A 50211-nucleotide genomic window follows, 5' to 3' on the forward strand; every position below is an offset into this window, starting at 1 on the left:
TTATTCTTTAAAATTTTTGATCCCCTTGTAATCTTACACAGGCTTATACCATATTTTTCTGCAATTTTCCGCTGGGTCAGTCCATGGTGAAGATCCTTTAAAAGCTTCCACCGCAATGAAATATCATCCAGTTCGGCAGGCGTGAAAATATCCTCAAAAAAACGGTTTAACTCCTCAAGGTTATCGATTGATAATATTACTTTCAACAATTCTTGATCAACTGCCATCCCTCACCTCGTCTGTGTGTTGTTTTTTATAAAAACCACCGTGTTATATTTTGTTCAAAAAAAAACATACCAGTGTTACTCTTCAAATAATTGAACCTGATAAGTATAGACACTCAGGTCACCGCACTTCCATGCATTTGATGACAATCCGGCTTTCATACACAGCTGCGTTAAAAATGATTCAGGCTCTTGAAGCTGCTGCCATACCTGGGGCAGAAAGGTTGCACTGTGATCCTGCTTTTTGATTATCACACCATCAATATCAGGCCTGAGCCTTGCAACCAGCTCATCGGCATCCGTGTAGTCAAGTTTTTCAGGGCGGGTCAGGATACTGACTTCAATGGTTGTATGCTTTAACTCTTCATAGGACAGCGGGCTGAATCTTGAATCATTAAAGGCTGCATGTTTTGCATTTTCCTTGACCCCTTTCCAAACTGTTTTAACCGGTTCAATATTACCGATACATCCTCTTAAATTACCTTTTTTATGTAAAGTGACAAAAGTTCCACGGCTTTCTTCCAGGACTAAATTTGAAACCTTCATCTTTAACTCGTCATAATCTTCATTTTCTTTTCCAAACTCTCGTAGAATATTTTCTCTTGCAAGCTTTAAAAGCAATATCCCATCTTGTTTTGATAGTTTCTCCGTCATTTATTTTTCTCCATTTAACGAATCACAACATGCTTTCAAGAGCAGTATAATTCATGCTGAACGCATCCGCAACCGGTTTGCAGACAAGCTTGTCACTCACATAGTTCACCCCTTTTGCAAATCCGTGGTCTTTACAAACAGCCTTCCATCCATTATTAGCTATTTTCAATGCATACGGCAAAGTTGCATTGGTTAATGCAATGGTGGAGGTTAGCGGGACAGCGCCCGGCATATTGGCAACGCTATAGTGGATAACCCCGTCGACTTCATAAACCGGATCACCATGGGTTGTCGGCCTGGAGGTTTCAAAACATCCGCCCTGATCAATGGCCACATCAACTATGACCGATCCTTTTTTCATGGTGGACAGCATCTGTTTTGTAATCAGCTTAGGAGCTTTGGCACCGGCAATAAGGACAGCCCCCACAACCAGATCTGATGTCTTTACAAGATCTTTGATAAGTGCAGGAGAAGACATTAAGGCCTGACAATTGGCCGGCATGATTTCCGACAGATAGCGCAGGCGGTCCAGGTTCATATCAAGAACGGTCACATTGGCACCCATACCGCAGGCGACCCGGGCCGCATGAATCCCAACCACCCCGCCGCCAATAATAAGAACGTTTGCCGGTGGAGTTCCGGTCACCCCTCCCAGAAGCAATCCTTGCCCCCCAAAAGTTCTTTCAAGATATTTTGCACCCTGCTGGGTTGCAAGTCTTCCTGCCACTTCACTCATTGGTGCAAGCAGGGGCAATCTGCCATTACGGTCTTCAATGGTTTCATAGGCGATCCCGATTGACCCTGTTTTCAACAGAGCATGGGTCAGGTCTTTATCCGCAGCAAGATGCAGGTATGTAAAAACAATCTGCCCTTTTTTAATGAGACTGAATTCAGATTCCTGGGGTTCTTTAACATGCATGACCATATCAGAAATACCGTAAATTTCTTCAGGAGTATCAAGAATGGCAGCTCCGGCTTTGATATAAAGGTGATCCTCAAAGCCGGAACCAAGACCGGCATTTTTTTCAACATAAACCGTATGTCCATTGGTTTTCATCATATCAACCCCGGAAGGCGTCATACTCACACGATTTTCCTGGGGCTTGATCTCCTTGAGAATTCCTATAATCATAGGCTGCTACTCCTTGCTTAAATAAGTTTGAAAATAGGTGTCAACCAAATTTTGTGCAAGCCCGATATAGGTCTCAGGGGTCAATTGCTTCATTCGTTTTTTAAAATCCAGCGGCACCTTTTCAAGGTCGTCAACAAACTTCTCCAGATCTTTTTTCTCAATTTTCTTCCCTCGGGTAAGTTCTTTCAACCTCTCATAGGGATTTTCTTCTCCAAACACCCTCATGGCGGTCTGGAAAGGCTCTGCAAGAAGCTCCTGGTTATTATCAAGATCTTTTTGGATCACTCCATCATTCAATTCTATCTTGGACAACCCTTTTAATGAATTTTTCACTCCAATGGCAAAATAGCCGAAGGCAGACCCAAGACTTCTTAAGACAGTGCTGTCACTCAGGTCTCTTTGAAATCTGGATTTTTGCAGTTTTACACACAAATGTTCCATCATTGATATGGCAATCCCCATGTTGCCTTCACTGTTTTCAAAATCAATGGGATTTACCTTATGGGGCATGGTGGAGGAACCGGTTTCACCTTTTTTTACGCGTTGTTTAAAATAACCCTGACTGATGTAACCCCACATATCCCGATCCATATCAATAACGATTGCCGCAACCCTGATCATGGCATGCAAAACAAATGCAATAGAATGATTCGGATTTACCTGGGTGGTAAAAAGGATAGGTGCAAGTTTCAAATGGTTTGAAATAAACCGTTGTGATGCCTCAATCCAGTTAATTTCAGGATATACAAAATGATGCGCATTATAATTTCCGGTTGCCCCGTTTATCTTTGCCTGAACCCGGCTTTGATCCATAACATCCGCTTCCTGTAACATCCGCCAGGCAAAATTGATAAATTCTTTGCCGACTGTTGTGGGGGTTGCCGGCTGACCATGGGTTCTTGCCATCATTGGAACTGACTTATATTGCAAAGCTTTTTGCTCAATATCGGCAATAAGCTGTCTTAACAGGTTTGTTGCAGCCTTTTTGCCTTTTTTCAGCATCAAGGCATAGGAGGTATTATTGATATCATCTGATGTACATGCAAAATGAACCCACTCTTTGATATCTGAAAGACCCAAGAGATCCAGCTTATCCTTTATGAAATATTCAACTGCTTTTACATCATGGTTTGTCTTTTTTTCAATTTCTTTAACATTGCGAGCATCTTCCAGATCAAAATTCTGGGCAATCTTATCCAGTTTTTCAGTACTCAGGTCGTTAAATGGTGCGAGCTTCAAATCGGTTAAAATGAATTTAAGCCATTCAATTTCAACAAAGACCCGGTGCTTGATCAAACCATACTCAGAAAAAATATCTGCAATCTCTTTTGTCAATCCTGCATATCGACCATCTAAAGCCGTCAGTGCATTTATCATGAATTTTCCCACTCCATTACTAAAAATTAACCAATTAAAATCATTTGATTTTTATTACCAATTTTTTACACAAAACTCCGCCCAACATACTGTAATAATAAGAGTTTGATTTTTTATTTTGACAAACAAATCTGCCATGTATGTTTTTACATGTAAAGTCTTCAAAAATCCAAACAGTGACTTTCATGCTTTGTTGTGGGCAAACCAAACAAAAAAAACCAGGTCTTGCCCATGGCAGTTATCCAAAATTTTCATCCTAATTTACATACCCCATAAAATAACAGACAATCTATCATTTAACAATCCATAAAGAAGACACAGCTCCTTGCAAACCAAATCTCACACCCTCGGCTATAGAGCTTGATCACAAATTGATAAAATCAGCCGATATTGAATAAATTTTACAATAAAAATCAAATCAACAAATACAACCGGTTTAAATTTTACAAACATGGTTTAAATTTAATTAAATATCCCAGGGTTACCTACTTGACAAGTACACAGGGAATAAAGTATTTTAGCAAACGATTTTGAATTGATACTTAAAATAAAAAGCTTAATTTTGTTGCAGGAGTAGAATTTATGGCATTAACCAAAACAATTATTGCTGAGAGAATACAAGAAGCGCTGGATTTCCCCAGAACAACCACCTATGAAATCATGGAAGAGTTCCTTGAAATCATAAAAGAAACAATTGAAAACGGTGAAGATATTATGATCAGCGGTTTTGGGAAATTCTGTGTAAATGAAAAAAAAGCCAGAAAAGGCAGAAATCCGGCAACCGATGAAGAAATGACCCTCCCGGCCAGAAGAGTTGTCACCTTTAAATGTTCCGGCAAATTAAGAGATCTGATCAATCCTTAAGGCAACTTTCCTTTAGAAATGCTTTTTTCAGAATACGCTATCACCCTCATAATTCTTACGACACTGACAGGCAGTTATCTTATTAATAACATTGCAGATTTTCTAAATCTTGGAAATCTGAACCAACCCCTGCCAGAAGAGTTTAAAGACCATTATAACAACCAAAAATATATTGAGTCTCAAACCTATCTAAAGGCAAATACAAAATTTGGTTTTATCACCTCAAGCATTGATCTGGCAGTAGTACTGCTGTTCTGGTTTTCAGGCGGATTTCAAGCCATTGACTCCTTTGTCAGATCATTTCATTTTAACTCAATTATTACAGGACTTTTTTTTACCGGCATTCTTTTAACTTTAAAGCTGATACTATCTCTTCCTTTCACTATTTATGCCACTTTTGTGATTGAAGAGAAATTTGGATTCAATAAAACCACACCCATCCTTTTTGTTACCGACCTTATGAAATCCATTGTTCTCTCAGCTGTCTTGGGAGGACTGCTGTTATCAGTCATTTTAGGCTTTTTGGAATTTGGCGGCAGACTTGCCTGGATCATGTGCTGGACAGCAAGTGCTATATTTCTTCTTGCTGTTCAATATATTGTCCCCACATGGATCATGCCGTTGTTCAATAAATTCAGCCCATTGGAAGACGGCCCCCTGAAAGAGGCTATTATAAACTATGCAGAATCAATTGATTTTTCACTTTCCAATATTTTTGTCATGGATGGGTCCAAACGAAGCAGCAAATCCAATGCATTTTTTACAGGTTTTGGAAAAAACAAACGAATCGTTTTATTTGATACCCTGATCAAAGAGCAAACAATTGAAGAATTGGTTTCAATTCTTGCCCATGAAATGGGCCATTTTAAAAGAAAGCACATTGTCAAACGAATGCTGTTGGGCATTTTTCAAATGGGATTTATTTTTTATCTTATCTCCCTGTTTATCTCTCATGAAGGGTTGTTTCATGCTTTTTTCATGACAGATGTTTCCATTTATGCCGGTTTAATCTTTTTTGGAATGCTATACTCGCCCATAAATTTGTTCATATCAATATTTTTTCAAATTTCATCCAGAAAGGATGAATACGAAGCTGACCGCTTTGCCGCTGAAACGATTCAAGACACAAAGCCATTGATAAATGCTTTAAAAAAACTGGCTGCCCACAACCTTTCAAATTTAACCCCACATCCTTTTTATGTATTCTTAAATTATTCCCACCCCCCTGTGCTTGCAAGAATCGCCATTTTAAAAGCCTTATGATCTTTTATCAATCCGACATTCATATTATTTTTTAAAAATTTTGTTGATTTGGATTGAATATTATGAAAGCTTATTATCCCTAACAAGGAAAAAATAGATCCTATGAAAAATCTTATTGTTACAGCGGATATTCATGGCAGCTACAGTTCATGGTTAACCATGAAAAATCTTTTAAAACCCACTGACGGACTTGCCGTTGCCGGTGATCTTTTTGATACAAAATACGGGAATTACACAAATATTGATTTCCAGCCAGGCTCAATAAAAAATGAGTTAACATCTTTTAAACACCATTTTTATTATGTCTATGGAAATTGTGATACCCCCTCTTTTTTCCCGGGAGTTGACACGAAAATGGAGTTTACCGTTTTCAATAAAAAAATTCTTCTTTATCATGGTCATCGTCCTCACACCTGTTCTGAAGATATCGACATTATCATACAGGGGCATACCCACATTTTTTCTCTGGAAAAAAAGAATGGCCAAATATTCATGAACCCAGGCTCCATAACGCAGCCACGAAACGGCAGGTACACATATGGATTGATTGATAACACGTCAGCAAATCTGATTGAACTTAAAACAGGAAAAAAATTAATCACCATAAAATTTTAAATTGATCATCAAAAAAACAGGTTATTTTTTACCAACAAAATTAACCGGCTTAACCGGATCTATTTTATCTACCCTTCCGATACTCATCGGTTGGTGTCTTTTATATTGTCCTGATGACATCTTTGCCTTCAATGTCATATAGTTTTGATACCCTTTGTATGGATTTATCTTTTGAGCATATTTTTTCTTTTTATGTATACCTGTCTTTTTTTCTCCATCAGAGCCGACCTGATAAATGCTTTTAAAGACATCATCGAACCTGACCTTTTTACCACTGGTTTTCTTTACAGGTTTTTGTTTTTCAAATTTATTTTTAACGATTTTGCCATGATTTTTGTTGTTGAAAAAAATTATCAATCGTCCAATCAATTTTGATAAAAAAGAAAAGGTCACCTCTTTTTCATGTCTCTCGGATTGATCTTTAATTGTTTCATTATCATAATTTTTTTCAGTTGTTTTTTTAACATCTTCAGTATTTCTCAGCAGAGGAGCAATATACCGAAATGCAAGGTTGATCTCTTTCATTTTTGACTCTGCTGTTCGTTGTTGCCGGATTTTTTTTTCAGCCCTGTCAGGATGATACTTTTTTGCTAAATTCCGATAGGATTTTTTTGCATCTTCAAAAGAAACACCAGGTTTTAAATTTAAAATATGAAAAGCTGTTTTCTTGTCCATAATTTATTCTATTATGCTTCTCAAAACAACGTGTCAAGGTCATTTACATTGCTATTCAATTGCAAAACAACATTTGGAATGATACCATTGCCCGCATTATTTCTAAAAAAGGAGACTATATGGAAGACAAAATAAACATACCTGTTCGTATGGGTAAAAGCCCTGATTTTGATGCCTGGTTTACCTCTTTTTTCCTTAAAAACCATATAGACCCGTTTGCTTATCCGACAAAGGTTGGTTCAAGGGAACAAGTTGAATTTATGGTCTACCCTGAAAATGGAGAACGGTATTATCCTTGTTCCGACAAAATGTTTAATGCTATCATGTCAAGAAAATACCCTCCGCATCTAAAAAATCATTACGAGCAGGTGTTTGATAAAATAATTGCCCTGATTGATGAATTGATAGATTCTGAATATAACAAACAGTTTTTAAAAACCCTGGTCAAGATAAAATATGATGATGAAATCCGAACCGGTCTTCTGATTCCGTCCCGGCTTGAAAAAAGATTGTACACAATATTTTTAAGCCGTACTCACATCGAAAATCCGTATTCAGCTGAAAAAAGAGCAACCAATAAAAAAATAAAAAAATTTTTAAACTCAGAAACCTTTAAAAAGGCATTGAATCAGATTGGTGATTCCGTACAAACCATTGAAGACCTTACACTGGTTGAACTCAGGGAAAAAATAAAAGCAATTGAATTTCAAAGACTATTAACCCTTGTTGCACAAGATAATCTATGGACCCATGAAAATCCAAAAATTCCGCCCCTGGCCCAAATAAAAGAGATATTTAAGACTCCAATCAGAGGGAATGGCTTTTCTAAGTTGCTTCAAATATTGCAAGCAAAAAAACAAAAAATTTTATGGCTGGCTGATGAATCAGGTGAAATTATTGTAGATCTTACCATTATAAAATTTATGGCCGAACTTGGTCATGCGGTTATTTTTGCAGTAAAGGAAGCACCGTTTTTCAAAAAAGTCTGCCTGGCTGACACTAGGACAGATCCGATTCTTGTAAAAGAATTTGAAACCGCACATTTTATTCATGAAAAAACCATCAGCAAAAATAACCTGGTCAAACTTTTAAAACATGACAAAAACATCTATGTGGTATCTGATGGGACCAGTGAAGACTTAAACCTTTTGCTTGTCTCTACTACCTTTTCCAGGATATTTAAAGAGGTTGATTGTGTCGTATCACGGGGCGAAACCCAGAAAAAAAGGTTGATTGACTCTCACTTCCAATTCACCCAGGATATCATCAATATCAGTCTTGAAAAAAAGGCTTTAACAGTGACCTATAAACCCAGACACCCTGATTTTATACAATTTTCACACGAACAGCTGGAAGAAGTGGCAAATAAAATTATTGATGAAATGAAAACAGCCAGAAAAAAAGGGATGACAGTAATGTTTTACAGCGGCATAATAGGATCCATCCCCGGAAAAATTGATGTGGCAAAAAAAATAATGAGTACTTTTATTGACCATCTGTATCAACAGTCTGCCGATCTTTTTATCATCAACCCGTCAAAGTATTATGAGCCTGGAATGGATGCAGACGACCTGATGTATATGTGGGAAATCGTTCAAAGAAGCACATATATCGATATTTGGAGGTTCCAGACATCAGATGATATTTCCGAAAGCTTTTCATTGTTAAATAAAAAGGTTCCCCCGGAATGGATCGGTAAAGATTCAACCTATAGCACAGGCTGCACCAAAGAGATGAGAATTGCCAGGGATGTTCAAAAGAAAAATCCAGAGATGCAACTTATTGGACCGTCTTGGGATAAATTTATGCGCAGGAATGAATACGGGGTGGGATCCATGTATGACCAGAGACTTGCCGATTCATGAATTATAACAAGCCAATGCCTGTTTTTTATCTTTTTTCATAATCATCAATGGCAAGATGGAATGCAGCCAGTGCATGTACTGCACAATGCGATTCTTCTTTGGGCAGTGTCTTTAAATAGGCGGTTATATCATTGGCTGCAATTTTTCTGGCCTTTTCAATAGTTTGACCGTTTGCAAATTTTATAACCGTGTTGGCACAGGCATGTGAAAACAAACATCCTTTAATATTATAAGATACCGATTGTATTACAGCGTTTTTGATCATCAGATAAAATTCAATTGTATCACCACATTCCCTGGTCTTTTTTCCATAACCGTTACAGGATGTAAGGGTTTCCTGATAGTCTCTTTTCATGGCCATTTCCAAAAATTCAAGGGAATGGTCATTCCAAAAATCAAATATTTTGTCACTTTTAGCATTCATTTTATGTAATATCCCATAATTTTTATGGGATATTACATATTTTACACCAATGATGCAAGACCAATCACACGATTGCTCAATGTAACAATCGTTTTTCCTATCAGATCGCCACATAAATACTCTGTGTCCACAGAAAACATATTTGATAAAGGCTATAAAAAATTTATAGTTTCAAAAAAGATTAATTTAATTGGTTTCAAGGTGATCAAATTTGGAAAAGCGCGAGGCAAAAAAAAGGATTCTGGTAAGTGCCCAAAAACCCTTGTCATAATGGCGCGCCCGGCAGGATTCGAACCTGCGACCCCCTGATTCGTAGTCAGATACTCTATCCAGCTGAGCTACGGGCGCACAACATGGAGACAGTATATATCAGGCTTTTTGAAAGATTTCAAGTTTTTTGTTTTTCAAATTTTTCTTAGATTTTGGTCAAAAAAACCCGGCCATTTGATTCTCTTAAAAATCATCTTTTGACCGGTCTACAGTATACCTGATAAAATTATGGACGGCCTCGGATCTGTCCGATTGAACGTATTTTCACATGATATTCGTCCGGACGAACGGATATGACCCGACATCCACTTTGGTTTTGTTATATTAATTTTTGGACAAAACAATTTAATTGATTTGACCTTAGGAAAAAAGATTTATATAAGTATTGGTTGAATTATGAATGATGAATATTATATGAATCTTGCCATCAAGGAGGCAATAAAAGCATCACAAATAGATGAAGTCCCTGTTGGTGCAGTCATTGTGGATAAAAACAAAGATGTTATCGGATATGGTTACAATTGTCCCATATCATCAAATGACCCCACAAGCCATGCTGAAATAAATGCCATACGAATGGCATCCCGGGTGATAAAAAATTACAGGCTGATTGACACAACTTTATACGTTACTATTGAACCTTGCATTATGTGTATGGGTGTCATTATTCATGCCAGGATCAAACGCGTTGTATTTGGAGCAAAAGATCCGAAATGGGGTGCGGCAAGATCATTATATACCATGGCAGATGATAAACGATTGAACCATCACCCTGAAATTGTATCAGGGATATATGAAGATAAAACTAAACAGCTCATTAAAAGTTTTTTTTTGAATAAAAGGAGTAAGTAGTGGGAAATACAGTAATTGTCGGCACGCAATGGGGAGATGAAGGAAAAGGCAAAATTGTTGATTTGTTAAGTGAACATGCAGATTATGTTGTCCGGTTTCAGGGTGGAAACAACGCCGGCCATACAATGGTCGTCAAGGGCAAGGAAATTATCAGTCACCTCATCCCTTCAGGTATTATCCAGAAAAAAAAATGTTTCATCGGCAATGGTGTTGTTGTGGATCCTTTTGTTTTACTGGAGGAAATTGATTATTTGCTATCAAACAATATTGATGTGTCACCGGATATGCTTAAAATAAGTAACCGGGCTCATATCATAATGCCCTATCACCGCTTGATCGACAGTGCCAGAGAAGCCCAAAAAGGAGATCAAAAAATAGGAACAACCGGCAGGGGAATCGGCCCATGTTATGAGGATAAGGCTACCCGAAGAGGAATCAGATTTTGCGACCTTCTTGACTTTGATCTTTTCAAAGAAAAAGTTAAGACAATTCTTGAAGAAAAAAACTTTTATCTTGAACACTATTTTAAAACGGAAACCATAGATCCTGAAACTGTAATTGATCAATTTCAAAAAATTAAAGAGAGATTGCTTCCATATGTTGCAGATGTTTCCGTTATATTGTTTGAGGGAATAAATAATAATAAAATAATATTATTTGAGGGCGCTCAGGGAACCCACCTTGATATTGAACACGGGACCTATCCGTTTGTGACATCTTCCTCGGTTGTGGCCGGCAATGCCGCCAACGGATCAGGTGTGGGGCCTGCAAATATCAATGAAATCATCGGGATTGTAAAAGCATATACAACACGCGTTGGTGCTGGTCCATTCCCAACCGAATTGTTTGATGACATTGGAGATAAAATCCAGAAAACCGGTTCGGAATTTGGTGCAACTACCGGCAGAAAGAGGCGCTGCGGCTGGCTGGATATGGTTGTGCTTCGGAATGCTGCCAGGTTAAACAGCCTGACAGGTCTTGCCATCACCAAGCTTGACGTTCTTGATGATCTTGATGAAATTAAAATTTGTACCGGGTATGAATATAACGGAACAATCATCAAAGATTTTCCGCCTGAAATCAAAATTTTACAGGAATGTACACAGGTATATGAAACTCATCCTGGCTGGAAACAGGACATTTCAGGCATTACAGCATTTAATGATTTGCCCCAAAATGCAAAGAATTACCTTGCAAGAATTGAAGAACTCTCTAATGTTAAAATTAAAATTGTCTCGGTAGGACCGGGAAGGGAAGCAACAATTATAAAAGAAAATATTTTCAATTAGACTTTTTATTTTTTTTTGTGTATAGTCTTTTGCGGCAGTCGGGATGTGGCTCAGTCTGGTAGAGCACAGCGTTCGGGACGCTGGGGCCGGAGGTTCGAATCCTCTCATCCCGACCAGCACCAATCAAGGGTCTTCACAATTCCTATCCAATCAAGATCTAAAAAAACATGTCACCTTGGTGACACCCTGGAAAAACAATCAGAATACAAATGCTCATCAGAATATAAATCGACATGAGCATCATAATAAAACACTCGACCAAAATCCTGGACAGCTCGATAATATTTTTTTACCCTGGCCAGGCGTAAAGACATTAAAAGTTTATTATAAGTTTCAGCCCGGACGATTCTCTGCATGTTGTCTAAAAAGATTTGATTTGACAGCTTAAAACCAGCCTCTGAATTAAAAACGGTAAAACACCAATCATGAATCATGCAGGCAGCTTTAATACTGACAAAATAAACAGTATCCGGAACCATAAAATCACCCAGGCCACCAGGACCACACCCATTGACCACCTCTGATCGAATTTCCTTTGATGTTTCCCAGAAAGACCTGGGAGCTGCTAAAGTGTAGCCGGCTAATTCCCCCATGACAATTGGATCAGAATCAATTGCATGTGGCAGGCTATCAGCAAAACTTTTTAAGTTCATTTTCAACAACCTTCCTTTTTACGGATAAAATATTTGTAATAATTTTTCATGGCCTCATCCACTTTCTTTTTGATTTTTTTCCAAATTTATAGGTCATCTCTTGCCCCACCACTTTTTTTGAAAGTCCCAGGCTTTTGGCATTGTGATAAATACAAAAGTCACTGTAACAGTCAGAAAAGCTATCAAATCAGTCCAACCGTCGCATGTATTGGGTAATTTCCCATATACCCATGAAAAAAAGCCAACGACATATCCAATTACTTCCTTCCAATCAATTTCCATCAATCATCATCCTTGCCCCGGCCCTATCACCAAAACAGTTCCGGATGCCGGGAAAATATTTTTCATCTTCCTTATCACGAACATACTGTTCAAATTACCATTTCTGGCTGCCAGAGCCACTTGATCCCCTATCTTATATTCTTGAAAAGAATCATTGATTGAAACCTTCAGGCCGGATGTAGTTTGAACAGTTATTTTTGCACCTGAAACAGATGTTACTTTTCCGAACGAATAATCCTTGCCGGGATTTTTTAGATTAAATTGTTTTAGAGTGTCAACCATACCTATTCCTCAGCTAATCCTTTGTTAAATCAACGTATTCAACCGTTTCAACAGTATTCACTATACTGTCCGGCGTACCAGATATGGTCAGGTTCGTAATGGCTGTCAGTACGTTGATACCCCTGCGTGTTGACTGTATCTGTAACACATCCCCGATTTTTAGAGACGGGATGGGGTTTGCAATACTGATATCTCTAATTTTTGACGTATGGGTATGGGCGTTGATTTCATATGTTGCCCGGCGTTGAATCAGAGATTCGGATTGATATATACTGTTGCTGATTTCCGGCAGATCGGCAGATGGTGATACTTGAAAAATTTTAGTTTCATCGCCGGACTCCCCAGATACCTTGAGATGGTGATCCAAGGAGGCATTAAAAAATGTGAAACTGGAAGACCCACTTAAAATGACTGTGCTGCCGGTTCCATATGCTGCGCTGCCGGAAGCAATCCCCCCCGTTCCTGACTGCGCTGCAGATTCCGAATCATGCACAGTGACGCTGATATCTGACCCGCTGTCTGCCAACCCAATATACAGGGTATCATCCGCCTGGATATTCCAATCAACTATTGCAAAGGACATAAGCCACTCTCCGCTTTTTCACCTATCAATCCCATGCGCCATCCTCTTGTGGCGGTTCCATGGTATTCCCGCCCTTCAAGAGCCATCCGTTTTAAAACCTGTCGGTTTTTATAATTAATTTCCCAACTCACCACATGCCCCCGCCAAGCCCCGCAAAAGAAAAAAGATTCGATCCTGGCCTTGGCTTTTTTCCCGAATGCCTGACTGGCCTCCACAAAAAAATTGTACTTTTCAAACCCCTTCAGGATCAGGATTTTTTTATTGGGCAGTTTGATGCTCATTTCTCTGATGCCGGTCAATTTTTCCCCGTTTTCGGATGCCCACCCTGGGTCTGTCTCTCGGATATCCGGGGAGCTGTAGACTATACCGTCATCAAATGTGATCGTGTAGTTCATTTATATCTCCATTCCTTTTTCCCAATCGGGAATCTTAACAGTTTGTCCAGCAAGCAGATGGGTGCAATGGCTCGAAAATTGAATTTTGCCGTTTTTTATGAAAAATTCACAAGTAGTGAGTATTTTCCCTCCTCTTGACCTTGTAATAATACTGCCTGGATATACCGTTGGCTTCTCAAGATCGCCATTGAAGTTGAATTCCCGATTTGCCGGAATCCAATGGGTTTCATTGCAACCGGGACACCAAAAACAATAAACGCATTGATCCTCCCACATTTCCCTTTTAAATTTTGGCGCTTGAACCCGATTAAAAATCTTTTTGAAATACTTTGAATAATCGCGCAAAATTTTCATACTTTCTCCATTTTTACGAATACAGATACCGCAGGGTAAGCACCAAAGCCGTTGAACTGCCGGGCGTATGCGTGCCATTTGTCACCAGCTGCTTGATGTTGAAATACAGGTTTTTAGCAACTGTTAACGCTGCCGTATCCAGTTCAATGCGTGAATCCGTACCGGCCAGGGGTGTCCCCGCCCAGGTATCCGACCCGGGGACCGCATTGGTGGTGGTAATGGCCCGGATGGATGAGTTTGCAGGTGTGCCGCCGCCCAGGAAGTTATTATCAGCGGTTGCATGTGCTGAACTGTCCCAGGCTTCCAGGTAAGGAATACCTGCCGTGGCACCGTCAAAATAGATGGCGAACACATATCTTTTGTTGCCGCCTGATTGTCCACCTGCGGTTGTCCCGGCCAAGGGCACCTGGTCAAAAATTGATTCAGAATTATCTTTAATGAAAGTTTTTTCCGCTTCATTACTCCCTGAATCCGGAATAACAACCGGGTATCTTGTACCTGTCAGTGTATCCCCGTCCGTCTGCTGTTCAGAACACCATGCCAATGCGTCATTTGTCAAATCAATGACAACCCAATTTGATGAATTCCCGCCAGCACCACCGGTTGCATTACCAGTATTTGTTCCGTCATTTTCCGTGTTATTAAATAACCAGCAAGTGTTTGGTTGCCCCATATTTATATCTCCTTAATTACGCTGTCCAAGTGCATTGCATAAACCGCCTTAAAACCAGGCATTGTTCCAACCGTCATGATGTCCATTCCCATATCTGTTATATTATTGCCGTCCCCTATGGCGATATCCATGGAGGCATCATGAGTGATAATTCCATCCGCAAGGGAAATATCGAGCAGGGCATTTTTAATCTGCTCTGTTGCGGCATGGATGTTTAAAGGCAGAGGTTCAAGCTCTTGAAGGGCAACAAATAAATCCAATTTTTTATTTTTAATTTTTTCGCCAAGCGTATCAATACTAAGCAGTGTATCAGTCATTGATTGAAAATAGGCGGCAATATCAAGCTTGGAGTCTTTATTGCCCCATGCCACCGCGTAAATATCAAGAGGTACGTCATTAAGCTTGGATTGCCACAATTCAATATCCATGGCCATATCCTCAAGGCCGGTCACAATATCTATCGTTCCTGAATTGATAATGAAATTATCAAACAAGGTTTCCGTCGTATAGTTCGCCGGTGTCCATATTGCCAATCTAACCAGACCGTTTGCTGTTGAGAACCCGGCCCTTGATTGCAATAAAGTCCATGATCCGGTATTTCCATCATCATAATGAATTGTAAGCGTGCCACTGCTCCTTGCAATTTTCATCCGGCCATATGAATTTGTCCTTGAGGCATCATTATTTTGAAAAACCCCGGCTATATTGCTGTACCCCCGCCACTTACTGCCCGAATCATAGAGAATTTTTGCATAGCAGAAATCGTCTGCATCAATCGAAAAAAACATTTCCCCGCCGCCGCCATTGCCGGTCCCGACAAAACCGGACATATCCACTTGGAACTCAAAATCCCCTGACACATAGAACTTTGAATCAACTTTTGTATATTGACTCGTTGACGGGTTTGTAATCTTGACCGCTAATTTATTTGATGCAAGTTCACAACTGCCGTTTGTAGACTCGTATGGATCTTGCCAATAATTGGTGTCTGGAGGGTCCCCATCAGTTCCGGTAAAAGTTTCCTCAAAAACTGACATTACAACAAAACCTCATGATCCGGGTTTTCCTCGCAGATCAACCGGATTTTATACCCTTTTTTACCGGCAGCACACCCTCCGCAAACCGCCTGTTTATAGGTTTCTGCACCACAATACGGACATTTTACACTTACTTTTTTCAATGCCATGCTGGTCCTTTTTTTCTTGGCGGCGGCTGCTTGTTGTTGCAGTTCCTTTATTTTTGTGGCTGTTTCTTCGTTTCTTTTCTCAGGAGTCTGCACCCAATAAACGCCGTCAATGAAATAAAATTCCTGATTTTCCGGTTTGTCTCTTTGGGGGAACCATCCCCCGGTGTTCAACTCCTGCCGCAAGGAGTCTTCGTCATTATACAACTCAATAGCTTTTAACACGACATCCCTGTCAAACGCCTTCAACATTGCAACTATCTGTTTATCCTGTGTTTTCATTTGATCCCCTCTAACAAACCCATTGATAGCAATTAAACCCTGTGTTAAGTATTTCGTAGCCCTCGCCCTGATCACACCCCTCACCATTAGCACAATCAATGGGACCGGCAGCACCCTGGCAAGGATCTTCTGTGGTCGGATACGTCCATACACAGGCGACATGGCCATAGCAATAAGATCCGGCCTTGTTCGGCTCACTGTCGAAATAATCACACAAATAAGAAATGCTCTGGCAATTCCCACTCCATGTGTCTGAAGAAATCCACTCGTAATGCCCGTCTGTTGACCGGACCTCAAATGTACAGCACCCGAGCGTAAACTCCTGAGTTCCACAAGCCCCTTCCGGCATTGTGATCATTCCCACTGTTCCATCACTGCACACATATTCGGCAGATTCACCGGGTGCAAGAACTTCCGGGCCTGAGATTACACAGTCGCTGCATTCTTCTTCCCGTACTTGTTCGCACTTAGCCTCACACTCAGCCATATGTTCTTCCTGTAGCCGGTTGAATTCTTCATAATACCCGGCTGAATAAGCATCGTATGCATCGCTTGCCTGCTCATGTAGCGTTTTTGAATAATCGTAAGTGTTCCCTTTTTCATGAATCTCTGAATCACATATCTCAGAGCAGGTACAGGCTTGGTCAGGGCAATCTGAAGCGCTTGATACTCCGAACCGCATTTTTTCACGGTCATCTCCCATTAAATTATCATAAGAGGCCATTTTACTTAAAATCATGGCATCACAAGGAGTTATTGGGCCGGGTGTGAGATCTATAGGGGGGTCTTTATATTTTGTACCAACACCGAGGTCCCCTGCACCAGCATCACCACCGCTGCCGTCACTGCCATCATCACCGCTGTCATCTCCGGTACCAAGTCCAGGTGAGACGCTCCCGTCACCCTCGCCGGGAAAAAGACTTCCGCCACCTTCGCCATCACCAGGGGCTGGTATTTCTTCATCACCTGGGCTAGGCAACCCAGGATCAGGAATAATCGGATACCATGGGTCAGGGTTGGGATCAGGTTCAGGCAAAGGCGTGGGGGGTTCATCAGGAATAGGGCCGTCTTCATCATCTATAATGTCACAATTTATTGCAGTCCCACTGACTGTTGTAGACAATCCCGCTTCAGTACCGTCAGCCATCGTAATCGTAATCGTTGCTGAACATCCGGATAGATACTCTTCATCAGACACGTTGGACTCATAAGGACACCAGGGGGCTGTAGTTGCTCCCGCGGCAGTGTAATACACCAACATTTCCGTACCAGTATCATAATCTTTATTCAGATTTATGATATTACCGTCATGACTTTCGTACCTGTCATCATTTGTGCTTGAGTGCCTGTACACACGGGGGACAGTATCTTCTGCAATAGGCATTGAGGTAGTCACCTGAGGTACTCCAGGCATATTATGAGAAACTCCCGCCAACTCCGCATAAACATCGACATACCCAAGTACCTTGGATTTAGTCTGCATACTGCCACAGCCGTCCTTGTCGAAATTTACAGTATATCCCAGAGCAGGTCTATTGTTGATAGTCGCCCATGCTAAAACTTGGGCGCAATTCCCAAAACAAACGCCATTCCCGGACATTTTGGCGTTCAAAGAAGATCCGCAAGCACAAGTATTTCCAAGCTTGATATCCATGGTGGCTGAGGCCCCAGCGCATTCAGCTGTAACACTTACATCAAAAGCCGTGTTACCTGCTGTAACAGTGTTTACAGCACAACCCTCAGTAATATATGAAATAACCAAGGTTTGATCACAATATGTAAATGGATCATGAACTGCAATTTCGTTACCTTCAAATACACATCCGGTTTTAGACTCATCCCAATAATTATTTTCATGAGCTGCGTCTGTATAAGCCCAGATTCCAACAACGCTTTTTATCAGAAATTCGACCGTCACTTTATGATAATTATCAGCATTATAAATTCCACCAGACATCAGATATTCACCTGTGGGGGTATCTGTACTGCCCAAAGTGATCCCGTCTTCACACGTCCAATGCACCATGGTGTTATCAGCTATGGCCCCGTCCTGGTCGGACACAAAAGCAAAAATAGTCCCGGTTGATATGCCATCAGCGGGCAGACAATCCGAATCATCCAGAACAGTTAATTCGACGGAAGTTGATGATTCGCTGCCCGCCGAACTAATAAGGATTCTATTCCCCCACTCCGGGTATTCAATACTTTCACTAATATCCGCAATATCAATATCAGTGACTGTGTGATCCGCAGCTGCAGGGTGAAAAACATTGTTTCTGATCACAAGTTCCCCGTCCGTATTGCACCCGACATATCCACCGGCAAAAGTTGCCAGTTCAGATATCACATCAATGGGATATGCGCTTTCGACCGCATACGATCCCGCATAAACTGTATAATCGTCCATCTCAAAGTTGATCGACAGCCCGCACAGGCCCGCCATTTCAGTCATTATGGCGTGGCAAGTTGTATCCAGTCCCCATTCTTTTGATACTTTGACTGCAAAAGGAGGCCCAGCTTTTGCTGTTTCAGACCTGCCCCACACTCCCTGGCTCAGTGTTGAATCTGGTGTGGCAGAAACAGGGGGTTGCTCTATGTAAAACATGCCTTGAGAAACCCAATCATCCCCATTTTTAGTTTTCACTTCTACACGCAATTGGGGGAAAATTAAAAAATCAAATTGATCATAAAATGAAGGATCTGCAGCTGATAATATCAATTCTCTGGCATAAGCTCCTTTGCTTTCCGTGATCTGAAAGCTTTCAATCTGTTCTTTGATCGACACTCCGTCCAGCAATACATCCCAATCCAATGCCATCTATATCTCCTTGCTGATCACAATCAGATTAATTTCGTATGAAAAAATGGTGTAGTTATTATATGCGTACAGGATATTCCGCCAGGCCCTAAACCCTTTGGGATTCCTGCTGAACTGCACTTTCCAGCATTCGTACCCATCCGTGAAATACCACTGTCCGTCAATCGTTTCATATGCGGACTGCAGGGCGGTCACGGTTGCCTGGTTCAATGCCGCGGTATCTGAAAAGCTGATCAATCCATCCTGTACCGACACGCCGAAATCCTGAATCACCACACCCCCCAGGGTGCGGATCACAGATCCCCTGTCCTGTGCAGACCCGGCAGGATTATACTCTGAAAAAACAGGGTCTTGATCAAAGATAATCAATGTTGTCGGTACGGGACTTGCGCTGTCCGGGTTCAGGGTAGCTGAAATATCGGTTGAATATATCCTGAATTTACCGGGCATAGGTAAGCCTCATTCTTGACATTTCTTTTGCCATTTTTTTAATCGCCATACGGGAATCAGGATCAGTGATCTTGACCGGGGCTTCCATGTCCCCTGCCTGGAATCGGACAACAAGAGTTTCAGAAGGGGATTGTCCACCGGTGGCCATGGCCATACCACCGGTGGCAAACCTTTGAACCGGTATTTCAGGAAGTGATAAATTTGAAATTAACCCGCCGATTCTGGCTTTAACTACTCTCTGCATGTCAGGCAGGTTAAGGCGCATGGAGTTTAATTTGCTAAAAAATCCGGCACCGTACTTTGCAACGGCTTCCTTGCGGATAACGAACTCCCCGGCTTCCAGCAGTGCCTTTATCTTATCTCCGCCTCCATAACCAGGAAGACGTCCACCGCTGGCAAAACCGACAGGCCCGCCGGTCTGTTTAGCTTCGACTGCTTTTTTAATAGTTTTTTCAACCGTGGTTACTTCCTTGGTCACTTTAATTTTGATGTTCTTGATTTCATCCTTGACCAAGGTGTTTATTTTATTTTGTGCAGCTTCAAGGTCTTTTAATTTGATCTGTACGTTTGCCTCACGATCCCTGGCAATGTCATCCAATTGCTTTTGAATTGCCTTTGCGGTTTCTTCCCATTGCCCTTGTGAACTTTTGGCGTTATCTTTTTGTTCCGAATACAAATCAATCATGAAATCACCAACCGCCTGAACTCCATCTTTCGCGACCTCTTTCGTCGTGTCAAGACTTTTGACAATGATATCCTCACCATCTTTTGTTGAGCTTTTGATTTCTTCAGCAAGCCCGGCATAAAGGCCTTCAGCATCTTTTGCCAGAGTCTCTGCTAATTTATAATCACCATTTCTCAGGGCTTCTTTTGCTGCATAAAATTTTTCATCCGCCTGCAACCGTTCATCGTTCCACTGTTCTTCATCAGTCATGCCCTTCCGGTTCAGCTCCCGGAGCTTGTCTGCGGTGGACATGCGGGCGGTCTTGATTTTATCTTCCCACTCAATCACCTTTTTGGCATATTTTTCAGCCTCGGCTTTGGCGGTTTTATATGCTGCCTTGGCCTGCTTTTCAAAATCGTCCAGCTGCTCTTTAGTGGCCTTGACCGCTTCAGCCGTTTTTTTCATGCCTTCAGCTGCCTGCTCACCTGATGTTTTTATCTGTTTTAAATCGCTATTGATTTCTTTTATGCGCTGATTCACGACCTTCAGCTCAGCTTTTGCGGCAATGGCTTCCTTTGTGGCAGTTCCCAAAAAGGTAGTTTTTTCAGATTTGGTCTGTAGCTGAAGCTGCAGGGCCACCCAATAAGCCTTTGCCTTTGCAAGTTTCCTGCTCAACTCTTCCAGTTCTTCCGGGGCCGTGCCTGTGATATCTTCAGGAAGCTTCACATCCTTGAACTCTTTAAACTTTTCCATATATTTATTGGTAGAATCATACAGTCGATCCTGGGCATCCTTGGCTTCTTTCTGGGAATCACGCATCTTGAAAAACGCATCAACCGCCTTGACAATATTGATCACCCCCTGGGCAGCCGCAAAAATCACAAATCCTTTAAAAGCAAGACCCAATGCTGTTGTTGATGCGGCTGTTGCCGCAATTGAAGCCCGTAATCCTGTAAACCATGCCGATACTCCCATACCGGTTAAAACGGTAAATGCAGCATTCAATGCTATTGTGATTTTAACCAGCTTAGACACAATGGAAACCGTCACAACAGTCCCGGCAATCACCAGCAGCAATTCCTTATATTTGGCTGCAAACTCAACCACCTTTGCAGCCGCTGAAATAAGCTGAGAAAGAAACACGCCTATTTCCCCGGCATTGTCCCGCAACACCTGAGCCAGATTGCTCATAGCATCGACCAGATCTTCATTATTTGCAACGGCGTTGTCGATCTCTTTTCGCACCAATTGTATTGCACCGGAAAAAGTTTTTGCGCTTCCCGCCGCCCGACCCTGCAAAGCGTCACTTTGTTCGAGTAACACCTGATATCGAACCTGGGCCTTTTCAACATCAGTTAAATCCTTCCAGGCTTTTTCCGTAACATTATTGGCCTCATGCCATGATTTGATATAAGTTTCATTGAGCGTCAGGCCCAAAAATTCAGACGCCTCCGCTTCCCCCCTCAAGGCCGCTGTCACACGTTCAACCGAATTGCTTAAATCTGTTTTTCCAGCCCCCAGGTCGGCAGACCGTTTAATAACCTCCTCCATCTGCTCTTTTGAAAGCCCAAGGCGCTTAGTCATATCAACTGTGGCTGAAATAGCATTCCGCAGGGCTGTATCAGAATAGATCACTAATTCGTCTGAAAGCTTGCGGACTGTTCCTTCCCACTCTTCGACACTGCCGATATTTGAAAATTCCCGGTTGGCTGCATTAACTGAGGATTGCAAATTATAAATTGCCGTTTCAGAATCTTTGACGATCTGAACAGCGTTTGAAACAGCGGAAAAACCGGCATATGCTCCGATAAGCCCCTTGATTTGATCTGTCAGGCCGGACGCAACTTTATTTCCGTTTCCAGCTGCCTTGTTGAAAATACCGATGGCCTTTACACCATTATTAAGCCCGGAAACAAGGGAGCCTGTTGTTTCCTTAATTCCTTTTCCGATTGCTGATATAACTATTTTTAATTCTTGCGCCATATCTTTTTCCAATGGTATCGTTGAGGCATGAAAACATTTAAAGCTACTGTATATTCAATACTCGGCATCATATTGGTTATTGCATCCACCGGCATGAGCGGGTGGGCTGTTGTCATTGTCGGCGGAGTAGGCCTTTGCATGATTTTGTCTGCCCTGACCACAATCATTGAGGCATTTACAAAAATCATGGAGTCTCTAAAAAAGCCTTCCACTCCTCCTGATCAGCGTAATGACCAATCCTGATTGCCGTTGCTATTTGTTTTAAATATTCACTTTCTATGCTGGCTGATTCTGCACAGGCGGTTTCAAAGAAGCTGAATCCGTACTCAAAACATCCGGCATGTCCCCGTTCGACAAGTCGGCAAATGCTTCGGTCAAGCTGCTCAAGACCGAGTTTTTCAGTGCCTCCGCCATCCCGCTTTTTGTCAGCAGGTTCAAAAAAAAAGCATTGACCTCCCGGACAGCCTCCCAGATCTGATTGATCTCGGAGGGTGCCATGTCATCCAGCTTTTCGGCAGTCAGATCCGTCACCAAGGGCAGCAGTTCAAGCGCCTGATCCATACCGCTGAAATCCGACATGTTGTCCATGATTTGCCGGATATCCTTGACCCTAAGCTCTTTGACGGTGATCTCAAGATCATCAATTTTAATTGACTTGGTTTTTCTCATCTTTCTTCACCTTTATCCAATAATCTCAGTTTTAAAATACTCCTGCCCGGACGGCTGAGTGGTGTCCGCCAGGACGGTGGCATTGACGCCCAGGATTGCCGCACCGGACCCGATAAGCGGAAAATCTCCGTTCAGATTGATCTGAGCTTTATGAAATGTCCACCGCATTCGTGGGCCCTGGTCATTCTTGTCGGATGCGAAAATCAGTTTTTTCTGAACACTACTAGCCGACATGGCCCAGGTGTATTTTGTGTTTACTGCCTCATGATCATATGACGCCACGTCCTCATCTGCTATGGAGCCAGTGGACAGCTTGCGGATATACCCGTAATCCGGGTCAAGGGAATAATCCGTACCTTGTACCCGCCGGATTGCACCGGTTGAATCAGTTACAACCACATCCTCTAATGTTTCAATGCCGGAAGGCGTGATGTAATTGGTATCCTGGGTTTCATACACCTGCTCGCCGGTCTGAAATGTACCGGATACGTTGACTAACTCGACATATCCGGACCCCACAAAGGCAATCTTACCGGTTGCCGCCGATGTGCCGCCGGTCACGGTATCGCCAACGGCCAGGCTACCGGTAATGACTCCGGTCAGCTTGGTGGAAAACACGTTCATATGACCCAGCTCGATGAACAGATCAGCCGCTAATGTCGGGTTCGCTTGATATACATAACTTGCAGATTGATTCAAAGCATTGAAGCTGCCTGACAACAGCGCCATTTTTAAGTTTTCATTGGTCATTTCCCGCAAACCGAAACTAAGAGATGCTTCCCGCTCTGATTCGACTTCCAGGATCGTTGCCCTGGATGCGTACAAATTGGTTTTCATTTTGTCCGTTGATACGGACAGGTTAAAATTCAAGTTCTCAAGATCACCAAGCAAGTCAAAAGATGACCCGCCCACTGCACCGGCATAAGTCCTGCCGGTGCCGTTATACCTAACGTTGTTTGCACTGGGTGCTAATGGCATATTAATTTCCTTTTTTTATGTAGTTATCCCGGCAATCCGCGCCGGTTTGATTTTAATGTTTTAATGGGTATAACTGATCCGCTGATGAACAACGGGTAAAGACTGATAGACCCTGATTCACTATTGCTGTCAAGGCTGGCAATTCTGGCCCGGTAAAGGGCATCCTCGGCCAGTTCCCGCAGGGTTTCCGCCTTGATAAATCCGGCCATGGTTCTGCAATTGCCGTTGGTGATAATCTCTTCATCAATCACCCCCACGCCTATCTCCAATTCCCAGGAAATCTCCCGGGCAGAATCCCCCCTGACCTGCCGGATGGATGTTACTGCAACAACCGGATAATCCGTTTCCGGCTCCGGCGGGTTTTTTTCATCAATATCGATGCAGACCGTCTGAGTTTTCCCAAAGGTCTGTTGACACCATTCTGTCAGCACGGAATCCTTAGACAATGCTATTCTAATCTGCTCGATCAATTCTGCTGTGTTCATTACAAATCCAAATAGCGATTAATCGCTGCTATAAATTTACGTTCAATATTGCCCATGATATTGTCTTTTTCCTGCTCGAATACCGGTTCAATGACCGGTCTTGCAGGTGTTTTCAGGACAGTGGTTGTTTTTTTAATAGGAAACCCCAGAGCAAACAGCATCTTTCGCATATCTGGTGTTACGGGGGTTTTAGATCCCCTTGCGTGCATCCGGGCCAGGCGCAATATAGATCCTGAAATATTGCCTGACCGAATAAAACCGATATTGACCATCTGCATGTCTGGATCATATTTATACCGCACAGCCCCGGCCAACCGGAGAAGCGGTTGAGTCCTTGTTGAAAGCTTAACCTGCGTGTATTGTTTGACGCGCCGTTTGCTGCCTTTTTCGCCTTTCCAGACCATCTTATAATTTTTTAATCTATAGGAAGGTTTCTTTTTTATTGCCGCCTTTACTTGTGACAACACGCCGGTATGAGGGTTGAGCGTATCCCATTCACCATCAACACCACCGCGCCGGATAGCCGCCTGGATCAACTCTTTAAGCCGATACCCTTCGGAATTCAAAGCCGAAGCCGTGGCCCGTTCCGCATACTGAGGAAACGCTTTCAGCAATGCGGAAATATTTTCAATAGCCAGTTCTCCGCGCTCATCAAGATGTATTTCAAGCATCGTATACCTCCGTCACAGTCCAGACCGCCCCGTCAATTTCAATGGTATCCAGGTAATGGGGATCAGGCACATCCGATGCCTTGAACTCAACCGTGACCACGTCCCTTGTCCTGCCATGATCAAACGCAGACCGCAAATTTCTCTGGCAAACCACGGTCCAGGTATAGCCGTCCCCTTTTTTGCCGTGACCGTTATTGTCCTGGACCCCGTAATCAACCAGGGCGGCAATGGACGTTCCCACGCCCGTGGCTTTTGGTGTGTAAACCACGGTTTGGGCAAACTCATCGGTATTGAAAAACACGGAATCCAGGTCCGCCTGCAGCTGATCCGTGAATGCACTCATATCAGTCTCTCCCCCCTGGTCTTTAAATTAACCCTTCAGCCTGACCGGGATCTCAGTGGTCGCGTCCGACGCCACAGCCCCCAGGGCAATACCAAACTCCTTGCCATTGGTTGCATCCACATTAAGTTCAGCACCATCTGCATAGACCTTATCACCAATGGCCACGGCTGCACCGGCAGCGGCATCCGCCCCTTTAACACTCAACTTGAAAACACCTTCAGTCGAACACTCCGCCTCATCACTCGCATCCGCATCCGTCAGCAAAACAACGGGCAAATCTCTAACCATATCCCATGCACCGGATTTCTTACCCGCCGTAACGGGAAGGGTCAGCCGGTTGCCGGGCTGCACATAATTTAAAGCCATGATAGCCTCCGTAATAATTCATTAATCAGTTCATCAATTATAAATGAGTCAATCCGGTCATTATTCGCCCGGATTCTTAAACAAGCCTTTGTCATCCATGACGCCCACGCCCACATCATGGCGGATTTTGTATCCCACGGCATCCCGCTCAAACAGGGCCTGTTCCTCGGTGTAAGGCTGCTCGTTGCCGTCCAGGTAGGCCACCTCAATGGTATCCACCTGGCTGGGATCACCGATCAGGTACCAAGCCTTGGCAGATACATCATCCAGCCGGGGTTCGGAAATCGGGGTAAGCTTGCCGGCCCATGGATTATGGACACCGCTGGACATGTCCGCCGTGGGCAGGGCTGCAGATCTCAGAATAATATCCGCCTTGGTTTCCTGGGCCACGGGTACGGCCAGGAAAGCCGGACGGATATCCAGTTTCGACCCGTTGGGGGCTGTCTGCAACCGCATGGACTTGCGGCCCGCATCCAGTTTGTCCGAATCCACAACCCCTTTGTTACCTGCTACAGTTTCAAGGTTCCCATGGTCGGCATGGAACAATGCAACCCCGTCGTGCATGACCGGGTTGCCGGTAATCTTCCCCCACACCAGGTCGGATTCCTTTCTCCTGGCAGCGGAACCATACATCTGGGGAATCCGTGTAAAGGCCCGCAGATCATCATTAACGATCATGACCCGTGTCAGGTAAACCATCTTGCCATAGGACTTAATGGAATAGCTTTCCTGGTCATCGCTCAGTTTGCCTTCCTTGTATTCCCCGTGTTCATTGATCAGTTCCAGCTCCGGGGCATCGCTCAGGCTGACCCCGTAAATGGTCTTAAAATCAGAAGCACTGACAACATTGACAATGGGACGCCATGTGGCAGGGGCTTCCTGGTAGGCCCTCAACAGGCTCTTGTTTGCCACGTCCATAAAAATACTGGTAAAATCATCCGTGCTGAATCCGCCGCCCTGCCCCGACCGTTTCAGGATTTCACGGGCCACCTGGTCACGGGAGGCAAGCCCCTGGGTGTTGACGCCCATTCTCTCCAGGCATTGCCGGGCGATAAATTCAATGGATGCCGCCCGAAAAGTTTCATGACCCGGCGCCGGGTCCTTGGCCCTGGCATTGGTTCTAAACGACAACCCGTCCGCAACGGCCACCTTGAATTTTTCGTGATCGGTTTCACCCACGGTAAACCGGCCCGAACCCATGGGCGGATTGGTGGTTTTCATTTTGTCCATGATGGCCTGGCGGGCCTGGTCTGCATTCATATCTTTGTCAATCAGCTCCCGGGCAAAGGTATCATCCAGCCCCGCCACCCGGACATCATCCCGGATGGTGGCCGCACGATTGCGCTCATCCTGGGCCGCTTTTTTTGCTGCAGCTTCCATATCCGCCCGGGTGAATCCGGGTTTGTCCGGTTCCGTTTTGGCGATCAGGGCCTGGATAAGGCGGTCCTTGTCTTCCTGATCCTCGATCTTGTCCAGATCAAGTTCAGCAAGAAAATTCCACGCCTGATCCTCTGTTGATTCTTTTGCCAGGCCCAGCCGTTCCAAAAGCGCTCTCAGTTTCTTGTTCATTTCATCCTCCGTACCTTGTTTTTTTGTAGAAAATTTGGCCTGGGCCTGCCGTGATCCTGCAGCTCCCTGCCTGATTAAATCGGGTGTATTATTAAAAATGGAAAAGTCAAAAGCGGCTGAGATATCCGAACCCTCGACCTCTCCCGTAATTTCATGTGCCAGGCCGGACTCAACAGCCTCGGCAGGTGTGAACCAGGTTTCCGCCTGCATCATGGCAAGCACATCCTGTTTTGATTTGCCTGATTTTGAGCAGTAGGCTTCCGCGAACACGTCGCTGATCTTGTCCAGGAGATCCGCCTCCTTGCGAAGCTCTTGGGCATCCCCGGACAACATGGCCCATGGATTGTGGATCATCATAAACGACGCCTTGGACATATTAATCCTGTCCCCGGCCATGGCGATCAAAGAAGCACTGGAAGCTGCCACACCGTCAACGGAAACAATCACCTCGGCTTTATGACCGGTGAGCAGGTTATAAATGGCCATCCCCTCGAAAACATCCCCGCCGGGGCTGTTGATATGCACATGGATGGTTTTGACCCCCTTGGGAATCTGGTATAAAAGATCACCGGCCTCAATAAACGGCCACCCGATCACGTCATACAAATACACGTCAACTCCGTTATCCGTGGCCGCAACCCTGAAATCGGTATCACCGCCAGTCCGCCCTGCCCTGAGTTTTGCCAGCTGCTTGTTATTGGATTTTGCTTTCCTGGATTTAATATTGGGTTTAATCAGTCCCGGCATTATCATTTCCCCCTGTTTGAGTGTTCAAAGAGAACACGTCCGCCCGCTCCCTTTGCAAATCGTTGTTAATTTCATCGTAATCAATCCCGCGCTCCATGCAGAGCTTATGCCTTGATGTCAGGCCGTTTTTCAGATCCTGCTCCGCCGCCTTGCTGTCCTTGAACGGATCAACCCACGGCCATCCGGGCATCTGCCACACCACCGGGATCTCTTCCGGCAAATCTTCGGTTCGGGACAGGCGGTTCATGAGCCACAGCCTTTCCCAGGCGTCCTGATGAAACTTATTGGCCAGCAGAAACTGCTGAACCTGGTATCCCCTTCTTTCCTCCAGGGTGGCGGACCTGGCGGAGGAATAGGACGCATCGGTATAATCATTGGAATAGGCTTCATAGCTCATGTTGAACCCGGTGGATGCGCCGCGCAGGGAGGTTTTTGTGTACGGTTCATATGTGGCGCCGGGACGGTCGGAGGACGGGGATTCAACCGTCATGCCCGGCGGCAAAATCTGGATTCTGCCGGATTCCATATAATCCGGGATGCTGTCAACGGTTAACGGCTTTCCGTCCCCGCCAAACGGGTTGAAACTGCCAAGATTTTCAGGATACGGTGTGGTGACAAACAGGCCGAAGGCTGCCACCAGGCGCTTGGCGATCCGTTCGGCATTCTGATATTCTGAAAAATCCCGCATTTCCATGATAATGGATGCCAGCCAGGACACCCCGCGGTTCTGGGAAATCCGCTCCCTGATGAACAGATGATTGATCATTTGGGCTGAATAAAATTGCGACCGGTTCATGGTAAGCCAGGTGTTGTCCCCGGGATGCTCCCGGAAAAGCCAGTACCCGTCCGTTTTGCCGTTGGCAGTGTATTGAATCCCCTGTTTGATGCGCTCTCCGTCTGTCAGGCTGCTTTTGCCGGCATCCAGGTGATCACATTCCAGCAGCTCCAGGCCCAGCGGGATAATGCCCTTTCGCAACAGATCCTCATCAAAATAATAATGGGCAAACAGCTCCCCGTCATGCCACCAGTGCCGCAGCACCAGGTTTTCCTTTTCATGGAAATCCACGGCTTTTGCCCACTTTTTCCACTGGGATTCCGCCCTTGAATTCAGCCGGTCTTTTGCATCCCCGTTCAGGGTCCTGAGGTTTGCCTGGGGATGAATCCCTTTGAACACGACATTGTTGCAGATCTTGCGGATAGCGCCGGACACATGGCTGGAATCACGGGTCAGCGACCGAGCCCTGGCCCTCATCAATTTATGGTCGGTTTTGATCAGTTCGTCCGCGGATTTATTGGAGGGAAGCCAGGCCTTATTGGGACCGGCGTTTGAAGCGGCTGCATAGGAATGGAGGGCCTGCCTTCTGCGCATGTAATTGATGGCCGCTCCAGGGGCGAACACACCAATGGCCGACGCCACCATCCGGGTCCAGGTTCCGTACAGCTTACCCACGGTTGCCCCCGAACACGGGATGAAACCCCGGCAGCCGGCCGTTGTTTTTTGCCATTTCGATGCGCCGTTCCAGATCCCGGATCTCTTTTTGGAGTGTTCCGTAATCCACCCGGTTCAGCGACCGGTTGCCCTGGCCGTATCCCTGGCCACCGTCCCGGACGGATTTGGCCGTTGCTTTTAACTGTGCTAATTCTTCCTGGAGTTCCGTTAAGGTTGCCACGTTGTTTTCCTTGCAAAAAAATTCAAAAAATATCTGTCAAGGAAAATAACGGGAATCTTTCAGGAAAAAAAGACGGTTGGTACTACGGGTAGTACTTTACTATTTGTAGTACCAAATTTTGGGTGGGTGGCATGGGTTTTGCTGTTTAAAATATTTTTCTGATGATAACGTATTCATAAGCAGCTAAAACACTATTTTGATAAAAAATGTTGACATTTTGTCAATTTGAAGGCAGATTATCATTAACTGTGCCCAAACCTCTATTATCGGCTTGCCCGGTATTAAGTTTGGGCCTTCTTGTTTTTAGGGGAAATGATCTGAAAAAATGCCTTCTCTCACGCCTCCAAAGCCTCATAAAAGTCATAAAGAATTAGTTGAAATTCTTGAAAACAGGGGAATGATCATTCCAGATAAAAATCGTGCAGAAAGAAAACTTTCTCAAATTGGTTATTACCGGTTGAGTGGTTTCTGGTATCCTTGTCGGGAATTTAAAAATGCATCAAATGGAGATATAAGAAAAGATTCGTTTCAAAAAGATATCAATTTCAATGATATCATTAGATTATACTTATTTGACAAGAATCTTCGGTTATTAATGATAGACGCGATTGAGCGGATTGAAATTTATATTCGTTCAATTATAGCTCATGAATTAGGCCAATATGATCCCCTGGCATATAAATCTATCAATTTTATTAATCCTCAAAAACTTCATTTTCGGGATAAGAATAAAAATATAAGAAACTTGTGGGAAGAATGGTCCCAAAATCATTCAGAGAAGATCAAATATAGTCGAGAAGACTGTATCGTCCATCATAAGTCTAATTCTAAGGCAATGCCGTTTTGGGTAGTCATTGAAGCTTGGGATTTTGGAACAATGTCGAAATATTTCGAAAATTTAAAAATTAATTATCAATATAAAATTTGCAAAAAATTGGATATCCCCAAACCATATATATTAAGACAATGGCTACATGAGATTAATATACTTCGGAATAGGTGTGCGCATCATTCAAGAATTTGGAATCAATCTTTTCGCAATCCTCTTCCGACAATAGACAATCCGTACTTCAATGCATTAGATCTTGATAAACGAGCCTTAAAAAGAATGTATGGAATGATCTGTATTTTATGGTTTTTAGTCAAAAAAATCGGCCCCAAATCAGATTGGTTGAATTCAACAAAAGAATTGATAAATGCAAAACCTTCTATAAACAGTTGCCCAAATACGGCAATGGGTTTTCCAGATAACAGCGGATTCCCCAAATTTTAACTTTTACCTACAAATCCCGGGCAACCGCTCCGGCAACCCGGGATCAAAATCAATCACTCATCAGGCATCAAGAACCCGAATCCCCAAAACCTGACAAACCCTGCCACCGTCATTTCTTATCTTGGAAGTTCGGATGCCACCAACCAGCGCATATAATTCCTTGAAAAACACCGCCCTGAAAAAGCCGGGTTCACTGATTTCATTGATTTCATTATATATGTTGGATTGCGGTCCTAAATACATTATGTCGTGCTAAAATTAAAAAAGGAAATTAAATTGGGCCAATTTGCTTTAACAAAGTAGACAATACCACTAGCAGTTAACGATGCTGCAACTCCAGAAAAAAAACCCCAAAAAAAGGACTTCTTTTTTTCTGTCATGAGGGTAATACTATTTATATTTTTAATTGTGCTACCACCGGTTGCGACAGTAGAATTTTTGATTTCTGTCATTTTTTAATCCCTTCAATTATGCTACCACCGGTTGCAACAGTAGAATTTTTGATAATCGTAGTTTTACGATCAATTTTAAATTCCCCGACAGCATCATCTTTCTCTAAAATACGAATAGTTTCACCACTATACTCAATTTTATTATTTTCCATAATATTATATCCATTGAAATCTTGTATTGTGTGAACAATCATTTGTTTGCTACCGGCAACAGACTTACAGACATATAAAAATATTTCTTTTTCTTCGGATAAAGAGTCCCCTATCGTTGTTATCTCTTCGAAAGCCGATGGCTCATAACTCATAATACATAGCCAGGATGCTATTTCAGGTCTATCTTCAGCGATTTTTCCATATAAATCGATAATGAATTTATCCTTATCAATACCGACCCTTAGACTATTTTGCTCTGGGAATTTTAATAAAACTTCGGTCAAATAAATTTTTGAATTCAAATTCTCTAAAAAACATGAACTTATGACATAAACCGACATTTTAATATCCTTGATGTTTTATAAATTCAATCGTGTCTTGTAACAATTCGCCAGAATAAAAATTTTTGGGCCATTCAAAAGCACCTTCTTTACTAATCTCTCTTTCTTCAATACAACAACCATTATCATCCTGACTTTTGGGATCAAAAAAATAAATCGCAACATCAGAAGTTTTGACTCTTTTTTTCTCAGCCATTCTGCGTCGAAGGCGTTTTAATAAATATTCACTATGCGTTTCAATTATTAAGAATTTGGAAGGGTTTTGTTTATTATCTGTATAAATTATATCTATAAACAAGTCGGCTAAATCTGCCTGCATTTTGGGATGCAAATGAATTTCTGGTTGTTCTATTATCGTTAGAGACTTTTGATAGGATAAAAACCCTTGTACTATTACCGGCAAAACCTGTGAAATGCCAAAACCAACATCCGTTATATCTAAAGATAGATCATTCTGTTTGATTTTTAATTTGTGAATAACATCTTCTAACGTGGAAACATTAACAGATAGATTAAATCTTTCTAACCAATTATTGACCTTTGATTTAACTAAGTCGTTTTCCTTTAAAATCTCTGTTAATGAATTACCATCTAAAGTATCTAAAAAGGTGTTTATTTTAGCTTTATCTAAAAAATAATATCGTTTCGGATGTGCTCTTAACGGACTAACATAATTAATCATTTCTTTTTTGAAATTTCTTCTCAAAGTAAAAAGAGCAGACGAAAATATTGAATTTATAATAGAAGAAATAGAAGGAATAAATGATTCATTTACAACGAATTCAGGGAAGTCTACCTCGTTATCTGATGGTAGAAACAGATAAAATAGAGTTGAATCATATTGAATTTTCTTTAAGAAATCTTTTTTTTTACTAGTGAAAAAAAATTTGTCATTATCAAGAAAATCACTTTTTATAATAACGTTTGTATATTGAGCTTTGGCTTTATTTATTTCAAATTTCAAATCAAAGATACATTTATTATCATTACTTATCTTCACAGAAGATATTTTTAAAACATTGTTCTTTTTTGAATAAATATTTTTTATTCGAAACGATATATTGAATTCCTTGTTTTTTATTTTCTGTAATCTTTGAAATAGCTCATACGAATCTCCTAAATTCGATTTATATAAATCATCAATATTTTCTGCTTCAGGCAATAAAAATCGTCGGAAGTGAGGACTCAAAATAAAGTTGTCTTCATCATCATCATCATCATCGTTAATTATGATTTCATTCTGCTCCACATATTTTGCTAATTTAGAAAGTTTCTCAACTTGTTGTAAAAATTCATCTTTTGATTTAAAATTCTTACTTTTCGTTGGGATAATAGCGTTTTCAAAAAGGTCATTATCCGGTTTGTTTCGAGAATAATGCTTTAAAATACTTCGAAAGATATCAAGACGCATGGTCAAAGAGGTCTCTAAATCATTATATAATTCTTTCGTAATCAAATTGAATAAATTACTATCTTTAAAATCGAAAGAGATTTCCAAATCATTTTCAGTATTTTTCTTATTAAATATATTTTCATTTTCGCCTAAACTGACAAATTCTCCATGAAGTTTTAAAGCGGATTTATACTTATTTGACAATGCAGTTTGTTGAAGCATTAAGAGTAACTGAACGACACTACTTTTCCCAACACTATTGGCACCAAGTAAAATTGTGATTGGTTTAATTTTAATCTCGCCATTTTTAAAAGCTTTGTAATTTTTGAAAGAAATTTGACTTATCATTATTTCTCCTTCGCTTAGAACTTAAATTAGCACCAATCGAAACAATTTAAAATTTTGATCAGCAAATTAGTATCAATGATAATAAGTTATGTAAAGAAATATTCAACTTTTCACATCAGCAACCTTATTTTTGTTCAAATCCCGGGCAACCGCTCCGGCAACCCGGGATCAAGATCAATCACTCATCAGGTATCAAGAACCCGAATCCCCAAAACCTGCCAGACCCTGCCGGCGTCGTTCCTTGGCCTGAAAGTTCGGATGCCGCCAACCAGCGCATATAATTCCTTGAAAAACACCGCCCTGGAAAGGCCGGGTTCACTGATTTCATTGCAATAGCGCCGGTATCTTTCAAACAAAATATTCTTGCTGGTCATTCCGTCCTCATCAAGCTCGCAGATATCTTCCACAAACCCGCGGACGGTTTTATCCGCCCCGGCACCGGGAGACGGATTGACATCGAATTGTTTATTCTTTTTGATTTTTTCGATAAGATCATTCACCGGCATACCGGTAAAATAATTCAGCGCCCGCAAGGCAGCCTCTCCCCCGAGATACTTATCAGCGCTTTCCACCAGTTTGGACACGGGGAAATACATGTTTTTTGATTTTTTGATATTGCCATCCGCCAGATATCCGTCAAAGCCGCCATTTTTTATCCGGCTTGTTTCTTTTTTACGGATGTAGTCCATTGCTTTAAAAAATGCTTTGACCAATGCTTTTTTGAATTTGCGGATTTTTTCCGTGTTTTTCATGTAGGTTAAAAGCAGAGTGGCTTGGTGTTCGTTCAGATATGCAATCGTTCTTTTCTGTTCTCCACCTGCTGTTTGGAGGGGTCGCGTTTTAAACGCGAGGGAGCCAAACTCCTCCAGATCTTCTTTGTATCTTCTTACCAACTCCAATACGTTCTTATGTTGATTCCCGGTTCCCTCGGCAAGTACCAAAGTATCGGTCACAGCCTTGTGGTCCACCAACTGAACCAGATCACGGCCCGTGGGTTCATCATCAATTGGTATCTCTTGCGGTTCAGGAAGATCATCAAACCATTCCAGGAACCGAAGCCCCCGGTCAGTCTCCGCCAAATCGGCAAGACTGTTTACCCCCGCCGCATTGACAATCCACACCCCCCGATCAACATAAACACACCTGGCATTGAAAAATCGTTCCAGTCCCTCTTCAGCGACAGTCCGGTCTGGGGCACGACTGCCGTCAAACACACCCCGATCTACCAGTGCTTTATCACCATCTTCCAGCTTGTTAAGATATGAACCATATCCGGTTTTCCCGGATTTAAGCTCAAGTGCAGTGCAAATATCATCAAAAGAAAAACCGTATTCTCCCGAAGCATCAGCAACCAGTCTCACTTCACACCCCTCAAATCGAATAACGCTTGTCATAGTGTTTTCCATAATTAAACTCCTTATTTTAGTCTTATTCATGACAATCTCTTTCTGTAATAAAAGATTCCCTGAGCTTAAAAAACATCGTACTCATTCCATCGGCCATTTCCTGGGAAAGCCCATGGATACTTTGATACATACCGATAACAAGTAAAAAACAGAACTCACTTTCTTTGATTGAAAAAGATGGGAAAACCGGTTTGCCGGTACAATTCGGAAACGGGATAACATTGACTGGCGAAGCCTTATCAGGCCGGAAGGACGCTTTTAAAACGTGAATGGATTTGCTCATAGCGGATCTCCTTTGGGTAAAGTTTTTTTGATTCCGCTTTTGCCATGTCAAAAACAAAAGCGGGTTGAGTCTGGTTGACATACCGGCCCCAAAGGTCACCGGCGAGCCTTGCGGCTCCCAGACCCAACCCGCAAATAGACAGGCTGAGACACGCAACAAAAAAAAAGCGTCTTTTGATAGACGCCGTTGCGTCTTTGGGATTCCGGATGTCAAACCGAATCGTGGATTTTGCCACGATGGATTCAGCATACCAGAAGCCGAAAACCTGTCAAGCGTTTTTATCATGCCTTGAAAACCTTATTGACTTGGTACTAAAATATGGTACTATTATCGTTTGAGGAGTAAAGCCATGAAGAACATTATGAATATCAACGGTTATAAAGCCGTCATCAATTATGATCCCGTAATCGACCAATTCCGAGGTGAATTTATCGGCCTGAACGGAGGTGCCGATTTTTACGCCACCAACATTGAGGAACTTAAGAAAGAAGGTAAAATCTCTCTCAAAGTCTTCCTTGAAATGTGCGAAGAACAAGGCATTAATCCGCATAAAGAATACTCCGGCAAATTCAATCTGAGAGTTCCACCCGAATTGCACGCCGCGATTGCCGCAAGAGCGGCTGCAGAAGACAAAAGCCTCAACAAATGTGTTATTGAATTGTTGGACAAAGCCATCCAGTATCATAGATAAAGATGAACCGGCAGATGCCATGGGGATCACGCTTGAACAGCTCATGGATTAAACGGCTCCTTTCATTCACCCGTCTGGACACTCTTAATGGTGGTTTCCATAATAGCAAGCAGACATCCTTTTTTCAAATTGGTACACCGGTGATACCTGATTTTGCATCCATCCTTCCAGGGCTTGGACGTGATAACTTTCAACCGTTTTTCCCCGCATTCCGGACAGACAGCACCGTATCTGGGTGAAAAATCAACGCCTTGAGCAGCTTTTTCCTTTGCCTCTGCAACAACCACAACAATAGTGGAATTCACCATAATCTATGCTCCAAATAAGTTTTGACCGCCTGTAAACGGATTCGCTTTTTTCTTTTTCTCAACCGGCTTTGCCTTTTCGACAAGATTAACCGGACCGGGCAAAAGGTTCACACCGCGGCCCGGCCATTCCCAATCCGCCACGATGGAAGCGATACACTCACAATCAAGATAATGATTGTCGTTGCGTATCCGCTCCCAGGTTTCCACACCCTTATCATTGACCTGCTTTTCCTCCGCCGTTATCTGCCGGGCATAATCAAGCTGGGTTTCTTTGTGCAGATACGCCCCGCCCTGGTCTTCTGCAATGGCTTTAAACATCCGCTCATAAAACATGTCCTTGAGTTTGTCCGTGTCCAGGATCGCCAGCCGCATGCCCATGCGCAAAGGTTTGCCGGACGGGGTTTTATTTAAGATCGATCCCATTTTCATTTTTGTAGGAAGGGGATTTGAAGACCCTTTGCAGCCCCACACCCGGCAGGTCCTGCTGAAACCCGCATAATCCTGCAGCCACAGATAAGCTTCCTCTGTAGAGGAAATATCCTTATTATACTTACCGCCGCCGGTATCCAGCCCGGCCCGCCAGATCCGCATCTGCCTGTCCGAATTTTCAACCGGATACACCGTCTCAAACAGCAAATTTTCCAGTTCCTGCCAGGTGCCAAGCTGATTGTAATCAATCAGCCAGCTCGTATAATCCTTTGCCCAGGCCCGGACCACATAGGGAAACCCGGTCTTTTGCAGGTCAATACCCGCCGTGAGCGCAACGGCACTTTCCGGCACCACCTGGGGCGGCAATTTGGTCTTACATCTCAACACCTCTTCATCTTCCTGTTTGGCCAGAACCTCGTATTCCTGCCATGGCTCAGCGGCAAAATTATTCTTAAAATCCTTCATTTTATTTTTGCTCGTAAGCCCCCGCAAAAAAGCGCTGGCACTTTCCGACAGGCTGACAAAAAAGGAGATCCAAGCCGGAACATGAAAACCGATCTTCTTTGGCTTATAGGTTTCCAGATATTTTTTGACGGTAAGCTGATGTTTTCCACGGGATCTCCAATGGCCGTTCCTTACAGCCCTGTCCCGTTTATCATCATCCCATTTATCGCCGCAAATTTCACACTCATACCAGGCCATTTTTTCAGACTCGACCAATTCAGGATCAGCACTGCCGCCCCCCTCCCATTTGATCTGCGGGAAAAACATGGCCTGAAACGCCCCGCATTCCGGGCACTCCACAAAATAATCAAAAATAACCTGGGCCTCTTTGTTCAATGCAATGGTAATGGGGCCTTTCTCCGTCGTGGGAGTGGAAAGCTTCCAGATTTTGGCCTTTCTTCTCCGCCTGTACGTGGTGGTCCGCTTTTCCCCCAGTGAAATGGGATCCGCTTCCGATTTTGATGCAACCGCCGGGTACTTGTCCGTTTCATCAAACACCACATAGCATTTGGGATCACTGGCCAATGAAGCCGGGGAATGCGCCCAGGCAATGCTGATACTCAAATGCTTGAGCTGAAGTTCAAGGTTGTTTTCATCATTGTCACGCCCGGTCAAATATCGTTTCAGGTAAGGGCTTGACTTGAACATGGGCAGGATTCTCTTTTTCAACTGCCGTTTGCCCGCGTCCCGGTTCGGGTAAACATACATTACCTGGCCCGGCTTTCTGTCCACAAAATAGGATATGCAATTGTGAACCGATTCGGAGCCGCCGGACTGAACACATTTGCAGATGATGACCGTCAGGACCGACGGAAAATCCGATGCATCCATAATGTCCACGAGCCAGGGCGTGACGATATTCTGCCACGGCCCTTGAATATCACCTTCGGTAACAACCCGGTACCTTTCGGCGTGCGCACTTGGAAGGATGGGTTTTTTCTTTCTTAAAACCCTTTTGGCCGCTTTTGGAAACCGGAACTTCACACGCTTGATTTTAAGTGCCTTCAAGATATCCACATGCGTTTCCGGCATCCATTTAGGTTTTTTCACACGAAGAACCTGCATCATATATCCTCATATTCAAGAGAAAAAGTATCGGCAATGGCAATCTTGTTCATCATTTCATCAACAAGCTGTTCCATAAAATCCTTTGCATCATTCATTTTTTTAATATCCCCGCCCATAATCCGGCAGATATCGGTCATATTCATATCTATCAACTGCCGGAAATGGATATCCATAACGGTAAGAGTTGAAATGATCTTCAAATCAACCTCTTTCTTTAAAACATATTTTTCCTGATCCTTTTCCCGCTCATACCGCAGCTTTTTTATTTGCTCCTCAAGCTTTTCAACCTCCTTTTTCCCTTTAATGGATTGAATATCGCTAAGATCCTCAATATTCCCTTCAATCCGTTTCAACCCGGTCGCATAAACCCTGACTTCGGACTCCAGCACGGAACCGTCAGGGCTTACCCGGATGGTTCCTTTTTCACAGTCCCGGTAAAACTTGGCCCTGGAGACCTGAAACCCGGCCTCCTTGAGGTGCAATAAAACCGCCCGCCTGTTAGGGAAAGACGGCAGGACAGATGTATCCTCCGGTTTATTTTTATTTTTGCTCACGTTTTTTATTATCCTCCTGAGAACTTCCCAAAAACCTTTGAATCCAGGCACCCCGCCCCCCTTTTCGAAAACACCGCCCATACACCCTCAAGCTCAAATCCCGTGCCAGGGAGAAGGTTTCCCCGGTTTCCATCGTTATTTTTCTGTTCACCGCAGTTTCACCACAATTTTCCGTCAAACGATTGACTCTTTCACCCGGTACCAGGCGGCAAAACAAAAAGTTTCCCATTTCTCTCTCATTTCCAAAAATCAATAGGCGAACCAACCGCGCTGACACGACCCCTATGAATGAAGCGCCTGGAAGGACCCGCGCGAAGATGATCAGGAAAGTTATCATAACCAGACACCTCTGTATTCCGGCAGGGTTAATGCGCCGATAAAGATCAAGTGGTCAAGATCCTTTCTGGCTTGGTCCATCAGGTGGGCGGCATGAAGCGCCAGATCCCAGCGGGCCGGATCCTGTTCCGAATCCTTCAGGCCCGGATTAAAATTCAGGAACGGCTTGCCCTCCCTGGTCTGTTGGAGGAAAAAGCCCTGGTCGTTATATTCTTTCAGGAAGGCGGACAGCATGACAACCGGTTCACTGTCCTGCCACCGCTCAAGGATCGGATGGTGTTCCGTTTGATCGTGGTGCTTATCCTGCCTGTTTAACGGGCGCAAAATTGAGCCGGTTTCCTTCGGATGGCGGTCCGGTTCTTCCTGTTCCTGGTGGTTGACGACAGGATCAGCCTCACAGCGCCCGTATTTTTCAGTCAGTTTTTCGAAAGCGTTTTGAGTCATTTTTAAACTCCTCAGTTAATGGTCAAGGCGGTCAATACTGGTCAAAGTGTCCGGTCAAGGCGGAAACCGTTGGTATTATTGGCTTGGTCAACATGGTCAATGTTTTTTTTTATAAAAACCAAATATAAAAACAAAAAGAAGAAAACATGCGCGCGCATGCGTAATGGGTCAAGCGTCACCTTGACCGCCTTGACCACCTTGACCGCTTTTTTATAACTGGTTGATTTCATATCAAATACCGACACGGCCATTTTCCCGTTCGCCTTGACCATACGTTGACCGAATCTTGACCGGATCAGGGCCTTAATCGGTCGGTGGCCGAAAAAGGGGCGCGGGGGTGCGAACATCATGCGAGATCTCCAATGACAATCCTGATTCCTTTTACAAATGGAATTCGATGAGGATTGTTTTTTCGTGGCCTGAATGTCCGCAGCGTTGCAAAGGCGGCATAAAGCTCCCGGAAAAAGTTTTCCCTGGAATACGCCCTGTAACCGTTTTCACGGCAATACTTTTCATAACCCTTGAACAGGTCCTTTTTACTTGCCTGCCCGGCTTCATCCAGCGTGCATGTGTCCTGGGCAAAACAAAGCACAGGATTATTCAGCCGCTTATAATCCATCATGAGGTTGGTTGTTTCCTCGCAGCTGGTGAACTGTCTGTTTTTTAACAACCGCTTCAGACCTGCAAGAGACCAGAGGAATATTTCCGACAGCTCGCTGAGCAGCTTTTCTTCCAGGAACGGATCCGTGTCAGGATCTCCCTCCATGAACTGCCTTTTAAATTGAATGGGGAGCAGCCTGCGGTATAAGCCGTCGGACGTATCTTTTACCCTGGGCATCTTATTGCCCGAAAATATCAACTTGCAATAAGGTTCAAACTCAAATGTATTTTTATGTTTAAATGCAGCATGAATACGGTCGCCTGAAGACACGGCCTTGAAATATGTGGATTCGATTATCTTACCACCGACCTCACCGCAGACATTCACCGCCTTTTGATACAGTGTGGACCGCAAAAACTGGTCCTCCATTTCGTTAAAATTGACGGCTGCGCAGTTTTTCGCTCCTATCATCTCGATTAACACCTTGATAAACTTTGATTTACCGTCCGACCCATCCCCCAGGAGAAGCAGGCACTTTGCAAAAGGTGTCTTTTTAAGGAAACAATATCCAAAAAACTCCTGCACCTGGTCAATCACCGCCGGTGTCTGGACCGTCTCCTTAAGAAACTGGATCCACCTTTCGCACCTGTCATTTGATTCCGGGTTAAAAGATACATTAAGCTGATACGATGCGTAATACTTAGGATCATGGGGTTTTAAAACCAATGTTTCAATATTGAGCATGCCGTTCTTGATACACACCCATTCAAGCTTGTCATTCAATGAACGGCCATGGGGAATGGTGGACAATGATTTTACCTGAAACACCGCATCCTGCACCCATGCCTGCTTGGATTCCTTGCCAAGCATCCTGAGCGCGACCGCTCTTAAATGGTCTTCATGGAATTCTTCCCAGTATTCATTGTTCCACTTGTGCAGCAAACCGGTGTCCGGGCAATACAACAGCGTGAATTTTTCACGTATCTTTTCAGCCAGCAGCCGCGGCTTAAATGACAGCCGGTCGTTAACGCCGCGCTCAAAAAATTCCAGGGCCTGGGGATCGATTTCATCTTCCGGCGGCTCAAACCGCTTGGCATCATCCATCAGCCGTTGCAGATCCGCTGCCGTCTTCTTGTGCTTCTGGAAAAAATCGGTCAGATCCTGGCCATGATCTTCCGGCCACAGACCATCCTCACGCTTTCCCATAATGTCCGGCCACTCCAGAAGCTTTACCGTCTTTGCAACCTTATAGATTTCAAAGCCCGCATATTCCTTTGCATACATCTGGCCCGGCTGATCCGCGTCAAAGGCAATGACAACATCCCGGTCCTCAAACTTTTTTAAATGATCTTTGGTCCATTTTTTAGGCTTGGTTGTTTGTGTGATGGCGTTAAACCCGTTGCTGATCGCACAAACAGTATCAGATTCCCCCTCACACAACAGAACGGTGCCGTTTTCCCGGGGGGACGGGGGAAACAGCCGGGAACTGCCATAAGCCTTCCCCCAGGAAATGATTTTGTTTTTCTTGGCTCCGGGTTTGTACAGCCGGATATTCCTGACATGGCCGTCATCATCAAAAACCGGAATGGCAATCCTTTCCGGTTTTCTGAGCTTCTTTATTTCCCCGGTATCTTTCGCCTGATAATGGGTTTGCTGCCGGATGCCGAGCCAGTCCATTGCAGCAGGATTCCACCCCCTTGTTTTCTGAAGCTTTTCAACCCAGCTTTCCGGCAATTCTCCGAGCAGGTGATATGCATCATCCAGGGGAGGGGTTTCTTTTGATTTTTCTTTCTTCTTTACATCAGAAGAATAAAAGCTGTCTGTAATATTATATTCCCGGCAAAAAGCCTTAAACCCTTCTTTGCCGGCACCATGTCCTTTTACCTTACTCCAAAGCGTGATGATATCCCCGCCAAACCCGCAGGAAAAACAATGACACACATCTTTTACAGGATTGTACGAAAAGGAAGGGATCTTGTCATCATGGACGGGGCAAAGACCGATCAGCTCACCGCCCTTTCTGGATTTTACGGTAAAAAGGCTTTCTGCAATATTCTCAAGTTCAGCTGTCGATAAGTGTTCTGCTGCTTTGCCCATTTCAAATTCCTTACTATCTTAGCTGACGAACCTTATTCTGATCATATTTGGGAAGTAAAACGCCCAGGTAACAGCCGCCGTTTTTTCCTGTTTTCACTTTCAAGCCGCATGAACAGGACTGATCACCATTACCGCCTCGGTCACACTCTGAGCAAGCCACCATGGGACGGCCACGATTGTCTTTGTAGGAATGTTTTGGACTCATAAGATATCTCCTGTTTTGATCATATGATTGATGCCGGTTGATACAGCATCATTGATTATTGATTGAAAGCCGGATTCGCACAGGCCAGCTCCGGCAGGCATTTTTATAAGGAAAGTCATACAGTGGAAAAAGGCCCGTTATTAGCGCCACGGAGCCGGGCGCAAAAAAAGACATCAGACATAAAACACACGCCCCGGGAACACGCTTGGATTCAAAAGGCCCTGGTGAAAGCTCAACATGGCATCTTCTACATCTTGGCGGAATTTCATGTCCGTGGCCTCCCTTATCCCGTCCGGGTGGCAGTGCTGATTGTTGGCAATTTTATTGAAATAGATTTCGTGATAATACGGCATATGACGCTCGGCATAGGCCAGCATGCCCTGTGCCAGATCATGGAACCCGGCCACCCAGGTATAGGCTATGACATCAATGATGGTTCTATCCGTGATAACGATATCAAACCGCTCCAGGGCGGTCAGTTCCTGTTTGATCTGATTGCCGAACAACCATTGCTGCGCCACTTCGGTTGTTTCCTTATTAATAGGATATGGGCAGAAGGCCTCCTGGTCGCACAGAACATGAACCGATTTTTTCGGCTGCAGGTATTTCAAATCTACGGCCATGCGGTAAGCTGCCGTGGATTTGCCGGTGCCGTGTGTGCCTGAAAATGAAATGATCCTGGACATTCAATAATACTCCTTTTTTCCGGTTAAAGGGTTCATGATGGAACGCTTGCCTTTTTCAGGCTTTTTGGTTTTCTGTACGGGAAGCGTGGCCTTAAGCTCCGCAATCCTGCGTTTTGTTTCCTTGACTAACTCTTCCATTGAATCAATGGCCTTTATTATTGCCAGATGCTCCGGTTTCAGTTTTGTCAGGGACATGATTACCTTCCCGTACCTGTCGCGGATTTACCGTCAGGGACGAATTCAGTTAAAACCGCCTTGTATTTTGCTTTCAGATCAGCCAGGGCGCTCATGGCCTCATCACACTCCTTGATGCCGGTCAAAGCCTCAGACCGACTGACCTTGTTGTCTTCAAGGGCCTGAAGCGTGGCCCGGAAAGCTTCGCCCGATTCCTTGTCGGCATTGGACAAGAGTTTTAAAAAGCCCTTGTTTTTATCCTGATTTTTCGGAATGGTGAAAATGCCCCGGTCCATGGAATTCAGCATCATGGAAACGGGTTTGAAATTGCCCGTGATACAGCAGATCTTAAAAATGGTTTTGAACCCCAGTTTGTATCTTGGCTGGCCGTCAGGGTTTTCCGGGTCCGGGGGATTGACCTCCAGGTTGTAATTGGGATCAAGCTGCTTATATAAAGAATTGACCGAAATCCCCAGGTAGTCGGCTAATTCCTTGGAACCGTAATCATGGGCGATTTTCTGCAACTCAAGTAACGCCCCTCTCCAGTCAACATGCACCATAACAATCAATCCCCAATTCCGTTATTGACAATTTGATCCTGTTTTGCTTGATAAGAATTGATACCGTAAAACAATAAAATAAAAGGAACATCATTATGGGAAAAAGAAAACCCGAACTCACCCTTGAACAGCATGATCAGCTTGGCCTTAAACTCCAAAAAGTCAGGGATCAGCTGGTGCACATTGACGCTGAAATAACAAATAACTTTACTAAAAAAAGCAAGATGCCTGAACTTTCCACGAAGGCATTCAAGGCCGTTGAAAAGCTCAGGTCCGAGTTTGATGAAATTATGTGTACAAAATATAAACATGATAAGACAATTAATCCTGAGCAATTAGCTTATGGAAGGGGCAACGAGGACGTTTCCTGAGATTTTCAGCAGGAACCCCCATTTCTTTTAATTCGGCAATGGCCTCTTCTGCGGGATCAAACTCATCTTCGCATAAAAGGCCATTTGCACTTTTATACTCTTCCATGTAGCGCTTGAAATGATCATCTTTCTGAGCATACGATTGAATATTTTCTTCAAGCCTGATTTTTACCCTTTTCAAGGTTATGTCCATAATCGCCTGGGGTGTTTCCATATTGGTAAAAAGAAACTCTTTTCTTTCCGTATGGTATAAGGCATATAGACCGTTTGGCTGTTTTAGTATTCGATAATTAATAAAATCTTCCATTGGAAACCCTCCTTAAAGTTATGGTTCATAACAAACACCCGCCGTGCCTGTTATTTTTATTTGAAAACAATGTGGCTATTCTGCAATCAATTAAGTTCATGCAACCAACATTTTTGGACTTTCTGTTTGCTTTTTACCCGTTTTCGGATTATCTTCTGACTTAGAATGTGTGTCTGACAAACATAATTCAGGAAACCGGAGCTGTATGATTTTTAAAACAACATCACCGGGCGGAGTTGTTTTGCCGGATTCATAAAAGGAAATATTGTAACGTTTTTTATTAATTAATGGGGAAAGCTGATCTTGAGTTAAGCCAAGTGCTTTTCTTGAAACTTTAATAAAGGTTGCTGTATCCATAATTGGCTCCCAATAAAGTGTGTATTACAAGCATTGTGTGCTTAAAATACACACATATATTTGGCCATGTCAATATTTTTTTGCTTAAATTTTAAGCTTTTTTTAATGAAGTTATGAAAACATCTGAAATAATAAAGAATTTAAGAAAAAAAACGAGCTTAAAACATAAGCATATAGCGGACGTTTTAGGTATGAGCCGCTCAAATTATGGAAATAAAGAAAACGGCAAAATTTCTTTCACAGCCGATGAACTTTTTTTAGTCCTTGAATTCCTAAGAAAACATGTAACAGAAGAAGAATATTTAAATTCTATCACCGACTTAATAGGATCACAAAGCCAGGCCGTAAAAACCGAAATAAAAAAGTCCACTGACCAGCAAAAACAAAAAACACCAGTCCCGATGGACTCCGCCATCCAGATCCTCCAGGAGGCCCTGGAAGAAACCGGCGTCAAAATCAATGAAAAACAAAAGCAGGCTGTCCTTAAAATTCTTCGGGAAGAACTGGCAAAATCAGAGAATAAAACAAAAGATGATATAAAAAAATATCTTCAGATTTTTGGGAAATAGAGGTCAGCTTCAATCCACGCCTGATACCGTATTTAACCGATATCCTTATCAATGACATGCGGGAGTTTTATTTGCATTTGTAAATTGTATTATAGATTCAATTTTTCATAAAAAAAATGCAAAAATAGGGGTTTTCCCTGATTGACTTTTACTTATTTGGATTGTATGTCATAAACACATTGTTCGCAAAAAATCATTAATTACCGATCAATTCATCGGATGAAATTGAGAATTTTTAACAAGAAAAATAATAATAACAGGTGATATATGATTCCACAAGGCGTCAAATATGTAGGCTTCCCATGGTTTGAAAAAAAGAATTTCAAGAAACTGATGAAACTATTCGTTGACAACCATCTTTTGCATGATTCCTATGGTGAATGGCTCGAAAATGCTGAGCATGCCTACAACTCTCTTAAAGAAAAAGGCATCACCGTCGACAAAGTCAACATCGACCCGAAAACCTTCCCTTCGTGGTGTAAAAGTAGAGGCTTGGATATCGATGCCAAGGCAAGGATGGAGTTCGCCAACGAGTTTGTTGCCAGGAAGCATCTCGGAAAATAAAGCAACTATCTTCCTTTTGCCATTATCAATTGATATTACGGCTTTATTTTTACTATGCTGTTTGTTTTTGAGATTCATCTTTTATTACTCCAATTAATTTATCGTAAAAGATAATGCACATTAACAATATGTACTCTTTTATACAATAAAAATAAATAAACTCAGGACAAAGCTATTCGATATATTCAAGAATACGGCTGAACCCTGAAAAGGGGCCGGTTAAATTGTATGTCATAAATACATTTTTTATTGACACAATTGATACTCTATTTTATAACGGCTGGGATTTTATACGATTGCATTTTATGCTATTGTTGTTATTATTAACGAAAAAGGAATCAAAAAGAAGGAGGTTGTTATGGCGATACCAATTGCACCGACCCCCGTCTTAAAAGGCAAAGAAGCCGTTGAATTCCAGAAACGTCTTGATGCCGATTTAAAACGGCCGGTTTCATTGGTCGACACACCCAAACTTGAAAAAGCGCGTAAATTAATCAAACAGTATGCCGCACAATACAAGAAATAGGATCAATGAAGACGGGTGGCTCTTAACAAAATTAGTCGACTTTAACTTATCTAAAAACTTCGACTGTGGGGATTGCGATTTGAATGAATATTTCAAAGAAGACGCAGTTGCCCACAGAGAGGAACTTTTAACAGAAACATATCAACTGACAGATACCTCATCGGAGTTACCCTTCCCCATCGGCTTGGTAAGTTTATGTAATGATGCTGTCAGGAAAGAGAAAATCAAAGGGCAGGACTTTTACAAAGACCTTGCAGACAAAAAGCGATACCCGGCCTATCCTGCTGTTAAAATAGCAAGGCTTGGGATTCATATTGATTTTCAAAACGTAAATATGGGTCGGCACATGATTAATTTAATAAAAAGAATGTTTCTGGATGATAATAGAACCGGCTGTCGACTGCTAACTGTGGATGCGTATAACAATGAAAATGAAAAGGTTGTTAATTTTTATAAAAAAAACGACTTTCAATTTTTTAATAATAAAGACGCAACCAGGCAAACCAGAGCAATGTTTTTTGATTTAAAACGACTGTCCTTACATTTAAAATAATTATCCTATCTTGATTCATTAGTTTTTGATGGGGAAGTTATTTCGTCCTCATTCCTAATCAATCTCGACTCTGTTTCGTCCGTTTTGTTTTGCAGCATACAAAGCCTTATCCGCATATTTGATAAGTGAATCTATTGAGATATTTTCATCATTCCATCTTCCTGCGACACCTATACTAACGGTTATTCCAGTTATATTCCCGTCTAAATTCAGAATCATTTTTTCAATGGCCTGCCTCAACCTTTCAGAAATAGTTGCGGCAACCTTACGATTCGACTCTGGCATTATCAATATGAATTCTTCACCTCCGAATCTTCCGAGATGGTCGACATCTCGTATATTAGCTGCAATTGTTGCAGCGAATTCTTTTAATACTTGATCTCCACACTGATGCCCCCAAGTATCATTTACATTTTTGAAATGATCAATATCAAACATCAACACTGAAAGCGGGGTATTCATTCTGATCGAACGCCTCATTTCAATCTCTGCCTGAATTTCAAACTGACGTCTGTTAAAAACTCCAGTCAAAGAATCAATCGCAGCCAATTTTTCAAGCCTTTGCATCAACATTCGCTGTTCGGTAATATCGTAAAATGTGATAATTGTACAAACATGGCTTTTGTTTATGATTTTTATCTGTTTTAAGGATAATTTTAAAAAGACCTTGCTGGTATCAGTTTCTAAAATAATTTCCAGACCTGCAATAGAAAAATTATTAATACCGTCTATTATTTCTGGGTGAAAAACAAAAAGCTGCTCCAGACTCTTTCCAATGGCTTTATCGTTGATTGACTTAAATAACGTAGAGCAACGTTTATTAAAATCAATCAGTTGTAAATCAGGATTAACAACAAGTATGGCATCATTCATTTCATCAAATACAACATCCCTTGCAACTGGAACAATATTGAAAAGCGAAAACCAATAGATGGCGGACGCATAGAGAATCGCACTGATTGTAAACATGTAAGGGTTAATATCAAAATATTTCGGAGCAATTCCGCCCAAATAAATCAGTAAAGTAAACCATTGAAGAATCAATGCGACCATAATCAACAGCGTCTGCATTCGGTACACAAATGCTGTTTTAAAAAAATACTTAATAAACAAAACTGTACAATAACTTAGTGCATAGAGAAGATATATAACATTTATGAAATAAAAAATACCTGCCTCGAAACTCAACATCGGCCCAAAATGAGAGTTAAAGACAGCAGGATTTTTATAAAAAAGTTGGTGATACTGATTTGTCCACCTAGCAACAAATGAGATAAATGGGACTATAAAAAATAATAAACTCCTAATACAGGTTACTTTTTCCCCATAACCTGTATAGCATAAGGTGAAGATTATTAATAATCCGGGTATAAATGGTATTCCGATATATTGAAATTTAGACCAGAAAAGCATGGATTCCAAATTTACGCTCATCCGCTCAAATGCATAACCAAGTGCATAAATAGCTGCTGCTGCTGTAAAAAGTGAAAAACTGAAATTCAGGGGAGTCAATTTAAATCTTAAACTATAGATACAAAGAGAAATACAGAAAAAAAAACTTACAAAAAGCATTATATCGGGCAATCCTATCTCCATGCTATAAATATCATTCTCATGAATTGTAACTTCTTATTTTTCATACGCTACTCATTCTTTATCAATCAAATTAACAGGTTAAATATATTTTTTATAAAATAGCTAACTATTTGAAATTATTAATATTCAAATCAAGCCAAAGCCGTATCTTAAATTTGAATGGCATTTGAAATAACAAAACTAACGTTTGGGTAACGGGCGGCAAGGGTTTCCAAAAAAATTAAATGAAAGCACATCATTCAAAAGTTTTTTTAACCTTTAAAAAGAAGGAGACCCTTGCTGTCCGGTTCACACGCTGGTTATCTTTAAAATTTTGTATAGCTAAAAGAGGCTGTCATTCAGTTTAAATTATAAAGTCTACTGACATTAAAACGTTCAAATTCAATTTGTCATGTTGTTAAGATTCAAAAATTAAAGAAAAACAAGAGTATCCTGTTAAAAAGACCATGGGTTTTTATTAACAAGGGTTTTTAAGCTTTCTCCGAATATTAACTTTTTGTACAAAGTTAATATTCAGATAGACATGGATCACTGTCTTTTGATCTTCTCAACCACATCCTTTGGAATATCCCTGGCCCTGATATTATCAGGGTTGGAAAGGTCCATGCATATCCGCTTTTCAAAACCTTCCACCGTTAGTGTGTCATCCGATGCAAGTGTGATCCTGTGATTCAGGTGAACGGTCTTGTCTGTCAGTTCTTCAATGCCGGTGGTGATCCGGATGGTCTCATGATAACGGCCCGGTTTGAAATAGCGACATCCGGTCTCCACCAGTCCGAACCCAATCTGCCTTTTTCCCATCAAATCGTTCAAATTTACGCCCAGAGACTCAAAAAAAAGGTGGCCGCAAGCGTCGATCCATTCATAATAACGGGGGTAAAACACGATTCCCACAGAATCCAGGTCACCCCACATGATTTTCCGTTCCACAATATTTTGATATGTCATTTGAGTTCTCCATTATTGTGCTAAATCAGAGTTATAATAATGATCTGCCTGATCCCGGTCCTTCGAGGACAGAAAAAACTAAAATTTTCTTATAAAGTGGCCCCCATGTCAAGACCTTTCTTGTTGTTTCCTTTTAACAATGAATCTCGTTAAATTTTTGACACAATAAAATGGAGCTGTTTTAACAGTTTACCTCCTTCCAGTATCTTCTTACATCATAAAAGCCATAACCCCTTTAAATATCCGAATATTAACTTTTTACCAAAAGTTAATATTCAAATTCTCTGAAATGAGAAATTATAAATATACATTTCCAAAGTCAATATTAATTATTATCCTATCTATGAGCATACTAATGATCCAATTTTTTATATACTAAAGTGGATCAATTCCAAAACTGCGGTTGCTGAACGTTTGGGTAACGGGCAGCAAGGGTTTCCAATAAAGTTAATTGAAAGCACATCATTTAAAAGTTTTTCAACCTTTAAAAAGAAGGAGACCCTTGCTGTC

General features: G+C 42.5%; 61 protein-coding genes and 2 tRNA genes (1 of these 63 running past the window's edge). 15 read left to right on the forward strand and 48 right to left on the reverse strand.

All coding sequences use genetic code 11. The features are described 5' to 3' along the window. The 4 genes from BLT94_RS13290 to purB all read right to left on the reverse strand — a co-directional run. Positions 1-227, reverse strand: the 5' portion of a protein-coding gene (locus tag BLT94_RS13290) for a YerC/YecD family TrpR-related protein (RefSeq protein ID WP_014958379.1). The gene continues 34 nt to the left of window position 1, outside the view; only the first 227 of its 261 coding nucleotides appear in the window; the start codon lies at positions 225-227; its stop codon lies beyond the left edge, outside the window. A 75-nt stretch (positions 228-302) separates the two neighbouring features. Further along, positions 303-878, reverse strand: coding sequence for an AmmeMemoRadiSam system protein A (gene amrA / locus BLT94_RS13295; RefSeq protein WP_092234964.1), 576 nt, complete (start codon positions 876-878; stop codon positions 303-305). Positions 879-900: 22 nt separating this feature from the next. After that, a complete protein-coding gene (gene ald / locus BLT94_RS13300; protein ID WP_092234967.1) occupies positions 901-2010 on the reverse strand; it encodes an alanine dehydrogenase in 1110 nt (369 codons plus the stop codon). A 6-nt stretch (positions 2011-2016) separates the two neighbouring features. Beyond that, positions 2017-3387, reverse strand: coding sequence for an adenylosuccinate lyase (gene purB, locus BLT94_RS13305; RefSeq protein WP_014958382.1), 1371 nt, complete (start codon positions 3385-3387; stop codon positions 2017-2019). 582 nt (positions 3388-3969) lie between these two features. Here purB and BLT94_RS13310 point away from each other — a divergent pair. From BLT94_RS13310 to BLT94_RS13320, 3 genes are all read left to right on the forward strand, one after another. Next, positions 3970-4251, forward strand: a complete 282-nt coding sequence (locus BLT94_RS13310) for an integration host factor subunit alpha (RefSeq protein WP_014958384.1) — start codon at positions 3970-3972, stop codon at positions 4249-4251. An 18-nt stretch (positions 4252-4269) separates the two neighbouring features. Continuing rightward, complete coding sequence (locus BLT94_RS13315) at positions 4270-5514, forward strand: M48 family metallopeptidase (protein ID WP_092234970.1); 1245 nt, start codon at positions 4270-4272, stop codon at positions 5512-5514. A gap of 102 nt (positions 5515-5616) precedes the next feature. Beyond that, the gene (locus tag BLT94_RS13320; protein WP_092234974.1) at positions 5617-6129 is read left to right on the forward strand and encodes a metallophosphoesterase family protein; all 513 of its coding nucleotides are present in this window, start codon (positions 5617-5619) and stop codon (positions 6127-6129) included. A 21-nt stretch (positions 6130-6150) separates the two neighbouring features. Here the strand turns inward: BLT94_RS13320 and BLT94_RS13325 are convergent, their stop codons facing one another. Continuing rightward, a complete protein-coding gene (locus tag BLT94_RS13325) occupies positions 6151-6804 on the reverse strand; it encodes a J domain-containing protein (protein ID WP_092234978.1) in 654 nt (217 codons plus the stop codon). A 119-nt stretch (positions 6805-6923) separates the two neighbouring features. On the opposite strand from BLT94_RS13325, the gene BLT94_RS13330 reads away from it, so the two are divergent. Further along, entirely contained in the window at positions 6924-8669 is a 1746-nt protein-coding gene (locus tag BLT94_RS13330; RefSeq protein WP_092234981.1) for an ARMT1-like domain-containing protein, read from the forward strand. Between the two features lie 25 nt (positions 8670-8694). On the opposite strand, the gene BLT94_RS13335 is transcribed toward BLT94_RS13330, so the two are convergent. After that, on the reverse strand, positions 8695-9093 hold the full coding sequence (locus BLT94_RS13335) for an iron-sulfur cluster assembly scaffold protein (protein ID WP_092234983.1): 399 nt from the start codon (positions 9091-9093) through the stop codon (positions 8695-8697). 271 nt (positions 9094-9364) lie between these two features. Continuing rightward, positions 9365-9441: transfer RNA gene (locus tag BLT94_RS13345), tRNA-Arg, on the reverse strand. Between the two features lie 318 nt (positions 9442-9759). Here BLT94_RS13345 and tadA point away from each other — a divergent pair. The 3 genes from tadA to BLT94_RS13360 all read left to right on the forward strand — a co-directional run bounded on the left by tadA (position 9760) and on the right by BLT94_RS13360 (position 11620). Continuing rightward, a complete protein-coding gene (gene tadA, locus BLT94_RS13350; protein WP_092234989.1) occupies positions 9760-10215 on the forward strand; it encodes a tRNA adenosine(34) deaminase TadA in 456 nt (151 codons plus the stop codon). Further along, positions 10215-11504, forward strand: a complete 1290-nt coding sequence (locus BLT94_RS13355; RefSeq protein WP_092234992.1) for an adenylosuccinate synthase — start codon at positions 10215-10217, stop codon at positions 11502-11504. The genes tadA and BLT94_RS13355 overlap by 1 nt, the downstream gene beginning before the upstream one ends. Before the next feature lie 39 nt (positions 11505-11543). Then, positions 11544-11620 (forward strand) — tRNA-Pro (locus BLT94_RS13360). A gap of 54 nt (positions 11621-11674) precedes the next feature. Here the strand turns inward: BLT94_RS13360 and BLT94_RS13365 are convergent. The 11 genes from BLT94_RS13365 to BLT94_RS22040 all read right to left on the reverse strand — a co-directional run bounded on the left by BLT94_RS13365 (position 11675) and on the right by BLT94_RS22040 (position 22106). Continuing rightward, positions 11675-12157 carry a hypothetical protein gene (locus BLT94_RS13365; protein ID WP_014958392.1) on the reverse strand — a complete coding sequence of 161 codons (483 nt, stop codon included), beginning with the start codon at positions 12155-12157 and terminating at the stop codon, positions 11675-11677. Positions 12158-12250: 93 nt separating this feature from the next. Beyond that, positions 12251-12439, reverse strand: a complete 189-nt coding sequence (locus tag BLT94_RS13370) for a hypothetical protein (RefSeq protein ID WP_041279570.1) — start codon at positions 12437-12439, stop codon at positions 12251-12253. Between the two features lie 6 nt (positions 12440-12445). Continuing rightward, the gene (locus BLT94_RS13375) at positions 12446-12721 is read right to left on the reverse strand and encodes a hypothetical protein (protein WP_014958393.1); all 276 of its coding nucleotides are present in this window, start codon (positions 12719-12721) and stop codon (positions 12446-12448) included. A 13-nt stretch (positions 12722-12734) separates the two neighbouring features. Then, positions 12735-13304, reverse strand: coding sequence for a hypothetical protein (locus BLT94_RS13380; RefSeq protein ID WP_092234995.1), 570 nt, complete (start codon positions 13302-13304; stop codon positions 12735-12737). After that, entirely contained in the window at positions 13289-13699 is a 411-nt protein-coding gene (locus BLT94_RS13385) for a hypothetical protein (protein WP_092234998.1), read from the reverse strand. Before BLT94_RS13385 ends, BLT94_RS13380 begins: the two co-directional genes overlap by 16 nt. A 367-nt stretch (positions 13700-14066) precedes the next feature. Beyond that, positions 14067-14726, reverse strand: coding sequence for a hypothetical protein (locus BLT94_RS13395; protein WP_092235005.1), 660 nt, complete (start codon positions 14724-14726; stop codon positions 14067-14069). Between the two features lie 2 nt (positions 14727-14728). Further along, positions 14729-15763 carry a hypothetical protein gene (locus BLT94_RS13400; RefSeq protein WP_092235008.1) on the reverse strand — a complete coding sequence of 345 codons (1035 nt, stop codon included), beginning with the start codon at positions 15761-15763 and terminating at the stop codon, positions 14729-14731. Then, positions 15763-16191 carry a hypothetical protein gene (locus BLT94_RS13405; protein ID WP_092235011.1) on the reverse strand — a complete coding sequence of 143 codons (429 nt, stop codon included), beginning with the start codon at positions 16189-16191 and terminating at the stop codon, positions 15763-15765. The genes BLT94_RS13400 and BLT94_RS13405 overlap by 1 nt, the downstream gene beginning before the upstream one ends. A gap of 10 nt (positions 16192-16201) precedes the next feature. Continuing rightward, complete coding sequence (locus tag BLT94_RS13410) at positions 16202-19009, reverse strand: hypothetical protein (protein WP_092235014.1); 2808 nt, start codon at positions 19007-19009, stop codon at positions 16202-16204. Further along, on the reverse strand, positions 19010-19459 hold the full coding sequence (locus BLT94_RS13415; protein WP_092235017.1) for a hypothetical protein: 450 nt from the start codon (positions 19457-19459) through the stop codon (positions 19010-19012). Continuing rightward, entirely contained in the window at positions 19449-22106 is a 2658-nt protein-coding gene (locus tag BLT94_RS22040) for a hypothetical protein (protein WP_175530357.1), read from the reverse strand. The genes BLT94_RS13415 and BLT94_RS22040 overlap by 11 nt, the downstream gene beginning before the upstream one ends. Before the next feature lie 27 nt (positions 22107-22133). On the opposite strand from BLT94_RS22040, the gene BLT94_RS13425 reads away from it, so the two are divergent. Beyond that, entirely contained in the window at positions 22134-22349 is a 216-nt protein-coding gene (locus BLT94_RS13425; protein WP_092235020.1) for a hypothetical protein, read from the forward strand. Positions 22350-22382: 33 nt separating this feature from the next. On the opposite strand, the gene BLT94_RS13430 is transcribed toward BLT94_RS13425, so the two are convergent. From BLT94_RS13430 to BLT94_RS13470, 9 genes are read right to left on the reverse strand one after another with little or no spacing between them, the layout of a single operon-like run. Beyond that, positions 22383-22775 carry a phage tail assembly protein gene (locus BLT94_RS13430; RefSeq protein ID WP_092235023.1) on the reverse strand — a complete coding sequence of 131 codons (393 nt, stop codon included), beginning with the start codon at positions 22773-22775 and terminating at the stop codon, positions 22383-22385. 12 nt (positions 22776-22787) lie between these two features. Beyond that, positions 22788-23753 (reverse strand): hypothetical protein, encoded by a 966-nt coding sequence (locus tag BLT94_RS13435; protein ID WP_092235026.1) that lies wholly within the window; start codon positions 23751-23753, stop codon positions 22788-22790. A gap of 23 nt (positions 23754-23776) precedes the next feature. Continuing rightward, positions 23777-24238, reverse strand: a complete 462-nt coding sequence (locus tag BLT94_RS13440; protein ID WP_092235028.1) for a hypothetical protein — start codon at positions 24236-24238, stop codon at positions 23777-23779. Next, positions 24238-24909 carry a hypothetical protein gene (locus tag BLT94_RS13445; protein WP_092235031.1) on the reverse strand — a complete coding sequence of 224 codons (672 nt, stop codon included), beginning with the start codon at positions 24907-24909 and terminating at the stop codon, positions 24238-24240. Before BLT94_RS13445 ends, BLT94_RS13440 begins: the two co-directional genes overlap by 1 nt. Continuing rightward, positions 24902-25252 (reverse strand): head-tail joining protein, encoded by a 351-nt coding sequence (locus BLT94_RS13450; protein ID WP_092235034.1) that lies wholly within the window; start codon positions 25250-25252, stop codon positions 24902-24904. Before BLT94_RS13450 ends, BLT94_RS13445 begins: the two co-directional genes overlap by 8 nt. Positions 25253-25279: 27 nt before the next feature. Then, a complete protein-coding gene (locus tag BLT94_RS13455) occupies positions 25280-25618 on the reverse strand; it encodes a capsid cement protein (protein ID WP_092235037.1) in 339 nt (112 codons plus the stop codon). Between the two features lie 60 nt (positions 25619-25678). Next, positions 25679-27934, reverse strand: coding sequence for a ClpP-like prohead protease/major capsid protein fusion protein (locus BLT94_RS13460; protein WP_175530358.1), 2256 nt, complete (start codon positions 27932-27934; stop codon positions 25679-25681). Further along, positions 27918-29384, reverse strand: a complete 1467-nt coding sequence (locus tag BLT94_RS13465) for a phage portal protein (RefSeq protein WP_092235042.1) — start codon at positions 29382-29384, stop codon at positions 27918-27920. The genes BLT94_RS13460 and BLT94_RS13465 overlap by 17 nt, the downstream gene beginning before the upstream one ends. Further along, positions 29377-29604, reverse strand: coding sequence for a hypothetical protein (locus BLT94_RS13470; RefSeq protein ID WP_092235045.1), 228 nt, complete (start codon positions 29602-29604; stop codon positions 29377-29379). The genes BLT94_RS13465 and BLT94_RS13470 overlap by 8 nt, the downstream gene beginning before the upstream one ends. 325 nt (positions 29605-29929) lie before the next feature. Here BLT94_RS13470 and BLT94_RS13475 point away from each other — a divergent pair, with 325 nt between their 5' ends. Beyond that, positions 29930-30877, forward strand: a complete 948-nt coding sequence (locus BLT94_RS13475) for an Abi family protein (RefSeq protein WP_092235048.1) — start codon at positions 29930-29932, stop codon at positions 30875-30877. Positions 30878-30937: 60 nt separating this feature from the next. Here BLT94_RS13475 and BLT94_RS13480 read toward each other — a convergent pair whose 3' ends face one another. From BLT94_RS13480 to BLT94_RS13510, 6 genes are all read right to left on the reverse strand, one after another. Then, the gene (locus tag BLT94_RS13480) at positions 30938-31120 is read right to left on the reverse strand and encodes a hypothetical protein (protein WP_092235052.1); all 183 of its coding nucleotides are present in this window, start codon (positions 31118-31120) and stop codon (positions 30938-30940) included. After that, positions 31120-31329 carry a hypothetical protein gene (locus tag BLT94_RS13485; RefSeq protein ID WP_092235055.1) on the reverse strand — a complete coding sequence of 70 codons (210 nt, stop codon included), beginning with the start codon at positions 31327-31329 and terminating at the stop codon, positions 31120-31122. The genes BLT94_RS13480 and BLT94_RS13485 overlap by 1 nt, the downstream gene beginning before the upstream one ends. Beyond that, positions 31326-31823 carry a hypothetical protein gene (locus BLT94_RS13490; protein ID WP_092235058.1) on the reverse strand — a complete coding sequence of 166 codons (498 nt, stop codon included), beginning with the start codon at positions 31821-31823 and terminating at the stop codon, positions 31326-31328. The genes BLT94_RS13485 and BLT94_RS13490 overlap by 4 nt, the downstream gene beginning before the upstream one ends. Before the next feature lies 1 nt (position 31824). Then, complete coding sequence (locus BLT94_RS13495; protein ID WP_092235061.1) at positions 31825-33564, reverse strand: AAA family ATPase; 1740 nt, start codon at positions 33562-33564, stop codon at positions 31825-31827. A gap of 185 nt (positions 33565-33749) precedes the next feature. Continuing rightward, positions 33750-34970 (reverse strand): Rha family transcriptional regulator, encoded by a 1221-nt coding sequence (locus BLT94_RS22195; RefSeq protein WP_217641243.1) that lies wholly within the window; start codon positions 34968-34970, stop codon positions 33750-33752. Between the two features lie 22 nt (positions 34971-34992). Then, positions 34993-35253 carry a hypothetical protein gene (locus BLT94_RS13510; RefSeq protein WP_092235063.1) on the reverse strand — a complete coding sequence of 87 codons (261 nt, stop codon included), beginning with the start codon at positions 35251-35253 and terminating at the stop codon, positions 34993-34995. 349 nt (positions 35254-35602) lie between these two features. On the opposite strand from BLT94_RS13510, the gene BLT94_RS13520 reads away from it, so the two are divergent. After that, entirely contained in the window at positions 35603-35944 is a 342-nt protein-coding gene (locus tag BLT94_RS13520; RefSeq protein WP_092235072.1) for a type II toxin-antitoxin system HicB family antitoxin, read from the forward strand. 62 nt (positions 35945-36006) lie between these two features. On the opposite strand, the gene BLT94_RS13525 is transcribed toward BLT94_RS13520, so the two are convergent. The 11 genes from BLT94_RS13525 to BLT94_RS13575 all read right to left on the reverse strand — a co-directional run bounded on the left by BLT94_RS13525 (position 36007) and on the right by BLT94_RS13575 (position 43910). After that, entirely contained in the window at positions 36007-36252 is a 246-nt protein-coding gene (locus BLT94_RS13525; RefSeq protein ID WP_092235076.1) for a hypothetical protein, read from the reverse strand. A 3-nt stretch (positions 36253-36255) separates the two neighbouring features. Then, positions 36256-38253, reverse strand: coding sequence for a terminase gpA endonuclease subunit (locus BLT94_RS13530; RefSeq protein ID WP_092235079.1), 1998 nt, complete (start codon positions 38251-38253; stop codon positions 36256-36258). Then, complete coding sequence (locus BLT94_RS13535; RefSeq protein ID WP_092235082.1) at positions 38250-38807, reverse strand: hypothetical protein; 558 nt, start codon at positions 38805-38807, stop codon at positions 38250-38252. The genes BLT94_RS13530 and BLT94_RS13535 overlap by 4 nt, the downstream gene beginning before the upstream one ends. After that, positions 38794-39036: a hypothetical protein gene (locus BLT94_RS13540; protein ID WP_139169030.1), complete on the reverse strand. Its 243-nt coding sequence runs from the start codon at positions 39034-39036 to the stop codon at positions 38794-38796. Before BLT94_RS13540 ends, BLT94_RS13535 begins: the two co-directional genes overlap by 14 nt. Before the next feature lie 104 nt (positions 39037-39140). Continuing rightward, positions 39141-39587 (reverse strand): hypothetical protein, encoded by a 447-nt coding sequence (locus BLT94_RS13545; protein WP_092235087.1) that lies wholly within the window; start codon positions 39585-39587, stop codon positions 39141-39143. Between the two features lie 41 nt (positions 39588-39628). Continuing rightward, positions 39629-39937: a hypothetical protein gene (locus BLT94_RS13550; RefSeq protein WP_092235090.1), complete on the reverse strand. Its 309-nt coding sequence runs from the start codon at positions 39935-39937 to the stop codon at positions 39629-39631. Continuing rightward, positions 39934-42285 carry a phage/plasmid primase, P4 family gene (locus BLT94_RS13555; RefSeq protein ID WP_092235092.1) on the reverse strand — a complete coding sequence of 784 codons (2352 nt, stop codon included), beginning with the start codon at positions 42283-42285 and terminating at the stop codon, positions 39934-39936. Before BLT94_RS13555 ends, BLT94_RS13550 begins: the two co-directional genes overlap by 4 nt. 13 nt (positions 42286-42298) lie before the next feature. Then, positions 42299-42490: a hypothetical protein gene (locus BLT94_RS13560; protein ID WP_092235095.1), complete on the reverse strand. Its 192-nt coding sequence runs from the start codon at positions 42488-42490 to the stop codon at positions 42299-42301. A 173-nt stretch (positions 42491-42663) separates the two neighbouring features. Further along, a complete protein-coding gene (locus BLT94_RS13565) occupies positions 42664-43176 on the reverse strand; it encodes an AAA family ATPase (protein ID WP_014958432.1) in 513 nt (170 codons plus the stop codon). After that, positions 43177-43371, reverse strand: a complete 195-nt coding sequence (locus tag BLT94_RS13570; RefSeq protein WP_014958433.1) for a hypothetical protein — start codon at positions 43369-43371, stop codon at positions 43177-43179. Positions 43372-43373: 2 nt separating this feature from the next. Further along, a complete protein-coding gene (locus BLT94_RS13575; protein ID WP_014958434.1) occupies positions 43374-43910 on the reverse strand; it encodes a phage regulatory CII family protein in 537 nt (178 codons plus the stop codon). A 95-nt stretch (positions 43911-44005) separates the two neighbouring features. On the opposite strand from BLT94_RS13575, the gene BLT94_RS21785 reads away from it, so the two are divergent. Next, the gene (locus BLT94_RS21785; protein ID WP_139169031.1) at positions 44006-44281 is read left to right on the forward strand and encodes a hypothetical protein; all 276 of its coding nucleotides are present in this window, start codon (positions 44006-44008) and stop codon (positions 44279-44281) included. Here BLT94_RS21785 and BLT94_RS13585 read toward each other — a convergent pair. Together BLT94_RS13585 and BLT94_RS13590 are read right to left on the reverse strand one after the other, a co-directional pair. Beyond that, positions 44232-44588 (reverse strand): hypothetical protein, encoded by a 357-nt coding sequence (locus BLT94_RS13585; protein WP_092235103.1) that lies wholly within the window; start codon positions 44586-44588, stop codon positions 44232-44234. The genes BLT94_RS21785 and BLT94_RS13585 overlap by 50 nt on opposite strands. A gap of 96 nt (positions 44589-44684) precedes the next feature. Next, a complete protein-coding gene (locus BLT94_RS13590) occupies positions 44685-44945 on the reverse strand; it encodes a helix-turn-helix domain-containing protein (protein WP_014958437.1) in 261 nt (86 codons plus the stop codon). A 113-nt stretch (positions 44946-45058) separates the two neighbouring features. On the opposite strand from BLT94_RS13590, the gene BLT94_RS13595 reads away from it, so the two are divergent. The 4 genes from BLT94_RS13595 to BLT94_RS13605 all read left to right on the forward strand — a co-directional run bounded on the left by BLT94_RS13595 (position 45059) and on the right by BLT94_RS13605 (position 47157). Then, entirely contained in the window at positions 45059-45514 is a 456-nt protein-coding gene (locus BLT94_RS13595; RefSeq protein ID WP_092235106.1) for a helix-turn-helix domain-containing protein, read from the forward strand. Between the two features lie 267 nt (positions 45515-45781). Further along, on the forward strand, positions 45782-46078 hold the full coding sequence (locus BLT94_RS13600; RefSeq protein WP_092235109.1) for a hypothetical protein: 297 nt from the start codon (positions 45782-45784) through the stop codon (positions 46076-46078). A gap of 358 nt (positions 46079-46436) precedes the next feature. Continuing rightward, the gene (locus BLT94_RS22045) at positions 46437-46604 is read left to right on the forward strand and encodes a hypothetical protein (RefSeq protein ID WP_158406132.1); all 168 of its coding nucleotides are present in this window, start codon (positions 46437-46439) and stop codon (positions 46602-46604) included. A gap of 79 nt (positions 46605-46683) precedes the next feature. Continuing rightward, the gene (locus tag BLT94_RS13605) at positions 46684-47157 is read left to right on the forward strand and encodes a hypothetical protein (RefSeq protein ID WP_014958440.1); all 474 of its coding nucleotides are present in this window, start codon (positions 46684-46686) and stop codon (positions 47155-47157) included. 54 nt (positions 47158-47211) lie between these two features. On the opposite strand, the gene BLT94_RS13610 is transcribed toward BLT94_RS13605, so the two are convergent. Together BLT94_RS13610 and BLT94_RS13615 are read right to left on the reverse strand one after the other, a co-directional pair. Beyond that, positions 47212-48753: a histidine kinase N-terminal 7TM domain-containing diguanylate cyclase gene (locus BLT94_RS13610; protein WP_092235112.1), complete on the reverse strand. Its 1542-nt coding sequence runs from the start codon at positions 48751-48753 to the stop codon at positions 47212-47214. A gap of 528 nt (positions 48754-49281) precedes the next feature. Continuing rightward, positions 49282-49701 (reverse strand): acyl-CoA thioesterase, encoded by a 420-nt coding sequence (locus BLT94_RS13615; RefSeq protein WP_014958442.1) that lies wholly within the window; start codon positions 49699-49701, stop codon positions 49282-49284. Positions 49702-50211: the final 510 nt, after the last annotated feature.

This window comes from Desulfobacula phenolica (genome assembly GCF_900105645.1).
GTDB lineage: Bacteria > Desulfobacterota > Desulfobacteria > Desulfobacterales > Desulfobacteraceae > Desulfobacula > Desulfobacula toluolica.

Excerpts from the sequence above, each read along its gene's own strand:
- amrA (WP_092234964.1), bottom strand. The coding sequence starts at position 878 with ATGACGGAGAAACTATCAAAACAAGATGGGATATTGCTTTTAAAGCTT.
- ald (WP_092234967.1), bottom strand. The coding sequence starts at position 2,010 with ATGATTATAGGAATTCTCAAGGAGATCAAGCCCCAGGAAAATCGTGTG.
- purB (WP_014958382.1), bottom strand. The coding sequence starts at position 3,387 with ATGATAAATGCACTGACGGCTTTAGATGGTCGATATGCAGGATTGACA.
- BLT94_RS13310 (WP_014958384.1), top strand. The coding sequence starts at position 3,970 with ATGGCATTAACCAAAACAATTATTGCTGAGAGAATACAAGAAGCGCTG.
- BLT94_RS13315 (WP_092234970.1), top strand. The coding sequence starts at position 4,270 with ATGCTTTTTTCAGAATACGCTATCACCCTCATAATTCTTACGACACTG.
- BLT94_RS13320 (WP_092234974.1), top strand. The coding sequence starts at position 5,617 with ATGAAAAATCTTATTGTTACAGCGGATATTCATGGCAGCTACAGTTCA.
- BLT94_RS13325 (WP_092234978.1), bottom strand. The coding sequence starts at position 6,804 with ATGGACAAGAAAACAGCTTTTCATATTTTAAATTTAAAACCTGGTGTT.
- BLT94_RS13330 (WP_092234981.1), top strand. The coding sequence starts at position 6,924 with ATGGAAGACAAAATAAACATACCTGTTCGTATGGGTAAAAGCCCTGAT.
- BLT94_RS13335 (WP_092234983.1), bottom strand. The coding sequence starts at position 9,093 with ATGAATGCTAAAAGTGACAAAATATTTGATTTTTGGAATGACCATTCC.
- tadA (WP_092234989.1), top strand. The coding sequence starts at position 9,760 with ATGAATGATGAATATTATATGAATCTTGCCATCAAGGAGGCAATAAAA.
- BLT94_RS13365 (WP_014958392.1), bottom strand. The coding sequence starts at position 12,157 with ATGAACTTAAAAAGTTTTGCTGATAGCCTGCCACATGCAATTGATTCT.
- BLT94_RS13370 (WP_041279570.1), bottom strand. The coding sequence starts at position 12,439 with ATGGAAATTGATTGGAAGGAAGTAATTGGATATGTCGTTGGCTTTTTT.
- BLT94_RS13375 (WP_014958393.1), bottom strand. The coding sequence starts at position 12,721 with ATGGTTGACACTCTAAAACAATTTAATCTAAAAAATCCCGGCAAGGAT.
- BLT94_RS13380 (WP_092234995.1), bottom strand. The coding sequence starts at position 13,304 with ATGTCCTTTGCAATAGTTGATTGGAATATCCAGGCGGATGATACCCTG.
- BLT94_RS13385 (WP_092234998.1), bottom strand. The coding sequence starts at position 13,699 with ATGAACTACACGATCACATTTGATGACGGTATAGTCTACAGCTCCCCG.
- BLT94_RS13395 (WP_092235005.1), bottom strand. The coding sequence starts at position 14,726 with ATGGGGCAACCAAACACTTGCTGGTTATTTAATAACACGGAAAATGAC.
- BLT94_RS13400 (WP_092235008.1), bottom strand. The coding sequence starts at position 15,763 with ATGTCAGTTTTTGAGGAAACTTTTACCGGAACTGATGGGGACCCTCCA.
- BLT94_RS13405 (WP_092235011.1), bottom strand. The coding sequence starts at position 16,191 with ATGAAAACACAGGATAAACAGATAGTTGCAATGTTGAAGGCGTTTGAC.
- BLT94_RS13410 (WP_092235014.1), bottom strand. The coding sequence starts at position 19,009 with ATGGCATTGGATTGGGATGTATTGCTGGACGGAGTGTCGATCAAAGAA.
- BLT94_RS13415 (WP_092235017.1), bottom strand. The coding sequence starts at position 19,459 with ATGCCCGGTAAATTCAGGATATATTCAACCGATATTTCAGCTACCCTG.
- BLT94_RS22040 (WP_175530357.1), bottom strand. The coding sequence starts at position 22,106 with ATGGCGCAAGAATTAAAAATAGTTATATCAGCAATCGGAAAAGGAATT.
- BLT94_RS13425 (WP_092235020.1), top strand. The coding sequence starts at position 22,134 with ATGAAAACATTTAAAGCTACTGTATATTCAATACTCGGCATCATATTG.
- BLT94_RS13430 (WP_092235023.1), bottom strand. The coding sequence starts at position 22,775 with ATGAGAAAAACCAAGTCAATTAAAATTGATGATCTTGAGATCACCGTC.
- BLT94_RS13435 (WP_092235026.1), bottom strand. The coding sequence starts at position 23,753 with ATGCCATTAGCACCCAGTGCAAACAACGTTAGGTATAACGGCACCGGC.
- BLT94_RS13440 (WP_092235028.1), bottom strand. The coding sequence starts at position 24,238 with ATGAACACAGCAGAATTGATCGAGCAGATTAGAATAGCATTGTCTAAG.
- BLT94_RS13445 (WP_092235031.1), bottom strand. The coding sequence starts at position 24,909 with ATGCTTGAAATACATCTTGATGAGCGCGGAGAACTGGCTATTGAAAAT.
- BLT94_RS13450 (WP_092235034.1), bottom strand. The coding sequence starts at position 25,252 with ATGAGTGCATTCACGGATCAGCTGCAGGCGGACCTGGATTCCGTGTTT.
- BLT94_RS13455 (WP_092235037.1), bottom strand. The coding sequence starts at position 25,618 with ATGGCTTTAAATTATGTGCAGCCCGGCAACCGGCTGACCCTTCCCGTT.
- BLT94_RS13460 (WP_175530358.1), bottom strand. The coding sequence starts at position 27,934 with ATGCCGGGACTGATTAAACCCAATATTAAATCCAGGAAAGCAAAATCC.
- BLT94_RS13475 (WP_092235048.1), top strand. The coding sequence starts at position 29,930 with ATGCCTTCTCTCACGCCTCCAAAGCCTCATAAAAGTCATAAAGAATTA.
- BLT94_RS13480 (WP_092235052.1), bottom strand. The coding sequence starts at position 31,120 with ATGTATTTAGGACCGCAATCCAACATATATAATGAAATCAATGAAATC.
- BLT94_RS13485 (WP_092235055.1), bottom strand. The coding sequence starts at position 31,329 with ATGACAGAAATCAAAAATTCTACTGTCGCAACCGGTGGTAGCACAATT.
- BLT94_RS13490 (WP_092235058.1), bottom strand. The coding sequence starts at position 31,823 with ATGTCGGTTTATGTCATAAGTTCATGTTTTTTAGAGAATTTGAATTCA.
- BLT94_RS13495 (WP_092235061.1), bottom strand. The coding sequence starts at position 33,564 with ATGATAAGTCAAATTTCTTTCAAAAATTACAAAGCTTTTAAAAATGGC.
- BLT94_RS22195 (WP_217641243.1), bottom strand. The coding sequence starts at position 34,970 with ATGGAAAACACTATGACAAGCGTTATTCGATTTGAGGGGTGTGAAGTG.
- BLT94_RS13510 (WP_092235063.1), bottom strand. The coding sequence starts at position 35,253 with ATGAGCAAATCCATTCACGTTTTAAAAGCGTCCTTCCGGCCTGATAAG.
- BLT94_RS13520 (WP_092235072.1), top strand. The coding sequence starts at position 35,603 with ATGAAGAACATTATGAATATCAACGGTTATAAAGCCGTCATCAATTAT.
- BLT94_RS13525 (WP_092235076.1), bottom strand. The coding sequence starts at position 36,252 with ATGGTGAATTCCACTATTGTTGTGGTTGTTGCAGAGGCAAAGGAAAAA.
- BLT94_RS13530 (WP_092235079.1), bottom strand. The coding sequence starts at position 38,253 with ATGATGCAGGTTCTTCGTGTGAAAAAACCTAAATGGATGCCGGAAACG.
- BLT94_RS13540 (WP_139169030.1), bottom strand. The coding sequence starts at position 39,036 with ATGGGAAACTTTTTGTTTTGCCGCCTGGTACCGGGTGAAAGAGTCAAT.
- BLT94_RS13545 (WP_092235087.1), bottom strand. The coding sequence starts at position 39,587 with ATGACTCAAAACGCTTTCGAAAAACTGACTGAAAAATACGGGCGCTGT.
- BLT94_RS13550 (WP_092235090.1), bottom strand. The coding sequence starts at position 39,937 with ATGATGTTCGCACCCCCGCGCCCCTTTTTCGGCCACCGACCGATTAAG.
- BLT94_RS13555 (WP_092235092.1), bottom strand. The coding sequence starts at position 42,285 with ATGGGCAAAGCAGCAGAACACTTATCGACAGCTGAACTTGAGAATATT.
- BLT94_RS13560 (WP_092235095.1), bottom strand. The coding sequence starts at position 42,490 with ATGAGTCCAAAACATTCCTACAAAGACAATCGTGGCCGTCCCATGGTG.
- BLT94_RS13565 (WP_014958432.1), bottom strand. The coding sequence starts at position 43,176 with ATGTCCAGGATCATTTCATTTTCAGGCACACACGGCACCGGCAAATCC.
- BLT94_RS13570 (WP_014958433.1), bottom strand. The coding sequence starts at position 43,371 with ATGTCCCTGACAAAACTGAAACCGGAGCATCTGGCAATAATAAAGGCC.
- BLT94_RS13575 (WP_014958434.1), bottom strand. The coding sequence starts at position 43,910 with ATGGTGCATGTTGACTGGAGAGGGGCGTTACTTGAGTTGCAGAAAATC.
- BLT94_RS21785 (WP_139169031.1), top strand. The coding sequence starts at position 44,006 with ATGGGAAAAAGAAAACCCGAACTCACCCTTGAACAGCATGATCAGCTT.
- BLT94_RS13585 (WP_092235103.1), bottom strand. The coding sequence starts at position 44,588 with ATGGAAGATTTTATTAATTATCGAATACTAAAACAGCCAAACGGTCTA.
- BLT94_RS13590 (WP_014958437.1), bottom strand. The coding sequence starts at position 44,945 with ATGGATACAGCAACCTTTATTAAAGTTTCAAGAAAAGCACTTGGCTTA.
- BLT94_RS13595 (WP_092235106.1), top strand. The coding sequence starts at position 45,059 with ATGAAAACATCTGAAATAATAAAGAATTTAAGAAAAAAAACGAGCTTA.
- BLT94_RS13600 (WP_092235109.1), top strand. The coding sequence starts at position 45,782 with ATGATTCCACAAGGCGTCAAATATGTAGGCTTCCCATGGTTTGAAAAA.
- BLT94_RS22045 (WP_158406132.1), top strand. The coding sequence starts at position 46,437 with ATGGCGATACCAATTGCACCGACCCCCGTCTTAAAAGGCAAAGAAGCC.
- BLT94_RS13610 (WP_092235112.1), bottom strand. The coding sequence starts at position 48,753 with ATGGAGATAGGATTGCCCGATATAATGCTTTTTGTAAGTTTTTTTTTC.
- BLT94_RS13615 (WP_014958442.1), bottom strand. The coding sequence starts at position 49,701 with ATGACATATCAAAATATTGTGGAACGGAAAATCATGTGGGGTGACCTG.